Genomic DNA, 57,671 nt, shown 5'->3' with positions numbered 1-57,671 from the left:
ATCGCCTTGGGCAGGAGGCGATAGGAGAAGGGGCCGGCCGTGCGCTGCACCTCGCCGTCGAAGGTGATGTGCCCGCGCCGCTTGTCGCGGCGGATCAGGGTGATCTCCTCGCCGGTGAAGGACGTCAGGTGCTTCGACGAGCGCCAGCGGCCCGAGGCGACCGCGAGCGCCGCCCTGGTGCGCGAGGCCAGCCCGCCGGCATTGAGGATATGCACCTCGAAATGGCCGCCATCGAGGCGGGCGCGGCGCCATTCGATGCCGTCGAAGCTGTTGATGGTGACGAGCACGGCATCGGCCTCGACCTGCCTGATGTGATCGCCCACCCGGATGTCGACCGTGATCGCCCGCGTGAACAGGATCGAGCGCGTCGCGGCCACGACGAAGGCGATGGTCCGGCTGAAGGGGAAGCGCCTGCGGGCGAACTCGCGCTCGCGCGCCATCAGGCTGAAGAAGCCCATGCCCGAGAGCGAGTGGAACAGGCGCTCGTTGACGCGGCCGATATCCATCGTCACCGGCTCGCCCTCGCAGAGCGCCTGGATCTGCTTCTCCAGCGGGCCGATCAATCCAAGGTCGCGGCCGAGCACGTTGACCGTGCCGAGCGGCAGGATCCCGACCGGGCGCTCGCATTGCAGGAGGATGGGCAGCACGCCGTTGATCGTGCCGTCGCCGCCGGCGATGACCGGGATCGCCCCGTCCTCCTCGATCGCGAGCGACAGCGCGTCGTCGAGGTCGCGCGGATGCACGAGCTTGACCTCGGCCTCGCAGCCATGGGCTCGAAAGGCCGCCCCGATCCGTCCGGCGAAGGCGTCAGGGCCTGCTTCGAGCACGGTTCCCGCCCGTGCGTTGACGACGACAGTGTAGCGCATGACACTATCGGAGGTGTGCTCGCGCCGGGCGAGTTGCAAGTCGCTCACGACGAGACGGCGCGATCCTCGTGCCATTGCCCGTTGCCGGGCAGGTGCGGCACCTCAGGAAGCGCGTCCTCGACCTCTTCCGTCGTCACCTCGAAGCGCTGCAGGCCGTGCTGGCCGAAGCTGTTGAGCATCGCGACGTCGGTGGCGTCGCGCCCGCGCGCGATCACGACGCGGCCGATGCGCGGCATGTTGTGCCTGGCATCGAACGTGTACCAGCGATTGCCGAGATAGACCTCGAACCAAGCGTTGAAGTCCATCGGCGCCGGGTCCTTCGGCACGCCGATATCGCCGAGATAGCCGTTGCAATAGCGCGCCGGGATGTTGAGGCAGCGGCAGAGCGCGACGGCAAGGTGGGCGAAGTCGCGGCAGACGCCGATGCGCTCGTCGAAGGCCTCTGCCGCCGTGCGGGTGTTGCGCGCGAAGGCGTAGCCGAAGGTCAGGTGGTTATGGACGAAGTCGACCACCGCCTGCACCCGCTCCCAGCCGGGCGGCAAGTGTCCGAACAGGCTCCAGGCGCGGTCGGCGAGCTTGTCGGTCTCGCAATAGCGGCTGCCGAGCAGGTAGACGAGCGCCTCGTCCGGCAGGCGCGACGGCGGAACCTCGCGCGCCGCCGCATTGACCGGATCGGGCACGCCGGAATCGTAGAGCACGCCATCGGACTGCAACAATATCCCGCCGGGCGGCGCCACCAGCCGGCGGCAGATATTGCCGAACTGATCGAGATATTGCGTCGTCGGCACGGTGGCGGAAGGGTCCGCCAGCGCCGTCACCGCCATCTCGTCGGGCCGGGCCAGATCGTGCCGGCGCGAGGGGTGGATATCGAGCATGGTGATCAGCGGCAGCTCGTGCCCGCAGACGATTTCGATCCGGTAGCCATAGCGGATCAGCATGGCGTCCTCCTTGCTGCAGGCGCTACGCGTCGCGATTGGCGGCGGAAGCGAACCGGCGATGTTGATTGGGGGCGTGCTGCCAACAGGACGCATGGCAGGCGCTTTGGTTCCTGGGCGGCAAGGTTAAAAATGCAGTCCATCGCCCAAAAAGAAGATGCGGGCCTTTCGGCCCGCATCCCGCCGTCACGACGGTTCGGCTGGGGGGATAGCAACCGCCGCGACCTGCAGGAAAAGCACTTTCAAGCGAAGCGGATATCGGCTCCGCCTGGAAATGCGTAAATTCAAAGGCTTGGAGCAGACCGAGGGCGGCTGCTCCAGCGCGCCCCTACATCATCCAGTAGGGCATCGTGCCGTAGTAATCGTGCACGCGCTTGCCATAGGCCCGGTCGTCCCAGTCCGGCTCGCCCTCGCTGTCATACATCGGAGCGGCCTCGAGCTTGTCCTTGGTCAGGGGCACGACGTAGCCACCGCGATTGGTGTCGTAGTCGAGCACGCTCCACGGGATCGGGTGATACTTCTCGCCCAGGCCGAGGAAGCCGCCGAAGGACATGATCGCGTAGGCGACCTTCCCCGTCTGCTTGTCCAGCATGACGTCGTAGATCTCGCCGAGATGATCGCCGGCGGTGTTGTAGACATCGGTGCCGGCGACGCGCGCCCCTGCGATCAGGGGGTTGCCCGACGTCGTGGGAGTGGTGGTGGCCGTCGAGAGATCGGTCATCTGACTGTTCCTCCGTGAATCCGGGAGCGGCGTCATCCCGCCGCAGGTTCTGGATGGTCAACGTCGCTTCGCTTCGAAGGTTCCGCAGCCGGAGACCGGAAGGGCGCGACAATTTGGACCGGCCGCGGGTGGACTGCGGGCGCCGCTTTCCAGATGGCGAATGGACGCAGCGGAACCTTTGGCGGCGGCTGCCGTTGATCGGCCAACGACGCGAGGACGTGGCCTCAGCCACGCGCCTCACCAAGGGAGCGACAGACCATGCAGAAGATCCTCATTCTTGCCGCCTTCGTCGCCGCGCTGGGCGCCTGCACTCCCCGCGAGGAGCGGACGGCGGGCGGCGCGCTGATCGGCGCCGGCACCGGCGCGGTGATCGGCGGGTTGGCGACCGGCCGGGCCGGTGGCGCGCTGGCAGGCGCGGCGATCGGCGGCGCGGGCGGCGCGATCATCGGCAATGCGACATCACCCAGCAGCGTCTGCGTCGGCCGCGACGAATATGGCCGCCGCTATCGCTACGAGTGCTGAGCACCTATCGATTCCGGCAGTGCCCGCCATCCCCTGGGATGGCGGGTTTTTCATGTGCTCAGACTTTCATGCGCTCAGACCTGACCGTATGGCCCGAAGCGGCCGACGAAGCGGTGTCGGCCGCCGGGATAGAGCAGCCTGACGGCGGTGACCGGGGCGCTCTGGTTCCAGGTCCGGCGCTCGACCAGCAGGCAGGGCTCGCCCCGGCCGATCGCAAGCAGCTCGGCCTCGCGCGCGCCGGCCGCGACCGCGCTCAACGCATGTTCGGCCTGGGACCACAGGCTGTGCTGCAGCAGCCAGTCGCCGGCCGGCATGGTCTCAAAAGGCTCGTCGGCTGCCGCCGGCACGGTCGCGAGATGGATCACCCGCTCCTCCAGCACATGCGGCTGGCCGCTGCTGAGATGGCGGGTGACGAGATGGACGATCGGCTCCGAGCGCTTGAGCTCGAACAGGGCTGCGACCTCGGCAGCGGGCTTGCCGTCGCGGCGCGAGAGGATCTCGAAGGCGTAGTCCTGGCCGAGCTGGCGGACCTCGTCGGGGATCGAGAGGATGTCGAGCATGGCGTGGCTCGCGGGCGGGCTTGCCACCACCGTGCCGGAGCGGCGCCGGCGCGTGATCAGGCCCTCGCGGGCAAGCTGGACCAGCGCGCGGTGCACGGTCATGCGCGAGGCGCCCAGGCGCTCCATCAGGGCATGCTCGGGCGGCACCGAGGTGCCGGGCGTCCAGGTGCCGTTCAGGACGAGATCGCGGATGGCGCGGCGGATCTGGTCATAGACCGGCCCGGCGCCATCGAGCTTCACGGCATCGAGCCCGCTATCCGACATGATGCCCCGTCACGATCTTGACCTTCCAGCCCGTCAGGCGAGCAGCCGCCGCATCGTCGCGCCGAAGCGCTTCGCCACGGCCCCGCGCACGACATGGCGCCCGTCCTCGACCACTCTCCTGCCACCAACCAGCACATGGCGCAAAGGCAGCGCGTTGGCGGCGAAGATGGCGCTGTCGAGCGCAGCCTCGCCCGCCTTGCCGGCAAGCGCGGGGTGATCGAGATCGAGCGTGACGAGATCGGCGCGGGCCCCGACCTTGATCTGGCCGATCGCACGGCCGCAGGCTTGCGCGCCCCCAGTGCAGGCGTTGCGCCAGAGCGCGTGCCCGGTCGAGGCTTCCGGCTCGGCCAGCAGCGAGCGCCTCCGGTCGCGCAGACGCTGCGAGTACTCGAGCTGGCGCAGCTCGGCGCCGGCATCGATCTGGATGTTCGAATCGCTGCCGACACCGAAACGGCCGCCCGCCGCACGATAGCGGACGCCGTCGAAAATGCCGTCACCCAGGCTCGATTCGGTGATCGGGCACAGGCCGGCGACCGCGCCGCTGCGGGCGATGGCATCGCGTTCGCCATCGCTGAGATGGGTGGCGTGGATCAGGCACCAGCGCTCGTCGAGCGCGACCGTATCCATCAGCAGCTCGACCGGGCGGCGGCCGGTGATCTTCAAGCTGTCCTCGACCTCGCGCGTCTGCTCGGCGACATGGATGTGGAAGGGGCCGTTCGGGCACAGAGCGGTGAGCCAGGTCAGGTCGGCCTTGCCGACCGCGCGCAGCGAGTGCGGGGCGAGGCCGAGCCGCGCATCGGGCAAATGGGCGATGGCCGTCTCGCTGGCCTCGATCAGGCGCTGGTAGCTGTCGGGATCGTTGACGAAGCGGCGCTGGCCATGGACCGGCGGCGCCTCGCCGAAATTGCCGTAGCGATAGAGCACCGGCAGCAAGGTGAGGCCCAGGCCCGTCTCCTCGGCGGCGGCGGCAATGGCACCCGCCATCGCGGCGATATCGGCGTAGGGACGGCCGTCCTTGTCATGGTGGAGGTAGTGGAACTCGGCGAGCGCGGTGAAGCCACCCTCCAGCATCTCGACGAAGGCCTGTGCCGCGATGGCCTGGACATCATCGGGATAGAGCCGATCGAGGAAGCGGTACATCACCTCGCGCCAGGTCCAGAACGAATCCTCGGTGGCGCCGCGGCGCTCTCCGAGGCCCGCCATCCCGCGCTGGAAGGCGTGGCTGTGCAGGTTCGGCATGCCGGGCAAGCTCAGCCCGTCGAGCCTGACGACACTTTCGGCTTGCGGCACGCCGATTGCGACCGCAGCGATCGTGCCATCCACGACGGTGAGCGCGACATCATCGGCAAAGCCCTCGGGCAAGAGGGCCTGCTCCAGGTGCAGGGTCAAGGTCACGCCGGCTCTCCGCTTGCTATTTGCATATGCAATTAGATAGCATAGTCTGATCGCAGGGATAGTCGAGAGGGAGCGACGTGGCGGGACAGCCCAATGAGAGCCTGAGCTGCGACACAGTATGGACCCATGCCCGGCTCGCGACCATGGCGGCCGATGCATCCGCGCCATACGGAGCGATCGAGGATGGGCTGGTCGCAGCCAGGGACGGCCGCATCATCTGGGTCGGCCCGCGCAGCCAGGCACCTCGATTCGAGACGCGCGAGACCGTCGATTGCGGCGGGCGCTGGATCACGCCGGGCCTAATCGATTGCCACACCCATCTCGTCTATGGCGGCGATCGCGCCCATGAGTTCGAGCTGCGCCTGCAAGGCGTGAGCTATGAAGAGATCGCGCGCGCCGGCGGCGGCATCCTCTCCACCGTGAAGGCGACGCGGGCGGCTGATGAAGCCGAACTGTTCGTGAGCGCCGACAGGCGGCTTGCCGCGCTGCTGGCCGAGGGCGTCACCACCGTCGAGATCAAGTCGGGCTATGGGCTCGAACAGCAGGCCGAGCTGAAGCAGCTGAAGGTTGCCCGCCGGCTCGGCCGCGAGCGCCCGGTCCGGGTGCGCACCACCTTCCTCGGCGCGCATGCGGTGCCGCCGGAGTTTTCGGGACGCTCGGGCGACTACACCGACCTCGTCGCCGGGCCGATGCTAGATGCCGTCGCCGCTGAGGGATTGGCCGATGCGGTCGACATCTTCTGCGAGGGCATCGCCTTCTCGCCGGAGGAGACGGCGCGGGTCTTCGCCGCGGCGAAGGCAAAGGGCTTGCCCGTCAAGATCCATGCCGAGCAGCTCTCCAACCTCGGCGGCGCCAAGCTGGCGGCCGAGCATGGCGCTGTATCGGCGGATCATCTCGAACATCTCGACGAGGCCGGCGTGATCGCCATGGCCGGGGCTGGCACCGTCGCGGTGATCCTGCCCGGTGCCTTCTATTTCCTGCGCGAGACGCAGAAACCGCCGATCGCGCTTTTGCGCAAACACGGCGTCGCCATCGCGCTCGCGACCGATGCCAATCCCGGCTCGTCGCCGCTGACCTCGCCGCTGCTGGTGCTCAACATGGCCTGCACGCTGTTCCGCCTGACGCCGGAAGAGGCGTTGGCCGGGATCACGCGCCACGCCGCCAAGGCGCTCGGGATGCAGGGCGAGATTGGGACGCTTGAGCCCGGCAAGTTCTGCGACCTCGCCATCTGGGACATCGAACGCCCGGCCGAGCTCGCCTATCGCATCGGCTTCAACCCGCTTCACGCCCGCATCTGGAACGGCCAATGACCGCTTTATCCCTTACCCCCGGCGAGGCCGCGCTCTCGCAGTGGCGCAGCGTGCTCGGCGGCGCCTCGATCACGCTCTCGGACATGAAGGCGATCGCAGCGGCGCAGGCGATCGTCGACGAGATCGTCGCGGCCGGCACCGTGACCTATGGCGTCAATACCGGCTTCGGCAAGCTCGCCAGCGTGCGCATCGCCGATGCCGACCTCACCACCTTGCAGCGCAACCTGATCCTCTCGCACGCGGTCGGCACCGGCCCTGCCCTGCCGGACGATGTCATCAGGCTCATCCTGGCGATGAAGGCGGCGAGCCTGGCCCGCGGCGCCTCCGGCGTGCGGCCGGTCGTGGTCGAGGCTCTGATCGGCGCGCTCAAGGCCGATGCGCTGCCGGTCGTGCCGGCCAAGGGCTCGGTCGGCGCCTCCGGCGACCTCGCTCCGCTCGCGCACCTCACAGCGGCGCTGATGGGCGTCGGCGAGATCAAACTGAAGGGCGAGGTGCTGCCGGCGGCAGAAGCGCTGAAGCGCATTGGCCAGGAGCCGCTCGTGCTCGGCGCCAAGGAAGGGCTGGCGCTGATCAACGGCACGCAGGTCTCGACCGCGATCGCGCTGAAAGCGCTGAGCGACATCGCCCGCGTCTTCGACGCGGCGCTCGTTGCCGGCGCGCTTTCGGTCGATGCGCTGAAGGGCTCTGACACGCCGTTCGATCCGCGCATCCAGACGCTGCGCGGCCAGCCCGGCCAGATCAAGGTCGCGGCGATTCTGCTTCAGCTGATCGCCGGCAGCGAGATCCGCGACAGCCATCGCTTCGGCGACAGCAAGGTGCAGGACCCCTATTCGCTGCGCTGCCAGCCGCAGGTGATGGGCGCGGTGCGCGACCTGCTCGCGAACACCGCCACGACGCTGGCGATCGAGGCCAATGCGGTGACCGACAATCCGCTCGTGCTCGGGCCGGGCGAGATCGTCTCGGGCGGCAATTTCCACGCCGAGCCGGTCGCCTTCGCCGCCGATATCCTGGCCATGGGGCTGTGCGAGATCGGCAATCTCTCGGAGCGGCGCATGGCGCTGCTGGTCGATCCGGTGATGAGCGGGCTGCCACCCTTTCTGGCGCGCGACGCGGGCTTGAATTCCGGCTTCATGATCGCGCAGGTGACGGCCGCGGCACTCGCATCCGAGAACAAGCAGAAGGCCTATCCGGCCTCGGTCGACACGATCCCGACCTCGGCCAACCAGGAGGACCATGTCTCGATGGCGACGCATGGCGCCTTCCGCCTGCTCGACATGGCCAGGAACGCCGCGAGCATCATCGGCGTCGAGCTGATGGCGGCGGCAGAGGCGATCGAGCATCACCGGCCGATGAAGACCAGTCCGCGGCTCGAGCCGGTGCTAGCGCTTATCCGCGAGAAGATCGCGCCGCTGGAGGCTGATCGCTATCTGGCGCCTGACCTGGCGGCGGCGACCGAGCTGGTGCTGTCTGGCGCGCTGGGCAAGGCGGCCGGGTTGGACAGTTTTGCGGAGTTCGGAGCATGAGCCCTCGCAGTAACAAGCGCGGGGAACCCTCTCCCGGAGGGAGAGGGCAGGGTGAGGGGACGGCCGCTGGACCAGCGGACCGCAGTGCTCACCTCACATTTCGGTTTAAGCCAACGATTTCGGGCCTACACCTCACCCCTGCCCCTCTCCTTACAGGAGAGGGGTTCCCCGCGCCTTTTCTCATGGGGATGTCGCTCGGCTCAAGCGTACGGCGACTAAACAAAGGACGTCGTGCATGAGCGACACCCTCACCACCACCAAAGGCTCTTCCCCGCTCATCCTCTCGATGCCGCATCCCGGCACCGGCCTGCCAGATGAAGTGCGCGCCACGCTCAACCCGCTCGGCCTCGCGGCCGGCGACACCGACTGGCACATGCGCCAGCTCTACGCCTTCGCTGAGCCCTTCCAGCCGAGCATCGTCGAGGCCGGGCTGTCGCGCTATGTCATCGACCTCAACCGCGATCCCTCCGGCCTCTCGCTCTATCCGGGGCAGGCGACGACCGAGCTGGTGCCGACCACGAGTTTCGACGGCGAGCCGATCTGGATCACAGCGCCGGACGAGGCCGAGATCACCAGGCGACGCGAGGCCTATTTCCAGCCCTATCACGATGCGCTCGCGGCCGAGATCGCACGGGTGAAAGCCGCTCACGGCTTCTGCCTGCTCTGGGATTGCCACTCGATCAAATCGGTGATCCCGCGCCTCTTCCCCGGCACGTTGCCGACGCTCAACCTCGGCACCAATTCGGGCGCGAGCTGCGCGCCGGAGGTTGGGCAGGCCGCCGAGGCGGCGTTGGGCAAGTCCGACTTCAGCCACGTCGCCAATGGCCGCTTCAAGGGCGGCTGGATCACCCGGCACTACGGCCAGCCGGCCGAGCATGTCCATGCGATCCAGATGGAGATCGCGCTTTCGGCCTACCTGACCGAAGAGGCTCCGCCTTGGAGTTTCGACGCACCGAAAGCCGCCAGGCTGCAAGCCGCCCTCTCAGTCATCATCGAAGCCGCGCTCAACGCGGCGACCAAGTTGAAACCTTGACCGTGATCGGACGGAAAGCCGGATTCCACTTTTCCCGATCACGGTCTGAACGGAGCCATTCATGACCCGCATCGACAATAGCCGCGTCATCCGCAGCCCGCGCGGCACCGAGCTCTCGGCCAAGAGCTGGCTGACCGAGGCCGCCTTGCGCATGCTGATGAACAATCTCGACCCTGACGTCGCCGAGAAGCCGGGCGAGCTCGTGGTCTATGGCGGCATCGGCCGCGCCGCCCGCACCTGGGAGGATTTTGACCGCATCGTCGCCAGCCTGCGCTCGCTGGAGGCCGACGAGACCCTGCTGGTGCAGTCGGGCAAGCCGGTCGGCATCTTCCGCACCCATGCGGACGCGCCGCGCGTGCTGATCGCCAATTCCAACCTCGTGCCGGCCTATGCCAATTGGGAGCATTTTCACGAGCTCGATAAGGCCGGGCTGATGATGTACGGCCAGATGACCGCGGGATCCTGGATCTATATCGGCACGCAGGGCATCGTTCAGGGCACCTACGAGACCTTCGTCGAGATCGGCCGGCAGCACTATAATGGCAGCCTCAAGGGCAAATGGATCCTGACCGGCGGCCTCGGCGGCATGGGCGGCGCGCAGCCCCTGGCCGCGACCATGGCCGGGGCCTCGATGATCGCGGTCGAGTGCAAGCCGTCCTCGATCGAGTTCCGTCTGCGCACCGGCTATCTCGACGAGAAGGCGGGGAGCGTCGACGAGGCGCTGAAGATCATCGAAGCCGCCCATGCCAGGGGCAAGGCCGTCTCAGTCGGCGTGCTCGGCAATGCTGCGGAGGTCTTCCCCGACATGGTCCGGCGCGGCATCCGGCCCGACGTCGTCACCGACCAGACCTCGGCCCATGACCCGCTCAACGGCTACCTGCCCGCCGGCTGGACACTGGAGGAATGGGAGGAGCGCAAGGAGCGCGATCCGGCCGGGACGATCGAGGCCGCGAAACAGTCGATGGCCGTGCATGTCCGCGCCATGCTCGACTTCCAGCGCATGGGCGTGCCGACGCTCGACTACGGCAACAACATCCGCCAGATGGCGAAGGACATGGGCGTCGACAACGCCTTCGACTTTCCCGGCTTCGTGCCGGCCTATATCCGCCCGCTCTTCTGCCGCGGCGTCGGGCCGTTCCGCTGGGCCGCGCTCTCGGGCGATCCGGAGGATATCTACCGCACCGACCAGCGCGTGAAGGAGCTGATGCCGGACGATAAGCACCTGCATAACTGGCTCGACATGGCGCGCGAGCGCATCAAGTTCCAGGGCCTGCCGGCGCGGATCTGCTGGGTCGGCCTCGGCGACCGGCACCGGCTCGGCCTCGCCTTCAACGAGATGGTGGCGAAGGGCGAGGTCAAGGCTCCCATCGTGATCGGCCGCGACCATCTCGATTCCGGCTCGGTCGCCTCGCCCAACCGCGAGACGGAAGCCATGAAGGACGGCTCGGACGCGGTCTCCGACTGGCCGCTGCTGAACGCGCTGCTCAATACGGCCGGCGGCGCGACCTGGGTCTCGCTGCATCATGGCGGCGGCGTCGGCATGGGCTATTCGCAGCATGCCGGCGTGGTCATCGTCGCCGATGGCACACCGGAGGCGGCGAAGCGGCTGGAGCGCGTGCTCTGGAACGATCCGGCGACCGGCGTGATGCGCCATGCCGATGCCGGCTACGAGATCGCCATCGACTGCGCCAAGGCCAAGGGTCTGAAGCTGCCGGGCATCCTGGGCTGAGTATGCGCATCATCCGCGCCAGCGACTGCCGGGTCATGCCGTGGAAGAACGGCGGCGGCACCACGACCGAGATCGCCGCGCATCCGCCCGGCGCTTCGCTCGATGCGTTCGACTGGCGGATATCGATGGCGCATGTCGGGGCCGACGGGCCGTTCTCCAGCTTCCCCGGCATCGACAGGACCTTGTCGGTGCTGACCGGGAACGGGATCGCGCTCGCCTTCGGCGATGGCGAGACGGTGCGGCTGGAGCGGTCTTCTGCGCCCTACCCTTTCCCCGCCGACCGCCCGGTCGAGGGCCAGCTCGTCAATGGGCCGATCGACGACCTCAACGTGATGACCCGCCGCGGTCGCTGGCAGCACCGCGTCGAACGCCTGACCGGCCCAGGCCCGATCGAACTCGCCGTCCATGGCGGTCTGCTGATGCTCAGCGCTCGCTCTGACGGGTGGACGATCGCCGCGAACGAGGGCCTTGAGAGCCTCGGCACCGGCGACAATGCGATATTGGAGCCTGGCGAAGCTGTTACGCTCGCGAGCGATCACGACGATGCCGAGATCTTCGCGATCGAGCTCTGGGAGGGCGCAGCGCCCTGAGGTGCCGGCCCCTCACTTTTCCATGTAGCCGCGGGTCACCGGCAGCGTATCGAATGTCTTGGCGAGCTGGAGCTGGAAGACGACGAGGTCGTTATGGCGGAAGCTTGCCTCGGACGCGGCGAGATAGAACTCCCACATCCGCGCGAAGCGCTCGTCGTACATCGCGACCGCCTCGGCGCGCCGGGCGAGGAAGCGCTCGCGCCAGGCCTTCAGCGTCTCGGCATAATGCAGGCGCAGCACCTCGACATCGGTGATGATCAGCCCTTCCTGCTCGATCGCCGCCGTGACCTCGGATAGCGCCGGGATATAGCCGCCGGGGAAGATGTACTTGGCGATGAAGGGGTTGGTGGCGCCGGGCGGCGTGGTGCGGCCGATCGTATGGACGAGCGCGACGCCGTCCTGCGTCAGCAACTCCGAGATCTTGCGGAAGTAGGTGCGGTAGTAGCCGACGCCGACATGCTCGAACATGCCGACCGAAATGATGCGGTCGAACGGGCCGGCGGTATGGCGATAATCCTCCAGCTTGAACTCGACCGGCAGGTTCGCCGCCACCGCCCGCTCCTGCGCGATGGCGAGTTGCTCGGTCGACAAGGTGATACCCTTCACCGTCGCGCCGGTCTCGCGGGCGATGCTCAAGCCGAGGCCGCCCCAGCCCGAGCCGATGTCGAGCACGCGCTGGCCGGGCTCGACTGCGAGCTTGGCGATGAGCCGGTGCTTCTTGGTGGCCTGAGCCTGTTCGAGCGGGATGTCGGGACGCTCGAAGAAAGCGCAGGAATACTGCATGTCCTCGTCGAGGAAGAGCTTGAAGAAATCGGCCTTGAGGTCGTAGTGGCGGGCGACGTTGCGGCGCGCCCAGGCCGGCGTGTTGTTCTGGCTGAAGCGGCGCACGGCCGTGCGGGCACGGCCGAGGGTCTGGACCCAGGCCGAGGGCGTCTGCACGTGGAGCCCGGCGACCAGCATGTCGAGCAGGTCGTATACGCTGCCCTGCTCGACGACGATCCGTCCATCCATCACGGCCTCGCCAAGCGCGAGTTCCGGATTCAATGCGAGCTTGAGCTCCGTCGGCCGGTCCATGATGCGCATGGTCAACGCCGGCTTGTCACCCGCCCCGACCATGCGATGCGAGCCATCCGCGAAGACGATTTCGAGCGGAGGCGACTTCACCAGCCTCGCGAGCATCGATTCAATGAGCGAGCGCACTGCTTCACTCCTGTCAGCGAATACCCCTGTACCATGAAAATGGTGTCATATTCGGCTCGTCGCAACTCCATGAATACAGCCCAGAATTGCCGCAAACGCATAGCAGGCGACGCCAACCGCGCTCCATGCGCTTGACAGGCATGAATCGCATGGCCAGTTAAATACAAACTAGTCTGACTAGTCAGGAGACTGTGATGAGCTGGGCACTGCAAGATGCCAAGGCGCGCTTCAGCGAGGTGGTGAAGCGCGCGCAAACGGAAGGGCCGCAAGAGGTGACGGTGCGCGGGGAGCCTGCAGTCGTCGTCATCTCCCAGGAAGAGTTCAGCGCCCTGCAGCGAGGGCAGAAAGCGACGCCAAAGAAGAGCATCGTCGACCACTTGCTGGACGGCCCGGCATGGCCGGACGATTTTGTCGAGATGGTCAATGCTCGCTCGAAAGAGCCCGGCCGCGATATCGAGTTCTGATGTATCTGCTCGATACGAACGTCATCTCCGAAGCGCGTCGCGGATCGCCTGCCGCCGTCGCTTGGCTGCAATCCATCGAGCCCGAGGACATCCGGTTCAGCGTCGTCTCGTTCGGCGAGATCAACTCCGGCATTGAACGACAATGGCCAAAGGACCGGGTCTTCGCCGAACGCCTCCTGACCTGGCTGAACACGCTGCGATCCGACCATGCGGAGCGCATCATTCCCGTCTCGCTCGAAATCTCCCTCGAATGGGGGCGGATTTCCGCCGGAAGGTCGCGCGGCCCAGCGGATGCGCTGATCGCAGCGACCGCAATCGCGCATGACCTCACCCTGGTCACCCGCAACACCAGGGATTTCGAGGACCTGCCGATCAGCCTCGTCAATCCCTGGCAAGCGTGAGCAGCCCGCTCCTAGATCGCCGAACGTCCTTTCGGACGCAAAGTGGCGATCTAGGCTTTTGTTATTGCATCTGATTTTTCCGAAAACTGGATTCCACTTTTCGGTTCGATGCTCTACCGCAGCATCCCCATCGTCCGCGGCAGCCAGAGCGTCAGCTCCGGGATGAAGGTGATCGCGAACAGCGCCATGAAGAGCGGGATCAGCCAGGGCAGGATCGCCATGGTGGTCTGCTCGACCGAGAGCTTGGCGACGCGCGAGAGCACGAAGAGCACCATGCCGAGCGGCGGGTGCAGCAGGCCGATCATCAGGTTCAGCGTCATGATCAGCCCGAAATGGATCGGGTCGACGCCGAGCTTGAGCGCGATCGGCAGCAGGATCGGCACGACGATGGTGATCGCCGCGATGGTGTCGAGGAAGCAGCCGATGAAGAGCAGCAGCAGGTTCACCAGGATCAGGAAGACCCATTTGTTCTGGGTGAAGCCGAGGATCAGGTCCGACAGGATCTGGGCCGTGTTCGAGACCGTCAGCAACCAGGCGAAGATCGAGGCGGCGGTGACGATGAAGAGCACGGACGCCGTGGTCTCGATCGTGTCGAAGGTCGCCTTGGTCAGGCTGCGCAAGGTCATCGAGCGATAGCGCACCAGGCCGAGGAAGAGCGACCAGATCACCGCGGCAGCCGCGGCCTCCGTCGGCGTGAACCAGCCGAGCGTCATGCCGCCGATCAGGATGACCGGGGTCATCAGCGCCATCACGGCCGAGAAGTCGAAATAGTAGTCGAGCGCCAGCAGTCCGGCGAGTGCGAGCCCGATGGCGACATTGACCGAGAGCCCGGCCCAGTAGACCAGGACATAGGCCAGCACCGGGAAGCCGAAGACGACCACGACCTCGATGCCGGCCGAGCCCAGCGTGCGCCAGGAAAACTTCGAATCCGAGCCCCAGTTGCGCAGGCGGGCGAAGACCGCGACCGTGCCCATCATGAACAGCGTCATGACCACGCCGGGGATGACGCCGCCCAAGAAGAGCGCGCCGATCGAGGTGTTGGCCATCATGCCGTAGATGACGAAGGGCAGCGAGGGCGGGATGATAGGCCCGAGCGTCGCCGAGGCGGCGGTGACGCCGACTGCGACGTCCATCGGGTAGCCGTGGTCCTTCATCGCCTTGATCTCGATCGTGCCGATGCCGGCGGCATCCGCAATCGCGGTGCCGGACATGCCGGAGAAGATCACGGAGCCGATGATGTTGACCTGCGCGAGACCGCCGCGCATCCAGCCGACGAGCGCGACCGCGAAGGAGTAGATGCGGCCGGTGACGCCGGCGATGTTCATCAGGTTTCCGGCCAGGATGAAGAACGGCACGGCGAGCAGCGGGAAGCTCTCGACGCCGGCGATCATGCGCTGCGCCAGGATGACGTCGGGAACCGTGCCGGAGATCAGGATGAAGGCGAGCGAGGCGACGGCCATCGCGATGGCGACGGGTACGCCCAAAATCATCAGGGCGAGGAAGGAGCCGAGCAGGATGAGCATGGGTCAGGCCTCCGAGCCGTCGAAGGCCGCGGGATTTTCAAGGACGGAGTAGCCGCGCCGCAGGCTCTGCCAGGCGACATGCAGCGCCCGCAGCGTCATCAGGGCGAAGGCGATGACGACGGCGTAGAAGACGATCGACTTGGGGACGTTGATCGTCGTCATCATCTCGTCGGGAATGAGCGAGGCGTATTTGTAGACGAGCCAGGTCGCGTAGCCGAAGAAGCCGATGCGGACGACGTCGACGAAGGTGGCGAGCGCCCGGCCGACGCCTGGCGAGACATAGCGGTAGATGAAATCGACCTGGATGTGCCGCGAGGCGCGCACGCAGAGCGCCGAACCGAGGAAGACGACGACGATCAGCGCGTAGATCGCGATCTCCTCCGTCCAGGCGAAGGAATCGTTCAGCACGTAGCGCGTGAAGAACTGCAGCACGACGCAACCGACCATCAGCCAGAAGGCGGCGAGCGTGAACCAGTCCTCGATGCCGTAGCCGCTGAGATCGGCCGGCGGCGTCGCCTCGTCGAAGACATGGGCGATCTCTTCGCCGGTGACCTGGGTATGGATTTCCTGCGTCGTCGTGCTCTGGTTCACGGCTGACCTCGGTGCTGAGAGGGCCCGGCAGGGCGGTATAGGACAACACCCGGCGGCGGGGAGCCGCCGGGCTTGGACGTCAAGCCAGGATCACTTGATCGCCTGGATGCGCTCCCAGTCCGACTTGCGATAGCCGAACTGCTCGAAGGTGACGTTCTTCTGCACGTTGGCGAGGAAGTCGGCCTTGTCGACGTCGTTGACGGTCAGGCCCTTGTCCTTGAAGAACTGGATGAGCTTGATCTCGTCGGCCTGGATCTTCTTGGTGGTGCGCTCGGCCGCCTCGAGGGCGACGTCGGTGAAGATCTTGCGGTCCTCAGGCGAGAACTTGTCCCAGGCCTGCTTGGCGACGACCGTGTTGAGATGGTCGACGATGTGCCCGGTGAGGACGATGTTCTTCTGGACCTCGTAGAACTTCTTGGCCTCGATCGTGGTCAGCGGGTTCTCCTGCGCCTCGACGGTGCCGTTCTGCAGGGCGAGATAGACCTCGGCGAAGGCGATCGGCGCTGTGTTCGCGCCGCAGGCGCGCGGCATGGCGAGATAGGCGGGGACGTCCGGCACGCGGATCTTCAGGCCCTTCATGTCGGCGCAGGACTTGATCGGCTTGTTCGAGGTGGTGTGGCGCGTGCCGTAATAGCTGACCGCCACGATCTGGTGGCCGCTCTTCTCCTGATAGCCCTTCACCATCTCCTGGTAGATGTCGCTTTTGGTGTAGGCGAGCAGGTGGTCCGGGCCGCGGAAGGTGAAGGGGTAGTAGGTCACGCCGATCGGCGGGTAGGCGCGCGCGGCGAAGCTGGAGCCGGAGATGATGATGTCGACCGTGCCCAGCGTCAGGCCCTGGTTGATGTCGGTCTCCTTGCCGAGCTGCGAGGCCGGATAGACCGTGATCTCGTACTTGCCGTTGGTGCGCTTCTTGAATTCCTCGGCCGCCCAGACCGACTCGGTGTGGAAGGGCTCGGAGGTCTCATAGACGTGGGCCCATTTCAGCTTGGTCTGGGCCTGAGCCGGCGCGCCGGCGACGATGAGAGCAGCCGCGGCGGCGGCGAAAGCGAAATACTTCTTCATTGGTATCCTCCCGTTTTGAATAGACTTGCCGTTTTGAGTAGGCTTGCCGTTGTGAGTAGGCTTGGCTTTTCGCGTCAGTTCTTGCCCGGCGGACAGGCGTCGACGCTCTCCTGTCCGCTTGCAGCACGGCCATCGCCGAAGCTCTGTGAGAAGCGCTCCTGCGATTGCTTCAAATGCCAGCGCATCGCGTCGCGCGCCTTGTCGGCGGAGCCCGAGGCGATCGCATCTCGAACAGCGCGATGCTCCCCGAAGGCCTCGCGCCAGGAGACGTCGTTCTCGAAATAGCTGGCGAGCTGCTGGAAATACGGGTTGACGCGCTGGTCGAACAGATCGCCGACGAAGCGCGCCAGCACGGCGTTGCCGAGCATCCCGGCGATCGCGACATGGAAGGCGCGGTCGAACGCGATCAGCTCGTCGCCGGAAAGGCCGGGCGCCTCCATTTGCGTGAGGATGTCGTCGAGCTTGGCGATGTTCTGCGGCGTCGCCTGGCTGCCCGCCTCGGCGCAGACCGCGCTCTCGACGACCTCGCGCGCCTTGAGCAGCTCGAACGGCCCTTCCGCCAGATCGGCGGGCTCTGCCGGCTTGCGGCGCGGCGCCTCGGTGACATAGACGCCCGAGCCCATGCGGATGCGGACGCGGCCCTCGACCTCGAGCGCGATCAGCGCCTCGCGCACGGAAGGGCGGGAGACGCCGAGCTTCTCGGCGAGCTCGCGTTCAGGCGGCAGGCGGCCGCCGACCGGGAACTCGCGCCTGTCGATGAGCTGGCGGAGCTGGTCGGCAATCTGACGATAAAGGCGTGGCGACTCGACGGCTTCGAGCGGCACGTTTCACTCCCCGGGCCCGTTTCCTGCCCCGGCTTGAGCCGGGATCGATTTGGCCATGTGGTCAGGCCAATTAGGGCGAGAACGAACCACCATACCGGTGCGTTGTCAACCGGCGGGGCGCTTCGACTTAGGGAGGTCAGGCGGCGCTCGCCATCACCTCGGCCCTGATCTCCTCGACCAGCCGCTCCTTGAGCGCGACGAATTCCGGGCTCGTCTTGATCGTGTAGGGGCGCGGATGGGGCAGGTCGACCGGGATGTCGGCCTTGATCCGGCCGGGACGCGCACTGATCACCACGACGCGCGAGGCCATGAAGATCGCTTCCTCGACGTCATGGGTAACGAAGAGCACGGTCTTCTGCTCGCGCTCCCAGATGCCGAGCAGCATTTCCTGCATCAGCGCGCGGGTCTGGTTGTCGAGCGCGCCGAAGGGCTCGTCGAGCAGCAGGATTTTTGGATCGTTGGCGAGGGCGCGGGCGATCGCGGTGCGCTGCTGCATGCCGCCAGAGAGCTGCTTGGGATAGTGGTTCTCGAAGCCTCTGAGGCCGATGCGGCCGGCCCAGTCTGTGGCGATGCGGAGGCGCTCGGCTTCGGCCACGCCCTTCTCGCGCAGGCCGAAGGCGATGTTCTCGGCCACGTTCAGCCAGGGGAAGAGCGTGTAGCTCTGGAAGACGAAGCCGCGATCGGCGCCCGGGCCGATGACGGGCTCGCCATCGAGCAGGATGCGCCCCTCGCTCGGCGTCTCCAGCCCGCCGATCATGCGCAGCAGCGTGGATTTCCCGCAGCCGGAGGGGCCGAGGATGGTGATGAAGTCGTTGTCGGCAACGCTGAGCGAGGTCGGCAGCAGCGCGCGCGTCGCCTGCCCGCCATGGCGCGCCGGGAAGGATTTTCCGACCTGATCGATGACGAGCTTGCTCATTTGGCGGCCCAGGGGAACAGGCGCTGGTTGACCGCCTTGAACAGGAAATCCGAGATCAGGCCGATCAGCCCGATGACGATGATGCCGAAGATGATCTGCCCGGTGTTCAGCAGCGCCTGGCTGTCGGTGATCATGTGGCCGATGCCGGAGGACGAGCCGATCAACTCGGCGACGATGACATAGGTCCAGGCCCAGCCGAGCACCATGCGCAGGATCTCGGCGATCTCGGGGGCAGCATTGGGCAGGAGCACCCGCAGCACCACCGAACGATCGCCGGCGCCGAGCGTATAGGCGGCGTCAACGAGGTCGCGCCGGATCGAGCCGACCGCGACGGCGATCATCAGGATGAGCTGGAAGACCGAGCCGATGAAGATGACCAATAGCTTCTGCGCCTCGCCGATGCCGGCCCAGAGGATCAGCAGCGGGATGAAGGCCGAGGCCGGCAAATAGCGCGCGAAGGAGACGAAGGGCTCGAAGAAGGCCTCGACCGGCTTATAGGCGCCCATCAGGATGCCGAGCGGTAGCGCGACGATGACGGCGAGCACGAAGCCGCCGACGACGCGCCAGATCGTCATGCCGATATCGAAGGCGAAGCCGTAATCGACCAGCAGCTTGTAGCCTTCGCCGATCATGGTCAGCGGATCGGCGAGGAAGAGCCGCTGGACGAAGCCGCCGAAGGTCGCGACCGACCAGAGCGCGACAAAGAGCGCGAAGAAGGCAAGCCCGAGCCCGATGCGGGATGGGGCGGAGACTGGCTGGAGCGGTTTCACAGGTGCGCCTGCTCTCTTTTCGTACGCCACGCGGCTGCGAGTTCGCGCCAGGGCTCGATCGACCAAAAGCCGGAAGCGGCTCCGGAGGTCGAAGGCAGCACGTAGACGGCGCTCCCGCCCAAACCCACCGGCTGCAAGCCATAGCTCAACAATGGGCCGGAAACGCCCAAGGCGGCCTGCGCCGCCCGCTTGCCGTTGAAGGCGATAAAGGCCGGGGCGAAGCAGCGCATCTTGCTCAGGAACTCATCCACGCCGAAATGGGACCGGGCCAGGGCGGTGTCCGGACCGGAGGTCAGCTTGGCGACGTCCGTGAGCCCGAGGCCGAAGTTCGGAAGTTCCTCGAACTCACCCGGCGCCAATTCGCGCGGGATGAGCTCCACAGCATGAAGCGTCTTCCAGAACTTGTTGCCCGGCCCGGCATAATAGGCGCGCCGCAAGGCCGAGACGCGCCCGGCCTGGGTTCCGCAGAAGACGATCCCGAGGCCCGGCCGCAGGACGTCGGGCAGGATCGTCACATCGCGCCGCCAATGACGTATTTGGTCTCGACCAGCGAGTTGATCTCCGGCTTGGACTTGATCAGGCCGATCTCGAGCAGCAGGTCGGCGGCCTTGGCGCTGAAGGCCTGCCACTCGCCGGAGAAGAAGGCCTTGTTGCCCTCGGCATCGGCCCAGCGCAGGTAGCCGGCCGACTTGCCGAACTGCTCGCCGGTCTGCTTCACGTCGGCGCCCATGATGCCATAGGCCTTGGCCTGCTCGGACTTGATCAGCGCGACCGCTTCGAAATAGCTCTTGGTCAGCGCCTTGGCGGCGTCGTCATTGGCGGCGAGGAAGGCCGGGGTGCAGCCAAAGGTGTCCATCACCATCGGGTAGTCGAGCGTGGTGGCGATGATCTTGCCGGCCTCGGGCTTGTCGCGCACGGCGGAGAGGTAGGGCTCATAGGTCAGCGCCGCGTCGTTCTGGCCGGCGATGAAGGCCTGCGCGGCCGGGCCGGGCTCCATGTTGACCACGGTCACGTCCTTCACAGACATGCCGTTCTCCTTCAGCATCCAGGCCAGCGCGAAATAGGGCGAGGTGCCGGGAGCGGAAGCCGCGACCGTCTTGCCCTTCAGGTCCTTGATCGAGGCTGTCGTGTTGCGCGTCACCATGCCGTCGGCGCCGTAGCTCTTGTCGAGCTGGAAGATCTGCTTGGTCTTGATGCCGGCGGCGTCCCAGACGATCCAGGTCTCGACCGTGGTCGCGGCGCACTGGATGTCGCCCGAGGCGATGGCGAGGTGGCGGTCCTTCTGCGGGATCTTCTTGATGGTGACGTCGAGCCCGTTCTTGGCGAAGATGCCGGCCTCCTTGGCGAGAACCAGCGGCGCGAAGCCGGTCCAGCCGGAGATGCCGACCGAGACCTTGGTCTGCGCCTGGGCGCCCGCAGAGGCGGCAGCGACGGCTCCGAACGCGGCCAAGGCCGCAAAACGCTTCAAGCTGATCATGACGCCCGTTTCCCTCTGATGATCTGCGATCGCCCGCCGGCACGTTTGCCGCGAACGATGCAACCTTCGTTCCATGGCAGGGTAAATGCCTATGCAAACCCGTCAAGGCGGCGATCAACGTCCTGAACGAGGGCGATGAATTTCTCTTGTTTGACACGAGGCAGCGGTTCCATTCCCCTTTCCTCCTCTCCCGCGCGCCGCGCATCCTCACGAGGTCTCCCAGCATGAACGGCGCCGACCGCCTTTGCGACACGCTTCTCGTCAACGGCGTGGACGTTTGCTTCGCCAATCCCGGCACCTCCGAAATGCACTTCGTCGCGGCGCTCGACCGCAAGCCGCAAATGCGCTGCGTGCTCGGGCTGTTCGAGGGCGTGGTGACGGCGGCGGCCGACGGCTACGCCCGCATGGCCGACAAGCCCGCCGCAACGCTGCTGCATTGCGGGCCGGGCATGGCGAACGCGCTGGCCAACATGCACAATGCCAGGCGCGCCCGCACGCCGATGATCAACGTCGTCGGCGACCACGCGACCTACCATCTCGAGCACGACGCGCCGCTGACCAGCGACATCGAGAGCCTGGCCGCGCCGATGTCCCACTTCGTCCGGCGCATCGCCTCGGCCGAGGATGTCGGGCCGGCGATCGGCGAGGCCTATGCCGCCTCGCTCTCACTGCCCGGCGTGACCACCGTGATCCTGCCGGCCGATTGCGCCTGGGGCAGCGTCGAGCCGGCGGCGGTGACGAAGACCGTCGTGCCGAAGGCGAAGACGGTCGCGGCAGAGTCGATTCGCGCTGCGGCACAGGCGCTGCGCAAGCATGGCGCCCGCGCCGCGCTGCTGCTGACCGGCTCGGCCCTGCGCGAGAAGCCGCTGGAGATGGCCGCCCGCATCTGCGCGGCGACAGGCAGCCGCATGCTCAGCCAGATGTCGAACGGGCGCACCGAGCGCGGCGCCGGACGCGTGGCCCTGCCGAAAGTGCCCTATCCCGTCGACATGGCGCTCGACCTGCTCCGCGAGATCGACGTGCTGATCCTCGTCGGCTCGCAGATGCCGGTCGCCTTCTTCGCCTATCCGGGCAAGCCGAGCCGCCTCATCCCTGATACCTGCGAGGTGATGACGCTGGCGGTCCCGGGCGACGACCTGCCGGGCACGCTCGAGGCGCTCGCCGACGAGCTCGGCGCGGGCAGGTTCAAGCCCGCCAATATCGCGCCCGCCCGCAACGGCGAGCCTGCCCTGCCGAGCGGCGATCTCGATGCCGACAAGGTCTGCACCTTGGTCGCCAGGCTGCTGCCGGAGAACAGCATTGTTTGCGACGAGTCCGTCTCGTCCGGCCGCGTCTTCTACGGGATGTGCGCGGACGCGCCGCAGCACGACTATCTCCAGATCACCGGCGGGGCGATCGGCATCGGCATCCCGCTTTGCGTCGGCGCGGCGGTTGCGTGCCCAGACCGCAAGGTCATCGGCATGCAGGCCGATGGCTCGGGCATGTACACGCTCCAGGGCCTGTGGACGCAGGCGCGCGAGAACCTCGACATCGTCACCGTGGTCTTCGCCAACCGGACCTATGCGATCCTGCACGGCGAGATGCGCAATGTCGGCGTCAACGATTTCGGCCGCAACGCGACGCAGATGCTGAACATCGACGAGCCGGCGCTGGATTGGGTGGCGCTGGCGCAGGGCATGGGCGTCGAGGCCGGGCGGGCAACGACGGCCGAGGAGTTCGTGAGGCTGTTCCGGGGGGCGCTGTCGCGGAAGGGGCCGTTTCTGATCGAGGCGGTGATCTAAGGCGACACCCTCTCCCGCCTCGCGCGGGAGCCCTCTCCTGTAAGGAGAGGGTTGGGTGAGGTGTCGGCCGTTGGACGCAGCAGCCGTGACTTAGCCGCTGTCTCCGCAGAGTTTTGCTGGTGTTCTGGCCGACACCTCACCCTGCCCTCTCCTTACAGGAGAGGGTTCCCCGCGCTGAACTTCGCCCTTCCCTATGCCTTGAACCCACCCAAGAAAGCATCCAGGCAATCCCCGATCGCCTCGATCGCATAGCCACCCTCCTGCACCACCAGCGTCGGCAGGCCGAGCGCCTTCACCTGGCTGCCGATCGTCCCGAAATCCTGCGCCTCCAGCTTGAGCACGCCGATCGGGTCGTCCTTGTGGGCGTCGTAGCCGAGCGCCACGACCAGCGCCTCGGCGCCGAACTCCCGGATGGCACGGGCGGCTCGGTCGACAGCGGCCTCCATCTCCGGCCCGGCAGCGCCATGGACGAGCGGCAGATTGAGGTTGAAGCCCTCGCCCGGGCCGTTGCCGCGCTCGTCCTCATAGCCGGTGTAGAACGGATAGTAGCTCGACGGATCGGCATGGACCGAGATCGTGAGCACGTCCGGGCGGCGATAGAAGATCTGCTGCGTGCCGTCGCCATGATGGGCGTCAACGTCGAGGATAGCCACCTTGCCGTACTTGGAGCACAGGCGCTGGGCCGCGACCGCCGTGTTGTTGATGTAGCAGAAGCCGGTGGCGCGGTCGGCGCGGGCGTGGTGACCCGAGGGGCGGCAGAGCGCATAGACGGCGCGCTCGCCGGCAAGCAACGCGTCGGCGCCGGAGACAGCCGTCTCGGCCGAGCGCAGGGTCGAGGTCCAGCAATGCTCGCCGATCGGCACCGAAAGGTCGCCGAGATACCAGCCGAGCTGGCCGATGAAACCGGTCGGGCGGCAGGGCGGGCGCATGTCCTCGTCCGGACGGCCGCTCCAATAAGGGAAGGTGCTCGGCCAGACCTCGGGGCCGCGCTCGGCCGGCAGCTCCTGCCAGCGCGCCCAGGCGGTTTCGAGGAACTGGACGAAGCCCTCGCCATGCACCTTCAGGATCGGGTCGACGCCATGGGCAGCCGGGGTTTCCGGCTCGATGCCATGCCTGTCGAGCGCGCCGAGCAGCCGCTGCGTCCGCTCCGGCAGGTCCTTCGGCGCGACGACGCGGCCGAAGCGCAGGTATTGCTTGGGATCGTGGAGCGACTGGTCCGGATGGTAGAAGGCGCGCATGCGGGCTTTGGTCCTCGGGGCTGGAACGCGGGTTTGCGGCGAGATGCTAGCAAGCCCGCGCGCCGCGGTCAGGCCGCGGCGATGCCGTCCCGCCTTGCGCCCAAGGCAGGCTCGGCCGGCAGCAGGCCGCCCTGCCGCACCAGCCAGGGCACCCGGCTCGCGGCGATAGGACGCGAATAGCGATAGCCCTGGCCGAAGCCACAGCCATGGCCGAGCAGGAACTCCTGCTGCTCGCGGCTCTCGACGCCCTCGGCGATGACGTCGAGCTTCATGTCGGCGGCGAGGTTGATGATGGCGCGCACGATCGCGGCGTCCTCGCCGCCTTCGGCCAGGTGCCGGACGAAGCTGCGGTCGATCTTGATCAGGTCGACCGGCAGGCGGCGCAAATGCGTCAGAGAGGCATAGCCGGTGCCGAAATCGTCGAGCGCGACGCGCACGCCGCTCTCACGCAGCGCCTTGAGCGCCCGCTCGGCATCGCCGCCATTGCGGGTGAGCAGCACCGTCTCGGTGACCTCGACGCCGAAGCGCTCGGCCGGCACGCCGGCGGCATCGAGCAGGGCGAGGAATTTTTGCGGCAAGGAGGGATCGCGGAAGACGCCGGGCGCGAGGTTGACCCAGACGCGGGGCACGTCGATGCCGGCCTCAAGCCATCCCCGCAAATCGGCGATGGCCTGGCGCAGGATCGCGTCGCCAATGGCCTGGGAGGTCTCGGGATCCTCCAGCGCCTGCTGGAAAGCGGCAGCGGGCACGATGCCGCGCTGCGGATGCCTCCAGCGCGCCAATGCCTCGAAGCCGTCGATCGCGCCGGTCGCGAGCACGATCTGCGGCTGGTAGAAGGGCAGGATGCGATCCTGCGCCAGCGCCTCGCCGAGTTCGCGGCAGATCGCGACGCGGGCGTTCATGGCGGCGCGCATGTCGGGCTCGTAGATCACCGCCATGTTCCGGCCGAGCGCCTTGGCGCGGTAGAGCGCGAGATCGGCGTCCTTCATCAGCTCGACAGGCTCACGATCATGCTGCGGCGCCAGCGCGATGCCGAGGCTGGCGCGGGCCGAGATCGCCTGGCCGGCATGCTCCACCGGGACGCGCAGGGCCGCCAGCAGCAGGTCGGCCTTGGCCTGCGCCGCGGCCGGGCTGAACGCCCTGGTCGAGAGCACCACGAACTCGTCGCCGCCCAGCCTGGCAACGAGATCGTCGGGCTCGACATGGCGGCTGAGCCGTATCGCGGCCTCGATCAGCAGCGCGTCGCCGGCATCGTGGCCGAGCGTGTCGTTGACCGACTTGAAATCGTCGAGATCGATCAGAAACAGGCTGACGGTCGCGCCTTCGCCAAGCGCGGCCAGCGCCGCCTGCAACCGCTCCTGAAAGAGCAGGCGGTTGGGCAGCCCGGTCAACGCATCATGCGTCGCCTGCCAGCGCGCCTGCGCCTCGGCCGCCTTGCGCTCGGTGATGTCGACGATGCCCGCCACCACGGCCGGCGCCTGGCCCAGCGTGAGCGAGGTTGCAGTGATCAAGGCGTCGCGGCTCGTGCCGCCGGCATCGCGGATGCGCGCCTCGAACTCGCCGACATGCTCGCTCTGATACAATTGGCGCAGAAGCTCGCGCCGGCTCTCGGGCTCGACGAACATGTCGGAGACGGTCACGGAGCCGAGATCGGCCTCAGCCCTGCCGCCGAGATAGCGCAGGGCGGCATCGTTGGCCCGCAGGAAGCGGCCTTCGAGCACCGAGGTGACCACGAGCGGGATCGGCACCGCCATGAACAGCCGTTCGATCATGGCGCGGCTCTCGCCAAGCGCCTCCTTGGCGGCGCGCTCGGATTGCGTCGCCTGCCATTCGAGCCGCCTGAGACGGTTGGCATGGATCACGACCAGGCTGAGCGCGACGTTCAGCATGACCAGGATGAGGATGAGTCCGATGAAGGTGGTCGGCAGCGGGCCGCCGCCAAGATAGCCCGCCAGCATGAGCAGGCTGGTCGCGGCTCCGAAAGGCAGGGTCCAGCGAAACGAGATCGGCGCGACCAGATAGAAGATCGCAGGCAGCAGCATCACCACGAAGAGCGCCAGATCGCTGCGCGAGCTGACGAGGAAGGCGACGCCGACCGCGACGCAGCCTTCCCAGAGCAGCGTGACCGCCTCGGCCCGCCTGAAGGTTGCCACGCGGCGGATCAGCAGCGCGCAGACGATCGAGACGAAGACCACGGCGAGCCGCGCCGGCACGGCGACGAAGAAGTGCGGCGTGCCGTGGAAGCGCCAGTCGCTGATCAGGAACAGCGCATTGAGAACGGCCGAGAGCAGGAAGATGAGCCGGCACTGCCGCAGAGTCTCCGGCAGGCGGGCCGCCTGGAAGGCCGCTTCCCGTCCGGTATCGCGAAACTCACCGCCGAAGCGAAGCAGGCCGTCATCGTGCATGCCCTATCGTCAGCATATGAAGGTCAAGGCTGGGTTAAGGCCGGCATGTTGCTGCAACGAAAATCGGCAATTGCCGACGTGATCAGCCGGCCTGAGCGATCAGCGCCGCAAATTCTTGCGCCAGCTCAGCGATGTCGAAGCGGCCGGGCCGGTACCAATCGGTCGAGCCGTTGAGCGCGCCGAGCAGGAAGAGCCTGAGCGCCTCGGGCGAGCGCTCGGGCGCAATCGCGCCAGCCTGCTGCAACTCCGCGATCAGCCCGCGCCAGACCTCGCCATAGGCGCGGCGGACCTGGCGGACGCTGTCGGGCACCGGCATGGCGCCGAAGGTGAAGACCTTGATGCTGGCGGAGGTGTAGTCGCCATGGCCGTGCAGCGCGGTGAGATGGGCGCGGATCGCCGCTTCCAGCCTTGCATGCGGCGATGCCGCGGCATGCTCCGCCAGGGCCGCGACGACCGCCTCATGAACGAAGCGGACGCCGTCATTGACGACCTCCTCGACGATCTCCTCCTTCGAGGCGAAATGGTAGTAGAGGCTCGCCTTGCGGATGCCGACCGCCTCGGCGATCTCGCGCAAGGTGGTCTGGTGATAGCCGCCGGAGCGCAGCAGGCGCGCGGCGGTGTCGAGGATGAGCCGGCGCGAGCCGCCTTCCGCGCCTTCCCGCGCTACTTTTGCCACCGGCGCGCTCACAGCCGCTTCGCCACCTCTTCGAGCATCACCTCGGTGGCGCCGCCGCCGATCGACTGGACGCGGGCGTCGCGCGCCATGCGCTCGATCGTGCTCTCGCGCATGAAGCCCATGCCGCCATGGAACTGGACGCAGGCATACATCACCTCATTGACCAGCTCGCCGCAGAGCGCCTTGACCATCGAGACCTCGCGCGTCGCCTCCATGCCCTGCGCGTCCATCCAGGCGGCGTGATAGACGAGCTGGCGCCCGGCCTCGACCTTGGCGGCAAGCATGGCGAGCTTCTGCCGGATGGCCTGCTTGTCCCAGAGCGGCGCGCCAAAGGCCTTTCGCGTTCGGACATAATCGAGGGTGAGATCGATCGCCGCCTGCGCCTCGCCGATCGCCATGGCGCCGATCACCGTGCGCTCGTTCTGGAAGTTGCGCATGATCGCGTAGAAGCCGCGACCCTCCTGGCCGAGCAGGTTCTCGGCCGGAATACGGCACTCCTCGAAGACCAGCTCGGCAGTATCCGACGAGCGCCAGCCATACTTGTCCAAGGCGCGCGAGACCTTGAAGCCGGGCGTGCCCTTCTCGACGAGGAAGATCGAGACCGATTGCGAGGGCTTGGCCGAAAGGTCGGTCTTGGCGGCGACGCAGTAGAGATCGCCGTAGACGCCATTGGTGATGAACATCTTGGCACCGTTCAGCACGTAGGAATCGCCTTCGCGCCGCGCTGTGGTGCGGATGCCCTTCACGTCCGAGCCGGCATCGGGCTCGGTGACGGCGACCGCGCAGATCGCCTTGCCGGCGATGATGTCGGGCATGTAGCGCTCGCGCTGCGCCGTGCTGCCGGCGTTGAAGACATGGACCGAGGCCATGTCGGTATGGACCAGCGCGGTGATGGCGACGCCGGAGAAGGTCGAGCGTCCCAGCTCCTCAGCGAGCACGACGGTGGCGAGCGTGTCCATCTCCGAGCCGCCATACTCGGCCGGATAGCGGATGCCGAAGAAGCCGAGCTCGCCCATGCGCTGCAGCACCTCGCGCGGGACGAAGCCGGCCTCTTCCCAGGCCAGCGCATGCGGCTTGATCTCGGTCTCGACGAAGCGGCGGACCTGAGCACGCAGCGCCTCGTGCTCCTCACTGAAATAGGGCGAGCGCTGCGGCACGGCGCCCTCCGCTCCGAACTGTTCCACCGCCGCCATGGCCGCTCTCCCGCTGCTTGACCTGCTTGATGCAATTAGCCTACCTAACGGACGGTAGGTGAAATGATGCGCCGCTTCAAGCTCCGCCGTCATTGCGAGCGCAGCGAAGCAATCCAGGGGGTCTCGCTCACCCGGTCCCCCTGGATTGCTTCGCTGCGCTCGCAATGACGGTGTGGGCGAAGGCCGCGCTCCGGTGCAACGGGAACCAGCGATCATGACGGAAAGCAGCCCGGTCGGCTCGCCCCCGCCTCTCACCGAGATGCTCGCCACCCTGCGCGAGCGCCACGCCCTCGTCGCCAATGGCGGCGGCGAGCGGATGCGCGAGCGGCATGAGAGCCGGGGCAAGATCATGGTGCGCGAGCGCATCGACCTGCTGCTCGATCCGCAGACGCCGTTCCTCGAGCTCTCGCCGTTGGCGGCCTGGGGGCTCTACGGCAACGAGGTGCCCGGCGCCGGCATCGTCACCGGCATCGGCATCGTCTCCGGCCGCGCCTGCATGCTGATCGCCAACGACGCCACGGTGAAGGGCGGCTCCTTCTTCGCCGAGACGGTGCGCAAGCATCTGCGGGCGCAGGAGATCGCCGAGGAGCATCGCCTGCCCTGCCTCTACCTGGTCGATTGCGGCGGCGCCTTCCTGCCGGAACAGGACCGCGTCTTCCCCGACCGCGACCATTTCGGCGGCTCGTTCTACAACCAGTGCCGGATGTCGGCCGCCGGCATCCCGCAGATCTCGCTGGTCTTCGGCGGCTGCACGGCCGGCGGCGCCTACATCCCGGCGCTGTCCGACGAGGTGATCATGGTGCGCGGCACCGGCCGCATCCATCTCGGCGGCCCGCCGATCGTGAAGGCGGCGATCAACGAGATCGTCGATGGCGAGACCTTGGGCGGGGCCGAGATGCACACGCTGGTCTCCGGCGTCAGCGACCATCTGGTCGAGACCGAGATGGAGGGCCTCGCCAAGCTGCGCGAGATCGTCGGAGCGCTTGGCGAGACCGGCAAGGTCATGCCCACGCCCTACCCATCTGTGCCGCCGAAGCTCGATGCCGCCGAGCTGGAGCAGATCGTCCCGACCGACCTGCGCCGGCCCTACGACGTGCGCGAGGTCATCGCCCGCATCGTCGACGACAGCGCCTTCACCGCCTTCAAGCCCGACTACGGCGCGACGCTGGTGACCGGCTTCGCCCGCATCCATGGCCATCCGGTCGGGATCATCGCCAATAACGGCGTGCTCTTCTCGGAATCGGCGGTGAAGGGCGCGCATTTCATCGAGCTCTGCGACCAGCGTCAGATCCCGCTGCTCTTCCTGCAGAACATCACCGGCTTCATGGTCGGCACCGAGGCGGAGCGCGGCGGCATCGCCAAGCACTCGGCCAAGCTGGTCTATGCCGTCTCGAACGCGCGGGTGCCGAAATACACGGTGCTGATCGGCGGCTCCTACGGTGCCGGCAACTATGGCATGTGCGGCCGCGGCTTCCGGCCGCGCTTCCTGTTCTCCTGGCCGAATGCCCGCATCGCCACGATGAGCCCGGAGGTGGCGGCCAACGTCGTCACCGAGCTGCGCCGCCAGAGCCTGAAGGGCGCTGCCGACGAGGCGGCCATCGCCGAGCTCGACCGCAAGACGCGGGCGCAGTTCGAGGAGCAGAGCGACCCGTACTACGCCACGGCGCGGCTCTGGGACGACGGCATCATCGAGCCGACGCAGACGCGCGACGTGCTCGGCCTGTGCCTCGCACTCGCGGCCGGCGAAGCTCGCGATACCTCCCCTCGCCCCGTCTACAGGATGTGAGATGTTCGACACCGTCCTGATCGCCAATCGCGGCGAGATCGCCTGCCGCATCATCAAGACCTGCCGCAAGCTCGGCATCCGCACCGTCGCGGTGTTCTCGGAGGCCGACCGCGAGGCGCTGCATGTGCGCCTCGCCGACCGCGCCATCGCGATCGGCCCGGCGCCAGCGCGCGAGAGCTATCTGCGCGCCGACAGGATCATCGCGGCCGCGATCGAAAGCGGCGCGCAGGCGATCCATCCGGGCTATGGCTTCCTCTCCGAGCGGCTCGACCTGATCGAGACTTGCGCCAAGGCCGGCATCGCCTTCATCGGCCCCTCCGCCGCGGCCATCGATGCGATGGGGGACAAGATCCGCTCCAAGCAGATCGCGCGCGAGGCCGGCGTTCCCGGCGTGCCCGGCTATGACGGCGCCGACCAGTCGCCGGAGACGCTGAAGCGCGAGGCGATGCGGGTCGGCCTGCCGGTGATGGTCAAGGCTTCGGCCGGCGGCGGCGGCAAGGGCATCCGCAAGGTCGAGCAGGAGAGCGAGCTCGACGGCGCGATCATCGCCGCGGCGCGCGAGGCACAGGCCGCCTTTGGCGATGGCCGGCTTCTGATCGAGAAATTCGTGACCCGGCCGCGCCATGTCGAGGTGCAGGTCGCCGGCGACAGGCATGGCAACATCGTCCACCTGTTCGAGCGCGACTGCTCGGTGCAGCGCTCGAACCAGAAGTTGCTGGAGGAAGCGCCGGCGCCCAACCTGCGCGACGCGACGCGCAAGGCGCTGCACGATTATGCGCTGAAGCTGTCGCGCGCGATCTCCTACGACAATCTCGGCACGGTCGAGTTCCTGGTCGATGCCGCGACCGAGGGCGTGTTCTTCCTAGAGATGAATACGCGGCTGCAAGTCGAGCACCCGGTCACCGAGGCGATCACCGGGCTCGATCTGGTCGAGTGGCAATTGCGCATCGCGGCGGGCGAGCGCCTGCCGCTGAAGCAGGAGGAGATAAGCTGCTCAGGCCATGCCATCGAGGCGCGGCTGACGGCCGAACGCGCGGATGAAGGTTTTCGCCCTGATACCGGGCCGATTCGGCTATGGAGCGAGCCTGAGGAGCTACGCGTCGATAGCGGCGTCGCGAGCGGCAGCGAGGTCTCGCCGCACTACGATTCCCTGCTGGCCAAGGTGATCGCGCATGCGCCGGATCGCGCTGGCGCCATCCAGAAGCTCGCCAACGGCCTGGAGCGAATGAGCTTGCTCGGGCCGGCGACGACGCGGGCCTTCCTGGCAGAGGCTTTGCGGACGCCGGGCTTCGCAGCCGGCGCGACGACGCTGTTCCTGGCAGAGACCTATCCGGGAGGTTGGAAGCCGCAGCCACATGACGAGGCACGACTTTACGCCGTTGCGGCGGCGATCTGGCTGACTGAGCAAAATGCGGGTACGGGCGACACGCCATGGCGCTCGCTCGCCGGCTTCCGCCTCCTCGCACCGGCCGGGCGGCCGGCGACGACGCATCTCGTCATCGGCGCGGGCGAGAAGACGGCGCGGCTCAGCATCGAAGACCGTGGCGATCATCTGCGCATACTCGGCCTTGGCGAAGCCCATGACATCCGCCTGCGCCGCAGCCACGGCGAGGCGAGCTGGGTCGTCACCTTGGCCGACGCGACCACACCGGCCAGTGCCGTCTGCGACGCGGGCGGCCTCTTCCTGCGCCATGCCGATTTCGAGGGCCGGATCGAGATCGCGCTTGCGGTCGCGGCGGCGGCAGCGAAGCGCGATGTGGCCGGCGATGGCGGCACCTCCGTGCGCGCCTCGATGCCAGGCACGGTCGCGGCGCTGCATGTCGCCGAGGGCGACACGGTCGAAGCCGGGCAGGTCGTCGCCGTGCTGGAATCGATGAAGCTGTTCATGGAGCTGAAGGCGCCCATCGCCGGCACCGTCCAGCGTGTCGGCACCCAGACCGGCAAGACCGTCTCGGCCGGCGACCTGCTTGTGGCGATCGAGCCGGCCTAGCGTTTCAGCGAGCGACTGGGCTCGAAGAAGCCGGCCCAGGGATCGTCCTGCTTCGGCAAGCCCTTCATCAGGTCGGGCGCGCGGAACTGGTCCGGCTTCAGCCCCTTGGCCAGCTCCTCCCACGCCACCGGCATCGACACGGCGGCCCCCGGCCGCGCCCGCGACGAGAAGGGCGCGATCGCGGTCGAGCCGCGGCCATTGCGCAAGTAGTCGATGAAGATGCGGCCCTTGCGCGCCTTCTTCGACAGCGTCGCGGTGTAGAGCTTCGGCTCGGCCTGCTCCATCGCCTTGGCGAAATCCCGCGAAAATTCCTTGACCTCGGTCCAGTCGGCCTTCGGCTTCAACGACATGACGACGTGAAAGCCCTTGCCGCCGGAAGTCTTGAGATAGCTCTCGAAGCCGAGTTCGGTCAGGCGCTGGCGCACCGTCTGCGCTGCGTCGCGGACCCTGGCGACATCGACGCCGGGATCGGGATCGAGATCGAAGATGACCTGGTCGGGCGTCTCGATCGCGTCGATCTTGGCGCCCCAGACATGGACCTCGACGACGCCGAGCTGGACCAGCGCGGCGAGCCCGTCGAAATCCCGGATGAAGAGCAGTTCCTCGCCCCCATCGGGGTCCTTCATGGTGCTGACGGCGTCGGACATGCCGGGCATCGCGTGCTTCTGGAAGAAGCGGTGCGCCTCGATGCCATCGGGCGCGCGCAGCAGGCTGAGCGGGCGGTCGACGACATAGGGCGCCATGTGCGGCCAGATGGCGGCGTAATAGTCGAGCAGGTTCTGCTTGGTGAAGCCGATATCCGGCCAGAGCACCTTGTCGGGCTTGCTCAGCTTGATGCCGGTCGTCGCCTTGGGCGCTGAATTCTGCATGGCCTGGCGCGCCTTTGCTTTCGGCGGCGGCCGCGGCGTCTCGGCCACGACCTCATCCGCCGGCTTGTCCTCGCGGAGACCCATGAAAGCAGAATGGCGCAGGGTTTTCGAGGCGGTCCAGGCGCCGAACTCGATTTCGGCGACGAGTTCCGGCTTGACCCAGACGATGCCGCGCTCGCGGCCCGCCTTGCCCTGGAAGGGCGAGACATCGGAGGCGATCGCATCCAGCTTCGCCTTCAGCGCAGCAGCCGACTTGCGGCTGAAGCCGGTGCCGACGCGACCGGCCGGCTTCAACTCGCCGCCCTCGTGATAGCCCATCACCAGCGAGCCGAGCTGGTTGCGCGACGCCTTGGACGGCACATAGCCGGCGATGACGAATTCCTGGCGCTGCGTGCATTTCGACTTGACCCAGTCGCGGCCACGGCCGCTGCGATAAGGCGCATCGGCGCGCTTCGAGATGACGCCCTCCAGCCCCATCCGGCAGGCATGGCGCAGCATGGTCTGGCCGGGCTCGATGAAGTGCTCGCTGTAACGCAATGGCCCGTCATGCGGAGTATCCTGCAACAGAGCTTCGAGACGCTCCTTGCGCGCGAGCAGGGGATCGTCGCGCAGATCCTCGCCGTCGAGATGAAGCAGGTCGAAGCCGAAGTAGACCATGCCGTCCGATCGCTCCTCGGAGAGCGCCTCCTGCAAATGCGAGAAGGACGAGATGCCGTTCTCGCCGAGCACGACGATCTCGCCGTCGATCAGCGCCGCATCGCAAGGCAATGCGCCGAAGGCCGAGGGGATCGCCTTGCCGAAGCGGTTGGTCCAATCCAGCCCGGTGCGCGTCAGCAGCTTGACCTTGCCGTCCTCGATGCGGGCCTGCGTCCGGTAGCCGTCGAACTTGACCTCGTGGAGCCAGGTTTCGCCAGTCGGGGGCTTCTCTTCCAGCGTGGCAAGGCAAGGTTTGACGAAGGCCGGCAGCGCGCTGGCAGTGCTCGCGGATTTGGCCGCGGCTGCCTTTCTCGTGGGTGCCGGCTTCGCGTCCTGCACCTTGCGGGACTTCGTCTCGGCCAGCGGGACACGCCCCTGCTCGACATCCTCGATGGTCAGACCGGACTTCACCGAGGCCGGTGCCGTCTCGAGGATATCCTCGTCATCGCGCGCGAAACCGTCCTCGACCTTGATCAGCAGCCAGTTGTCGCGCTTCTCGCCGCGGCGGGGCTTCAGCCGGACAAGGTGCCATTTGCCGGCGAGCTTGTGACCCTTCAGCTCGAAGGCGAGATGGCCCTTCTCCATGCCGCGGACCGGATCGGCCTCCGGGAGCCATTGCCCCTCGTCCCAGACGATGACGGCGCCAGCGCCATAATTGCCCTTGGGGATCGTGCCCTCGAAGGAGCCGTAGTCGAGCGGATGGTCCTCGACATGGACGGCAAGCCGTTTCTCGGCCGGATCGAGGCTCGGGCCGCGCGTCACCGCCCAGGACCAGAGCACGCCGTCGTGCTCCAGCCGGAGATCGTAGTGCAGGCGCGTCGCGGCGTGCTTGTGAATGACGAAGGCGCCGCCGGCCATCTGCGCCTTGCCGCGAGCGGCGGCCTTGCCCTTCGGCTCCCTGGTCTGCTTGAAGTCGCGCTTGGCGCGGTAGAGATCGAGATTGGCCGCCATGCCGGAGCTCCACGATCAAGCGCTTTTCCGCGGGCGGGACGATGCCTTGGCAGGTGACCGCTTGGCCTTGGGCGCCTTGGCCTCGGCCTCCCCGTCGCTTTCTCCGGCCAAGCTCTTCTTGAGCGCATCGAACAGGTTGACGACGTTGGCTGGGCGCTCGGCCGGCCGCACCGTCGGCGGCTTCTTGCCCTTCTGCTTGGCCTGGATCAGCTCGAGCAGCGCATCCTGATAGCGGTCGTCGAAGCCCGACGGATCGAACGCCGCCTGCTTCTTGTCGATGATGTGGCTGGCGAGTTCGATCAGGTCCGGGTCGAGCTTCGTCTTTGCCCGGTCGCCGAAGACCTCGTCCGGCTTGCGCACGGTCTTGTCGTAGCGCAGCGTCGTCAGCAGCAGGCCCTTGTCGAAAGGCTCGATCATCACCGGGCGCTCGCGGCGATAGAGCACGATGCGGGCGAGCCCGGCCTTCTTCTGCTTCGCCATCGCCTCGCGAATGACGGCAAAGGCCTCTTCGGAGACATCATCGGCCGGCGTCAGGTAGTAGGGCGTATCGAAGTAGATCTGCGGGATGTCGGCGCGATCGACGAAGCTCTCGATCGCCAGCGTATGCGAGGATTCGATCTGGACGGCCTCGATCTCGTCCTCCTCGACCAGCAGGTACTCGTCGTCGCCGATCTCGTAGCCCTTGACCTCGTCCTCGTCGGCGACGGGCTTGCCGGTGACGCCGTCGACATACTGGCGCCGCACCGTATTGCCGGTCTTGCGGTTGATGACGCGGAACGAGACCTTCTCGCTCTGGTCGGTCGCGCCGGTCAGTTCGACGGCGCAGGAGACGAGCGAGAGCTTGAGATAGCCCTTCCAGGCCGGACGCGGCGCCATCACGCGGCCTCCTGCCGCTCGGCCGGCTGCGCATAGTGGCGCGCCAGCGCCTCGGCCCGGTTCAGGTCGGCCTGGGTGATCACCGGTACTGGGTCCGAGAGGATCGCGGTCAGGATTTCGGGGTCGAGCTGGCCATTGGCGATCGCGGCCATGAAGGCCGCCCTGGTCTCGCGCTCGGCGCGCAGCTGGGCGCAGAGCGCCATGATGAGCCGGTCCTTCGCCGATACGCGCATCTGCTCCTCCCGCGACGCAACACCTGAGGGAGGAAACGGCGGGGCGCGCGATGGGTTCCGCCCTTCAAACGGCAATGTTTACGCTTCAGAAAGACTTGAGCGGCGTTATCGCGAGGGGGACCGGTGGAAGGTACGACCCGGGTGCAGTCCGGGCGGAGGATCGCGCGTGCTGGCCAGGCTCGTCATCGCAACGCTGCTCACGGCTGGCGCGCTGGCCGCCAGCGCCTTGCAGGGCCATGCCTTCTGGAAGCGCTCGCACTGGGACGCGTGCAACGACGCGCCAACCGAGGCCGAGCGGACCAGGCTGAAATGCTGGATCTTCGAGCCGGTCGATGAATTTCCGGCCGGCGCGATCGGCGTCGAGGGCTGGTACGGAGTCCGGCCGTTTGGCGCCCATCGCCCGGGGTCACGCGGCGGCGGCCCGGTCGTCCGCCGCCTCGGCTGAGGCCGGCCGATCAGCCGCCCTGCCCGCGTCGCTCGCTCTGCTGCGGCGGGTAGATCAGGCTCTTCACCATGCCCGGCTCGTTTGCGGCGTGGCGGCGGAAGGCATCGGGGCCCTCCTCCAATGCGAAGCGGTGGCTGACCACCGCCTCGACATCGACCTTGCCCAGCGCGACGAGTTCGATCGCGCGCGGATAGACATGGCCCATGCGGCGCGAGAACTTGATCGAGAGGCCGCGCCGGCGGGCTTCCGAGGCCGGCAAGACATAGGTGTCGCCGTCGGGAATGCCGACGAGGACGACGCGCCCGCCGATGCGGGCTGCGCGGACTGCGTCGCGGAAGCCCTCGGGCGCGTTCGTCGCCTCGATCACCAGGGGCAAGCCCTCCCCTTGGGTCCAGGCGGCGATGTCCTCGACGCTGGCGCCGGCCTTGCTCGCGCCAAGCTTCAGAGCCAGCTCTCGGCGATGCGGCTGCGGGTCGCAAGCGAGGACCTCGCCGGCGCCGACCGCCTTCAGCACCTGCAGGATCAGCAATCCGATCGGCCCGCAGCCGATCAGCGCCACCCGCTCCAACAGGCGCGGCTTGGCGAGATCGACCGCGTGGATGGCGACGCCGAGCGGCTCCAGCATCACCGCGTCGGTCGGCGTGAATTCCTGCGGCACCGCGACGATCTGCGATGTCGGCACCCAGATGCGCTCGGTCATCGCGCCGTCATGCGGCGGCGCGCCGATGAAGACGACTTCGGGACAAAGGTTGGGATGGCCGGCCTCGCAATGCTCGCAATGACCGCAGGCCTGGTTGGGATCGACCGCCACCAGCGCCCCACGTGCGAGCCCGAGTTCCGGCAGATCCTCGGTCAGCCAGCCGCTGAACTCATGGCCGGGCACGAAGGGCTCGGTGATCACGGCCGAGCCGATGCCGCCATCCTTGTAATAATGCAGGTCGCTGCCGCAGAGCCCGACCGCGGCGACGTCCAGGAGCGTCTCGCCGGGGGCGCCTTCGCGCAAGTTGAAGGGCGCGACGCGCGCATCGCCGGCGGCGTGGAGGAAGACGGCACGGGACATCTCAGGATCAGCGCTCCGAAGCAGGCATATCGGCCTTCAGCACATGTGCTTTTGCAACATATGTATGTTGTGACTTACATTAGTAGCGGTCAAGCTCGGATTCGGCCGAAGCCGCCTGCCCTGGCCGCATTGTGAAGAGCTGATGAAGCGATGTAAGCCAAGCTACGCAAATAAGAAAACATCCGGCCGAATCGCAGGGCGGCGAGCGGCCGCGGCGACGCCGCCCAGACCGCCGATCAGGATGCCGCAATGCCGGAGGATGCACAGACCCAGGTCAGAGCCGCCTGGCTCTATTACATGGAGGGGCTGACCCAGGCCGAGATCGCCGACCGGCTGAAGATGACCCGGCTGAGGGTCAACCGCCTCCTGGTCGAGGCGCGCAGCAGCGGCCTGGTCAACATCACCATCAACTCCCGGCTCGAAAGCTGCGTGCGGCTGGAGCGTGGGCTCGTCGAGGAATTCGGCCTGCGCGAGGCGATCGTGGTGCCGACCCCGGCCGACCCCGCGCAGATTCCGGCGCTGATCGGCAAAGCTGCCGGCGAGCTGGTCTCGCGCATCATCGAGGAGAAGCCATCCGGCGGCTTCGGCGTCGGCTGGGGGGCGACCCTGCGCGAGACGATCCGGCACGTGCGGCCGGGGCAGTATCGCGACCTGAAAGTCACCGCGATGATGGGTGGCCTGACCTATGGCATCGAGATCAACACGTTCGAGATCGCAAGCCAGCTGGCCCGGCGCTGGCAGGCCGAATGCCATTACCTCGCGGCGCCGATCTACGCGGGCACGCCGCAATCGCGCGATACGATCGTGGCGCAGGACGTGTTCGAGGCCGCGTTCGAGCGCATCCGCGCCACCGAGGTCGCCATCCTCAGCGCCGGCGACCTGAGCGAGCGCTCGCTGCTGGTGCGCTACGGCCTGCCGCGCGATGTCGGCGTGGCGGAGCTTGCCGCGCAGGGCGCGGTCGGCGACATGCTCGGCCAGTTCATCGACGCGGATGGGGCGCCGATCGACCACCCGATCAACCGGCGCGCCATCGCCCTGCCGCTCGAGGCCTTGCGCAAGCTTCCGACGGTGATCCTCGCCTCGGGCGGCAGCAACAAGGCGGCGGTGCTGGCGGCAGCGCTGCGCGCCAGGCTCGCCTCCGTGCTGATCACCGACGAGCAGGCGGCCGCGGCGGCGCTGAAGCTGCTGCGAGACTGAGCCGCCGTGCCCCTCGTCCTCGGCATCGACCTCGGCACCTCCGGCGTCAAATCCGTCCTCGTCGACGAGCGCGATCACATCGTCGCGGAAGCCGCGGCGCCGCTGAGCGTCTCGCGCCCACAGCCGCTCTGGTGCGAGCAGGAGCCGGAGGATTGGTGGCAGGCCGTCGCCGCGACACTCGATGCCCTGGCTGCGGCCGAGCCGAAGCGCATGGCGGCGATCGGCGCGATCGGCCTCTCCGGCCAGATGCTCGGCGTGACCTGCCTCGATGCAAACGATCGGCCGCTGCGGCCGGCGCTCCTGTGGAATGACGGCCGCGCCACGGCCGAATGCGCCGAGATCGAAGCTGCCGTGCCGGATTTCGCCGGGCTGGTCGGCTGCCGCGCGATGGTGGGCTTTCCCGCGCCAAAGCTGCTCTGGCTCGCCCGGCACGAGCCGGACACCCTGGCGAAGACACAGCGCATCCTGCTGCCCAAGGACTATGTCCGGCTGCGGCTGACCGGCGTTGCGGCGAGCGACCATGCCGATGCCAGCGCCACGCTGCTGATGGATACGCTGGCGCGGGAATGGAGCTCTGATCTGCTTTCGGCCTGCGGGGTGGACCGCAGGCAATTGCCGGCCCTGATTGCTTCGCACGAGGTCAGCGGCGGGCTGCGTCCCGAACTCGCGCGACGCTGGGGCATGGCGGCACAGACACCGGTCGTCGGCGGCGCCGGCGACAACATGTGCGGCGGCGTCGGTGCCGGCATCGTCGCGGCGGGCATGGCCTCGATCAGCCTCGGCACCTCCGGCGTCTACTTCCTCGCCAACGACCGTTTCCTGCCGGCGCGCGGGCAAGGCATGCACACGCATCGCCATGCGGTCGAGGGGCTGTTCGCGCAGAATGGCTGCATCCTCAGCGCCGGTGCGGCGCTGAGCTGGGTCGCAGGCATCGTGGGCGCCAGCGACATCCCGAAGCTGATCCGCGAGGTCGAGGCGGCCGGTATTCCGATCAGCGAGACGCCGGTCTTCACGCCCTATCTCACCGGGGAGCGCACGCCGCATGACGATGCCGGCCTCACCGGAGCCTTTTCCGGGCTGAGCATGGCGACGACGAGGCTGCATCTGGTGCAGGCCGTGCTCGAAGGCGTGGCGCTGGCGCTGGGCGATTGCCATCGCGCCCTGCTCTGGACCGGGGCTAAGACCGAACAGGTGGCGCTGGTCGGTGGTGGCTCGCATAGCCCGCTTTGGGCAAACCTCGTCGCCAGCGCCATCGGCATGCCATTGACGCGCTCGCAAAGCGCAGCTGTCGGGCCGGCGCTCGGGGCCGCCCGCCTCGCCCGGCAAGGCATTGGCGGGCCTTTGCTGGCCGATGCCGGCGATGCCGCGGACGATAGCGAAATCCAGCCGATCCAGGCGATGGCCGAGGCGCTCGCCGCGAAACGCGCGAGGTTCGAGCGGCATCTCGCGCTGCGCTGAGGCCCTCACGCGCTTCGGATCGCCTCCAGTAGCTCGTCATGGATAAGGCCGTTGGAGGCGACCTTCTCGAGATCGTCGTCGCCGGAATCGCGGCCATCAACCATGGTTACGCGTCCACCCGCAGCACGCACCAGCGGCAGTGCGGCGGCATGCGAGACGATATCGGCCTTCAGGCCCACGAAGGAATCGAGCCGCCCGGCCGCGACCAGCGACATCTCCAGCCCGCCTGAGACGACGATGCGGACGCCGCGCGTCAGCTCGGCGAGGCGGCGGATGACGTTCGTCGTCCGCGCGATCTCGTCGGTGGTGTAGTGCGAGGTCAGCACGACGGAGACGACGGCGTCGGAGAGGCGCTCCGTTCCCGAGACCGCGGCTGGCCGATCGTTGATCGTGGCAATGCCATCGGCGCTGTAGCGCGCGACGATCCCCGCGAGCGGCGCGTGGGTCAGTCCGAGCACAGTCCTGCCCTGCTCCTGATAGGCCATCGTCACCGAGAACCAGGGCAGGCCGCTGGCATAGTTCACGGTGCCGTCGAGCGGATCGATGATCCAGCGCGGGCCCGCAGTGGAGCCGGAGAAGCCGGCCTCCTCGGAGAGGATCGCGGCCTCCGGCGTCAGCTTGCGCAGGCCTTCGATAACGAGCTTTTCCGAGGCGAGGTCGGCGGCGGTGACGACATCGCGCAGGTCCTTGCGGGTGACGACGGGTTGCTCGCCCTGCATGCGGACCAGGAGTTCGGCGGCGTCGCGGGCGAGCGCATCGGCCTCACCCAGCAGAACGGAGAACTGGCGCTCAGACATAGGCGGCGGCCGGCTTGGCCTGTCCGGGATAGGCGGGGTCGAGCACGAAATCGCGCGCCGGGCCGTAATCGCCGATCGGCTGGAGATGGCTGACGATGCCGATCTCCTCGTGCCAGACATGCACGGCGAAAGCCGGCGGCTCCATGATGAAGCGGTTTTCCGTGCCGCGGCGCAGGTCGAGCGCGACCTGGTGGGCTGTACCGGGCGCAACATAGCCGATGCGGCCGGCGAAACGCAGCTGGATCGGCCGGTGGTAATGGCCGCAGAGCACGCGCTCGATCTCGGGATGGCGGGCAATGGTCTCGACGAAGCCGCGCGTGACCCGGCACGGCATGACGTCCATGCCGTCGACGCCGACGCGGAAGGGTGGATGGTGCATGAAGACGATGGTCGGGCGCCCTTGCCCTTCGCGCAGCCGCTCGGCCAGCCAGGCCTCGCGCTCGGCGCAAATCTCGCCGCCATCCTCGCCTGCCATCACCGTGTCGAGGCCGATCAGCCGAACCGGAAAATCCTCGACCGTATAATGCAGGAAGCCAGCCTTCGGCAGGTAGGAATGGTCGCGTCCCAGCACTTCGGCGAAGGTCTCGCGCCGGTCGTGATTGCCGGGCACGACATAGACCGGCATGGGCAACCTCCTGAGCGCCTCCTGCACGATCTCGTATTCTTCCGGCAGCCCGCAATCGGCGAGATCGCCGGTGACCAGCACGCAATCAGGACGCGGCTCCATTGCTAGCACGACCGCGACGGCGCGGTGGATCGCCGCGTTGGTGTCGACGATGCCATAGGCGGGGCGGCCGATGGGCCGGGCATGGAAATCGCTGAGCTGGGCGATGATCATCGGAAAGCCTGTCGCGGGTGAGAGATTGTCTGGAAACTGAGCCCTCATCCTGAGGAGCGCCGCAGGCGCGTCTCGAAGGATGATCCAGGAGGCTCCGGGGCAGGCTGGAGCATCCTTCGAGACGCCGCTACGCGGCTCCTCAGGATGAGGGCTCATTGATCGACCGGACACTCAGGATGAGGGCTCAAACGTGATGCCGCCCGGCTACAACGGCCGAGCGGCGATAGCGTCAGAGCGTAAAGCTCACTTCATCAGCGCTTCGGTCTCGGAGACGATGCGCTCGATGCCGGCCTTCGGGGTGATGTCGCCGCGCATCACGCCGCTGACGACCTCGCGCTGCTGGCGCCAGATGCGCACCGAGTTGCCGCCCGGATAGCCCTGCCACGGCGCGGCGCGGGAGACCTGGCCGTTGATGGTGCGGAAGTTGGCGTTGTCCTTGTAGAACGGGCCGAGGAAGGCGTCGTCGCCGGCGCGCAGGTTGGTCGGCATGTAGCCGGCGCTCTCGACCACGATCTTCTGAGCCTCGGGGCCGGTGACGAACTTGATGAACTCCCAGGCCGCCTTCTGCTTGGCCGGGTCCTTGGCGGTGATCAGGGCGGCGTTGCCGCCGGTCGGCAGCTTGCCCTTGGCCTTGTCGTCGATCGGGAACAGCGCCGTCTTCATGGTGAAGCGCTCGCCGACGAGGTCGGTGACCTGGCGCAGGCGCGCCGGGGTGTCGAAGAAGATGCCCATCTTGCCGGCGATGAACTGCTGGCGCGACTGGTCCCAGTCGATCAGCGGCATGCCGCCTTCGGTGACGAGGCTGCGCAGCGTCTCGAGGATCTTCTGGCCGTACTCGCCGCCGAAGGCGACCTTGGTCTCGTCGGCGCTCAGCAGCGTCGAGCCGCCCTGCAGAACCATGCCGCGCCAGAGCCAGTCATCCGGCCAGTCATGGATGTTGTAGGCGAGGCCGGCGGTGTCGGTGGTGCGGATCTTCTTGGCCAGCGCCAGCAGGTCGGTCCAGTTGTCCGGCATCTTCTCCGGGTCGCCGCCGGCCTTCTTCACCAGCTCGGCGTTGAAATACATCAGCGGGGTCGAGGCGTTGAAGGCGAGGCCCGCCTGCTTGCCATGGACCTGGCCGAGCGAGAGCAGCGCGTCGGAGTAGTTGGCCTTGCGCCAGGCTTCGGGCTCGGCCGCGAGCATCGGCCCGAGATCGACGACCTGCTTGCGCTTGTCGAGCGTGTCGACCAGCTCGGTCAGCAGGTGGAAGCCGGAATAGTAGACGTCCGGCAGCTGGTTGGTGACGGACTGACGCAGCATCGTCTGATGCCCCTCGTCATAGCTCGCCGCCGGGGCGCGGAAGTTGATCTTGATGTTGGGGTTCTTCTTCATGAACTCCGCGGCGATGGGCTCGTGGAACTTCGCGAAGGCCGGGAAGGCGTAGAGGACGTCGAGCGTGACCTCCTGGGCCCGCGCCGCCGTGCTGGCGACGAGAGCGAGCGTCGCCGCAGCGAGCACTCGACTGAGACGTTTCATGGGTGTTCTCCGTAGGGATCGAGGAAACTGGCTAAAGGGGTGGGCTACTTCACTCCGGTCATCGTGATGCCGTCGATGAACCTCCGTCGTGCGATGAGAAATGCGATCACCAGCGGCGCCGTGAGGATGGTCGCGGCTGCCGTCAGGGCGCCGTAGTTCGACCCCGTCTCCGCATCGGCGAAGAACATCATTCCCAGCGGCGGCGGCGCCAGCTTCGCGTCGGAAATGACGATGAGGGGCCAGTAGAGGTCGTTCCAATGCGCCACCGCCGAGAACACCGAGAAGGCGGCGATGGCCGGCCAGGCGCTCGGGGTGACGATGCGCCAGACGATCTCGAACTCGCTCATGCCGTCGAGCCGGGCGGCATGGATGATGTCGTCGGGGAAGCTGCGGAAGAACTGGCGGAACAGGAAGATGGCGAAGACCGAGAGGAAGAACGGCACCATCATCGAGAAATAGGTGTTGAGCAGCCCGAGCTCGGCGAGCGCGATGTAGAGCGGCATGGCCGGCACCTGCACAGGGATGCAGAGACCGAGCAGCACCAGCACGAAGAGCGCGTCGCGGCCGGGGAAGCGCAGCTTGGCCAGCGCATAGGCGCAGGGGATCGCGACCAGGAGCTGGACCACGAGGATGCCGACGCAGAGGATGACGCCGTTCAGCGCGAAGCGCAGCAGCGGCGCCTTCGAGAGCGCGAAGCTGTAATTCTCGACGCCGTAGAACTGCTTCGGCCAGAGCGAGATTTCGGCGTTGAAGATCTCGCTCGGCGGCTTGATCGAGGTGATCAGCATCCAGACGAAGGGCAGCAGCATGAAGATCGCGCCCGCGATCAGGATGCCATGGATCAGCACGAGCGAAAACAGGCGCCGGGCGATTGCGCCAGCGGGCGTGATCGGCGCGGCAACCGGGCCGGCGGCGGGGAGCGCGATCTCGGCCATCAGTAATGCACCTTCTTGTCGAGGGCGAAGGTCTGCACGGCCGAGAAGACGAGGATGAAGGCGAGGAAGATGAAGGTCAGCGCCGCGGCATAGCCGGTGTGGAAGTACTGAAAGCCTTCGAGATAGATGTTGTAGAGCAGCACCTCGGTCGAGCCGATCGGCCCACCGCGCGTCATCACCGCCACGGTGTCGAAGATCTTGAAGGCGGTGATCATGGTGGTGACGATGACGAACATCGTGGTCGGCCCCAGCAGCGGCCAGGTGATGGTCAGGAAGCGGTCGATGCCGCCGGCGCAGCCGTCGATCTCGGCCGCCTCGTAGAGATCGCGCGGGATCGCGGTCAGCCCAGCCAGGAACAGGATCATGTTGAAGCCGAGCAGCTGCCAGATGCCGATCACGGCGAGCGTCGCCAGCGCCGTCGAGGGCTCGCTGAGGAAGGCGATCTGCCCGAAGCCGAACCATTTCAGCACGGCGTTGACCGGCCCGAGCGAGGGGTGCAGCAGGAACTGCCAGACCGTCGCCATGGCGATCAGCGTCGAGGTCACCGGCAGGAAGTAGATCACCTCGTAGAGCGAGCGCGTCTTGCGCCGGCGCTGCACCAGGATGGCGATCAGCAAAGCGCCGAAGACGCCGCCCGGCACGACGATCGCGACATAGACCAGCGTGTTGACCACGGCGCGGCGGATGACCGGATCGGCCAACGCCTTGGCGTAGTTCTTGAAGCCGAGCCAGTCGGCGGAGACGCCGCCGAACTCGTAGTTCGTCACGCTCAGCAGCAGGAGGACGACGAGCGGCAGCAGGATCGTCAACGCGAGCAGGATGAAGGCCGGCAGCACGAAGCCGAGGCCGGTGAAGCGCTCGATCCAGAGCCGGCGGCGCATGGCGGCGGGTGGGGCGCTGGCTAGGGCGATGGCGTTCATCGTCATGCCCTCAATGGGACGACGGAAGCAGTGGCTGCGCCTGGCGCCTTCGGCTCGAGCCGATCGCCGGCGGCGTTGAAGACGTGGCAGGCAGCCTCGTCGAAGCCGAGCGCGAACTCGGCCGCCTCGCTAAGGCTGGCGGCGACGGCCGGGCTGGCGCGCATCGTCACGCCCTGGGCATCGCGGCCGGCGAGATCGAAATGCAGGATGTATTCGGAGCCAAGATTCTCCTTGCGGCGCAGCCGCGCCGAGAACCAGGGGCGGCCGGCATGGCCCGGTTCGCCCGGGACGAGGCTCAGCGCTTCGGCCCTGATGCCGAGCGTGACCGAAGCGCCCTGCCCTTCAGCCACGGCCAAAGCGAGCGGCCGGCCGAAGAGTTCGATGCGGCCGCCATTCGCGACGCTCGCCGGCAGAAGGTTGATCGCCGGGCTGCCGATGAACTGCGCGACCTTGAGCGAGGCGGGCTTCTCGTAAAGCTGCGAAGGCGTGCCGAGCTGCAGGATCGAGCCCGCATCCATCATCGCGACGCGATCGGACATCGTCATCGCCTCGACCTGGTCATGCGTGACGTAGATGAAGGTGGCGCCGAGGCGCTTGTGCAGCTCCGCCAATTCGGTGCGCATGTGGACGCGCAGCTTGGCGTCGAGATTGGAAAGCGGCTCGTCCATCAGGAAGACGTCCGGGCTGCGCACCATGGCGCGGCCGAGCGCGACGCGCTGGCGCTGGCCGCCGGAGAGCTGTGCCGGCTTGCGGTCGAGCAGGTGCTCGAGCTGGAGCTGGGCCGCGACGGCGCCGACATCGGCCTCGATGCCGCGCATGACCTGCCGGCGCTGGCCGGAGAGCAGGCGCAGCAGCGGCAGGCGCTGCCAGAGGCTCAGGCGCGACATGGTCAGCGGCAGCGCGATGTTGTTGCGCACCGACATGTGCGGGTAGAGCGCATAGGACTGGAACACCATCGCCACGCGCCGCTCATGCGCCCGCAAATGATCGACGCGCTTGCCGCCGATGGCGACGCTGCCGCTATCCTGGCTCTCCAGCCCGGCGATGATGCGGATCAGCGTGGACTTGCCGCAGCCGGAGGGGCCGACCAGCGTCAGGAACTCGCCATCGGCGATGTCGAGATCGACGCCGCCGAGCACCTTGGTCGCGCCAAAGGATTTGGCGATGGAGGCCAGGTCGACTGCTGCCACGTCGTTCGCCCTTCTGTTCGAGCCTGGATCAGGCTGCCGGGTCTGTTTTCGAGCGTCGTTATCGTTGGAGGGGCCTGCCGCAGCAGGCCACGCCTCAAGCCGCGCGCGGCGGGTAGACCTCGTGGATCACGTCGTCGATCCAGAGCGTCTGGAGGGCCGTGATCTCATGGACCGCGGCGGAGAACTCCCGTCCCTCGAATTCGTAGGCGACGGCGCCGAGCGTCGTGGCGCCGGCCATGCTGGGCTGGAGCTCGGGGCCGACGACGAAGCCCGAGGACGGCCCCCAGATGTAGCGGGTGCCGTCGAGCTCGAAGTCGTTGGCGCGGTGGAGGTGGCCGCTGGCGACGAAGGCGACCTCATGCTTGCGCACCAGATCGAGCAGATGGGCGCGCGGCCTGGGCGGAACGCTCCAATAGCCCTTGTCGCCCTCGTTCGGCCCCTCGATGAAGAGCGGGCGGTGCAGGAACCAGCCGAGCCGGCGGCCTTCAGCCTCGGCGATCTGCTGCTCCAGCCAGGCGAGTTGGCGCGCCTCATCCTTCTCGTCGCTGCCGAACAGCATCGAGTTGAGGCCGATCAGCCGCCAGCCTTCGAGATCGCGCGCCCAGAAATCCTCGCCGAGATGCGTGCGCCAGCGCGCGAGGCGCCCCTCATTGACCGGCTGATGCGGGTGATAGGCCTCGCCGACATCGTGGTTGCCGGGGATGCTGAGCACGGGGACGCCGAGCCCGCGCAGCAAGCCGGCGCAATGGCTCATGTCCTCGTCGACATCGGCGCCATCGACCGTGACGTCGCCGGTATGCACGACGAGGTCGGGCTGCTGCGCCGCGAGCCAGGCCGTGAGCGGCGCCCAATTGCAGGCAAAATGCTGCTTGGTCGGACTCAGATGGGTATCCGAAATCTGCAGGACCCGCTGCATGGCTTCCCTCCAAAACACGCTCCCGTAGCCGGGATACGCACCAGGCCCTGCAAGCGGGGCTGGTGATTTTGCCATGGACCATACAGATGAATTTTTGATGACACAAATGTATTTCAACGCCGCAGGCGCCGGCTGCCGAGGCTGCTGCGCCAAGCCGCAACATGGCTCCCGGGAATCAAAAAGCCGGCCCTTGAGCCGGCTTTAGAAATGGGTGCTGAATGAGAGGATGAGCGGCCCTTCGGTCGAAGGGCCGCTCATGACCCGGATCAGGCGAAGCGGAAATCGTCGTTGCCGAGCGCGTTCAGCTGGATGTCCGCCAGCGTCAGCGAGGTGTGGTCGTCGATGGTGAAGACCACGTCGTTGCCGACCTGGTGGGCGGTGGCCATCAGCGTGGCGTAGTCGGCGACCACGTCCGTCGAGAACTCGATCACGTCGGTCGTCGAGCCCGAGGCGGCGAAGTCCGTGATCGTGTCGTTGCCGAAGCCGGCCGCGAAGACGAAGTTGTCGCTGCCGGAACCGCCGGTCAGCACGTCGTTGCCGGCGCCGCCTTCGATGTGGTCGTCGCCGGAGCCGGCGCTGATCACGTCGTTGCCGAGGCCGCCGAGCAGGTGGTCGTCGCCCGAACCGCCGGCGAGGGTGTCGTCGTCGGCGCCGCCATCCAGGCTGTCATCGCCCGAGCCGCCATTCAGCGCGTCGTTGCCGGCGCTGCCGGCGAGCGCGTCGTCGCCAGCGCCGCCGGTGAGCGTGTCGCTGCCGCCGGCACCGTCCAGGCTGTCGTCGCCATTGCCGCCGATCACCGTGTCGCTGCCTTCGCCGAACAGCAGGCTCTCGATGTTCGTGAAGGTATCGAAGCCGATGCCGGCGCCGGAGACGTGCCCGGCGGCGAAGTCGACATAGACCGGGCCGGTGGCACGCGCCAGGAAGAGCGTGTCGAAGCCTTGGCCACCGTCGATGACGTCGTTGCCTTCGTCGGCGAGGATCGTGTCGTCGCCGTTGCCGGCGTCGATCGTGTCGTTGCCGGTCCCGGCGAAGATGGTGTCGTTGCCGGCCCCGGCATGGATCACGTCGTTGCCGAAGCTGGTGGTGATGTCGTCATTGCCGTTGCCGGCATCGACGGTGACGGCGCCGAGGTAGTCGTTCATCGTGATGCGGTCGTTGCCGTCGCCGAGCAGGATGGTGCCCTGGACGTTCGAGCCGATGTAGAGGTTCACGACGTCGTCGCCGGCGCCCATGTCGATCGCCGAGCCGCCGGTCGCCTGGATCAGGCCGGAATTGCTCAGGTGGTCGTTGCCGCCGCCCATCGACAGGCCGCCGATGATCCGGCCGGCGCTGCCGTTGATGATCTCGTCGTCATAGGTGCCGACGAGCTTGATCGCCTCGTTGCCGCGCAGGTCGAACTTGGCAATATCCTCGGGCGTCGTCAGCGTGACGCCCTCGGGGCCGTGGCCGTCGCCTTGGATCAGGCCGTCATTGACGATGAGCGTCTTGCCGAGCGCGTTCTCGTTGCTGGAATTGTCGACCTGGATGCCGCGACCGTAGCCGTAGATCTCGGCGCCGGCATTGTTGACGATGGTGCCGCCGCCGATGGCGATGCCCTCGGAGACGTTCGGCTCGCCGTCGTGATAGCCTTGGGCGCCGAGGCCGGCGACGCGGCCGTAGTTGGTGAGGGTGAGCAGGCCGTCGATGTCGATGGCGTCGCCGTCGCTGTCGGCGAGCTCCGCCGAGCGGCCCTCCATCGTGCCCTTGTTGGTGATGGTGACGCGCTCCGCCTCCGAGCCGTCGCTGTCGATGTTCACGGCCGAGCCGTTGCGGCCGATCATCGTGCCTTCGTTATAGACGGCGACGGCCCTTTCGCCGGTCACGGCATGCTTGGCGCCTTCGAGCTTACCGCCCGCATAGTTGTTGACCTTGCCGCCGGCATCGCCCTGGAAGTCGATCAGATCGCCGCCGGCGACGAGGCCGGTCGCCGCGGTGATCAGGCCCCAGTTGTTCACGACGCCGTTCTGGCCCGGGCGGATCACGTCGGCGCTGTCGGTGCTGGTGCCGGCGTTGCGGATGATGCCGCCCGCCAGGTTGTTGATGACGCCGTGCCCGCCATTGCCGTCGAAGCTGCGGAAGTCGATGACGCGGCCGCCGTCGCCGGATTCGATCAGGCCGGCATTGTTGAGCTCGATGACGGCCGTGGCGGCCGCATTGGCGTTCGGGGTGATCGCGCCGCGGATGACGCCGCCGGCGAGGTTGTTGAACTCCAGCGAGCCCGTGGCGTTGGCGGTGTTGGCGAGGACGCGGGTGGAACCCTCGATCGTGCCGGCATTGTCGATGACGGCATCGCCGCCGCCCTGCCAGGTGACCGCGGTGGCGGCGACGAGCTTGCCGCCGGCCTCGATCGAGACGTGGTCGTTGTTGTTGACGATGATGCCGGTCGTTACCGTGCCGGCGCCCTTGATGGTGATGTCGTCATAGGCCTCGCTGGCGGCGACCGCCCAGCTGCCGCTCTCGACGACGAGCTTCTCGACGCCGGCGACCGCAGCAAGCGTGCCCGTGCCGGTGCCGATGAGCTTGACGGTGTCGCGATCCGCGCCGCCATCGACGGTGACGCCGCTGGTGCCGGTCGTGACCTCGATGGTGTCGTCGCCAGCGCCGCCGAGGGCGGTGTCGCCGCTGCCGATGACGATGAGATCCTTGCCGGCGCCGCCGGAGAGCACGTTCGTGAGGGCGTTGCCGCGCAGCTCGTCGTCGCCGGAGCCGCCGGTCGCGTTCTCGATGCCCGAGAGCGTGTCGTTGCCGGCGTCATCGCCGGTCGCCTTGCCGGTCAGCAGGTTGATCACGACGCCCGAGGTCTCGGACGAATAGTCGGCCGTATCGATGCCGTCGCCGCCGACGAGCGTGTCGTTGCCCTCGCCGCCGACGAGGCTGTCGTTGCCGGCGCCGCCGATCAGGATGTCGTCGCCGAGGCCGCCGACCAGGCGGTCATTGTCGTCGCCGCCCTGGAGCGCGTCGTCGCCTTCGCCGCCGTCGAGCACGTCGTCGCCGGCGCCGCCCTTGACGAGGTCGTCGCCCGAGCCGGTGGTGACGGTGTCGTTGCCTGCGCCGGCATCGACGTCGAGGTCGCCGTCGGCCGCGGTGAGCTGGTCGTTGCCGGCGCCGAGCAGGATCTGCCCGTAGACGCTGGAGCCTTCCTCGAGCGTGACGCTGTCATCGCCGTCGCCCATGTCGATGGCGGCGCCGTCGGTGGCGACGATCACGCCGGAGTTGATCAGCGTGTCGTTGCCGCCGCGCATCGAGACGCCGCCGATCAGCAGGTCGGCGTTGTTCAGGGTCTCGGCCCCATCGCCATAGGTCGGGGCGGCCGCCTCGCCGTCAGGCTGCGCGGCCGGGTCCGAGGGAGCGGCGGCGGCGCCGCCATCGGCCGGCACCGCCACATGCGGCGTCTCGGCGAAGGCCGCGACCCTGGCCTGGCTCTTGGCCGAGCTGCCGGAGGAGACCGAGAACTCCGGCGATGCGGCGCGCAGCGCCGCCACCGGGGCGGCATGGGCCGCGACGCCGGTCGTGGGGTCGATGAAATCGTTGCTGATCTCGGCCAGGAAGGTCGGGGCGGTCGAGCTGCCGACATGGACGCGGGCGCCCTTGATGCTGCCGGTGACGTCCTCGGGCGAACCCTCCTCGACGGTGCCGAGATCGCTGCTCGCCTGGCCGGAGGCGAGGCCGTTCACGGTGACGCGGGTGCCGGCCGCGATGTCGGCATTCGCCGTCCAGGTCCAGCTCGCCGCGCCGCTGCCGAACTCGGCCCCGGTCTCGAAGGTGATCACGGAGCCGGCGAGGATGGGCTCCAGGACGACGAAGGCGAGGCCGTCATCGGAATCAGCGCTGTAGCCGACGAGGCTGATGGAACCAGGAGCGAGAGCCATTGTGTCGAAATCCTTCAGACATGCGCGCAACGAAAAAGCGGCCGACCTGGCCGCGGGGCGGCCAGCCGGGCAGCTCCCGATCCAGGAGCCGTTGGGGCGCAAATGGACTCGACACGATGACGGTTTGTTAACTGTTTCTTAACGTAAGTGAAAATTTAAAGCTTTATATTCGCCGGCAAATCAATAACTCAACCGAAGCGACACGATCATCGCCCCGATACAACCCGTATTTCTCAAGGTAATTAGCCAATTATATTCGAAGCTCCGCCGCGTCCGAGCGCGGCTTTATCCTCAACGAGAATCAAACCGCGTCATTAAACCGACGCACTAGCTCGCTAACCGCCGCCTCTATTCGAAGACCGTATCCACGGTTGCTTGCGCGTTCTGGTTCACGAGTACGATTTTGCTGCCTAAAACCCCTCAAAATGCCGCGAGCGAGGCCCTGGCCTCCTGCCGCTCCGCCTTTCTCGCGGTGGCGCTGTTCTCCGCGCTGGTCAACATCCTGATGCTGACCGGGTCGATGTACATGCTCCAGGTCTACGACCGGGTGCTGCCCTCGCGCAGCCTGCCGACCCTGGTGGCGCTCTCGATCATCGTGGTGGCGCTCTATGTGCTGCTCGGCCTGTTCGACTGGCTACGCCAGCGCATCCTCAATCGGATCGGCGTGGCGCTCGACCGCAAGCTGGCCGCGCCCGTCGTCGGCACCATCCTGGCGACGCAGGTGCGCGGCGGCCCCGGCGGCACGCAGCTCTCGCGCGACCTCGACAGCGTGCGCGGCTTCCTTTCCGGGCTCGGGCCGACGACGCTGTTCGACCTGCCCTGGATCCCGCTCTATGGCGGGCTCTGCTTCCTGCTGCACCCCTATCTCGGCTGGACGCTGGTCGCCGGCGCCGTGCTGCTGATCCTGATCGCTCTGGCGACCGAAGTGCTCACGCGCCGGCCAAGCACCGAGTCGGCGCGCATCGGCGCCGAGCGCTCGGCGCTGCTGGAGGCGGCCAGGCGCAATGCCGAGGCGGTCTCGGCGCTCGGCATGGAGCGGCGCATCACGGCCCTGTTCGACCGGGTCAACGACCGCTACGTCGCGACCAATCTCGGCGCCTCCGACCTCGCCAGCACGCTCGGCACCTTGTCGAAGACCGTCCGCTTCATGCTGCAATCGGGCATGCTCGGCGTCGGCGCCTGGCTCGTCATGAACGACCAGGCCTCGTCGGGCGTGATGATCGCGTCGTCCGTGCTCAGCAGCCGGGCGCTGGCGCCGATCGAGCTCGCCATCGGCAGCTGGCGGCCCTTCGTCGGCGCGCGCCAGGCCTGGGCGCGGCTCAAGGCGGCGCTCGGCGAGAGCAGGCCGACCCCGCTCGTCGCACCGGAGCGGCCGACGCGGCGGCTGACGCTCAGCCACCTCTTCGTCTCCGCGCCCGGCGCGCAGAGCCCGATCCTGAAGGATGTCGGGTTCACGCTGAATGCCGGCCAGGGCCTCGCCGTCATCGGCCCCTCGGCCTCAGGCAAGTCGACCCTGGCGCGCACGCTCGTCGGCGTCTGGCCGACGATGCGCGGCGACCTGCGCCTCGACGGCGCCACGCTCGAGCAATGGTCGGCCGAGCAGCGCGGCGCGATCCTCGGCTACATGCCGCAGGACGTGCAGCTCTTCGCCGGGTCGGTGGCCGAGAACATCGCCCGCTTCGATCCGGAGATGAGCGAGGAGGCCGTGCTGGCCGCGGCCAAGGCGGCCGGCGCCTACGACATGATCCTCGGCCTGCCAAAGGGCTTCGAGACGCCGATCGGCGAGGCCGGCGGCATCCTGTCGGGCGGCCAGCGCCAGCGCATCGCGCTCGCCCGGGCGCTCTACCGCGACCCGTTCCTGGTCGTGCTCGACGAGCCCAACGCCAATCTCGACGCCGAGGGCGACGCCGCCCTGACCGGAGCCATCGCCGGCGTGCGCCAGCGCGGCGGCATCGTCATCGTCATCGCCCACCGCCCCTCCGCGCTCGCCGGAATCGACCTCGTGCTGATCCTCGCCGAGGGGCAGGTCCAGGCCTTCGGGCCGAAGGAGGAAGTCCTGCGCAAGAGCCTGGCGGCAACGCCGGGACCAGGCAGCGTCGGCTTCGCAACCCCCAAGATCGTGACCGCCGATGCCCGCGCCTGACGTCCGTAACCCCAATGCTGGCGCGCTCGTCGCCGCCGGCGCCCGCGGCCCGACGGCCCGTCCCCCGGTCGATCCCTGGCGCGACATCCGCCGCGCCACCCTCTTCGGCGTCGCGACCATCGCCGTGCTCTTCGGCACGGTCGGACTCTGGGCCGCGACCGCGCCGCTGGCCGGCGCGGTGATCGCGCCTGGCAAGATCGTCGTCGAGAGCAATGTCCGCCGCATCCAGCACCCATCGGGCGGCGTCGTCGCGGAGATCCGCGTCAAGGACGGCGACCACGTCAAATCGGGCGACGTGCTGGTGCGCCTCGACGAGACCCATGCCAAGGCGAGCCTGGCGCTGATCGAGATCGAGCTGCGCCGCTTCCAGGCGCGCAAGGTCCGCCTCGAGGCCGAGCGCGACGGCAAGCCGGCCTTCACCTTGCCGCAGGACCTGGTCGAGCGCGCCTCGGACCCCAACGTGAGCCAGGCGGTGGACGGCGAGCTTTCGCTGTTCCGCTCGCGGCGCGAGGCCGCCGACGGCCAGACCTCGCAGTTCCGCGAGCGCATCGCCCAGTCGCGCGAGGAGATCCGCGGGCTCGCCGCGCAGATCGAGGCGAAGCGCACGCAATCCACGCTGATCCGGCAGGAGCTGGAGGGCGTGCAGAAGCTCTACGACCAGAGCCTCGTCGCGATCTCGCGGCTGACCTCGCTGCAGCGCGAAGCCTCGCGCCTCGTCGGCGAGGAGGGCAGCCTCGTCGCCGACACCGCCCGCGTGAAGGGCCGCATCGCCGAGACCGAGCTGCAGATCCTGCAGATATCCCAGGACCTGCGCCGCGAGGTCGCGACCGAATTGCGCGACGTCGACGGCAAGATCGCCGACCTCTCCGAGCGGCGCATCGCAGCGGTGGACCAGCTGGTCCGCACCGAGATGCGGGCGCCGCAGGACGGCATCGTCCACCAGAAGACCGTGCATACGATCGGCGGCGTCATCGGCCCGGCCGAGCAGATCATGCTGATCGTGCCGGAGACCGACGGGCTCGTGGTCGAGGCCAAGATCGAGCCGCCGATGATCGACCGGCTGCGCATCGGCCAGACGGTGCTGCTGCGCTTCCCGGCCTTCGACGCCGCCACCACGCCGAACCTGCGCGGCAGGCTGAGCCAGGTCGCGGCCGACCTGACCACCGAGCAGCAGACCGGCGTGTCCTACTACACCGCCCGCGTCAGCCTGGACCAGGCCGAGCTGAAGCGGCTCGAAGGCAAGACGCTCGTGCCGGGCATGCCGGTCGAGACCTTCATCCAGACCGGGATGCGCACCGCGCTCGCCTACCTCGCCAAGCCGATCGAGGACCAGCTCACCCGCACCTTCCGCTACGACTGAGAGGTCGCGCGGAAGCGGCGTCCGTCAGGCTGCGCGCCGGACGGGCAATCAAGTCCGCCACCTTCATCTCAGCGTCGCGAGAGTGTCACGGGCGATGACTAGAGCGCTGACGCAGGTAGAGCTTAGTTAATGAATCGTTATTGCCGGCTCGCGAGCAGCAAGCTCGATTTCGTTGCAGGCAATAAAGGTTCTTCGGCTCAATAACGCATCGAGCCCGGACGAGGAACCTACCCCTTCATCATCACTTCAATGCCTGGGCGATGGCGCCCGGGCAATCGGTTTCGCCTGGACTAGAGAGCCTGCACCATGACTGACGTCAAACTCCTCGCCCATCGCGGCAGCAATCCCTATCCCGACCACTCGATGGCCGCCTATGAAGCCGCGATCAACTGGGGCGCGGATTTCATCGAGCCCGACCTTTACCTGACCAAGGACGGCGTCCTCGTCTGCAGCCATGACGACCACAGCTTCGCCAGCAAGACCTATGCGGAGGCTCTCGCGGAGAACCCCGACCTCGTGCGCTTCGACCAGGTCATCGACCTGGTGAACCAGCGCTCGGCCGAGACCGGCCGCCAGATCGGCATCACGCTCGAGACCAAGAGCACGAACTACGCGACCAGCGAAGCGGTCATCAAGATGCTGGTCGAGAAGGGCTTCACCGACCCGAGCCGCGTCTACATCAACAGCTTCGAGTCGTCGAACCTGCGGAGCCTGCATGACACGATCATGCCGCAATACGGCGTCGACTTCTCCCTGCTCTACCTCACCAGCGGCTCGTACAACCTCGCCGACATCGCGACATACGCCGACGGCATCGCGCCTTCGACCGGCATCGTGACCAAGGCTCTCGTCGACCAGGCCCATGCGCTCGGCCTCGAAGTCCATACCTGGACCATCAACGGCGCGCAGTCCGACGTGCAGAACCTCGTCAACCTGGGCGTCGATGCCATCTACGTCGACTCGATGAACGTCGCCCGCCCGGCGGCCGAGCAGATCGACGGCGTCAAGGTCGCCTATGGCTCCGAGGCCGCCAACGTGATCTCGGCCAATGCCGGCAACGACCTGGTCTACGCCATGCAGGGCGACGACGTCGTTCGCGCCAAAGGCGGTGACGACACCGTCTATGGCGATGCCGGCAACGACGCGCTCTTCGGCGGCGCGGGCAACGACCATCTGGTCGGCGGCGGCGGCACCGACTTCCTCCAGGGCGACGAAGGCAGCGACCTGCTCGACGGCGGCGTCGGCAACGACGTCATCCTGGCGAGCGGCGACAAGGTGCTGTTCCGCGCGGGGGCCGGCATCGATCTGGTCTCGCTCGACAATACCAGCACGATCAGCTTCGACGACATCGCCTCGGGCGACGTCACCATCGTCCAGGACGGCGCGAACCTCATCATCCGCTCCGGCGACGACGTCCTCGTCATCCGCAACGGCGGCAATGCCGCCGGTCTGCCTGCCTCCATCACCTTCTCGGATGGCGTGACCTGGACCGGCGCCGAACTCGCCGGCCATGCGACGGCCGGAACCGACGCCGCGGTCGCCGCCGCGCTGCCGGCTCTGGAGCAGGTGCTCGCCACCGCTCCCGATCTCGCGACCGAACCGCCGCTGCCGCCGGTCGCGATCGGCACCGACCTCATCGTCAACGGCGGCTTCGAAGACGTCACCGGCATGGATGTCGCCGGCAATGGCTGGGGCTGGCTCAACGCGGGCGGCGCGCTTCCCGGTTGGACCGACCGCGCCGGCAACCGGGTCGAGATCCACAAGGACATCCAGAACGGCGTCGGCCCGAAGGAGGGCACGAAATATTTCGACCTGGATGGCGATGGCCATAACGTCACGCTGGTGCAGCAGATCGCCCGGGCCGAGGAAGGCGCGACCTACCGCCTGACCTTCTCGATCGCCGACGCCGATGGCACGACCGCCGACGACGGCGTCCGCGTGCTGTGGAACGGCCAGGTCGTCTACGAAGGCATCCCGAACAGCGCCTGGAACACCTTCAGCTTCAATCTGGTCGGCGGTTCCGGCAACGGTTTGAACGAACTGATCTTCCAGGGCACCGAGGCGGACCAGAACTGGTATGGCGCGGCACTCGACGACGTGCACTTCGTCAAGATCGCCGATGCCGGCGTGCCGGTGCCGGACAATGTGGCGCCGGAAGCAGTGGCGGGCGCGGCCACGGGCGACCAGGGCACGGTCTTCACCGGAAGGCTCGCCGCCACGGATGCCAACGGCGACGTGCTGGCTTACAGCCTCGGCGACGGCCCGGCCCATGGCTCGGTCGTGATCAATGCCGATGGCACCTACAGGTACACGCCCGCGTCAGGCTTCGCCGGCACAGACAGCTTCACCTTCCTGGTGAATGACGGGCATGGCGGCGTCGACGAAGCGGCCATGAGCCTGACCATCAAGGCCGTCCCCGTCAACCTGATCGTCAACGGTGGTTTCGAGGACCTGACCGGCGCCAACGATGCCGCCAGCTGGGGCTACCGCAACACCAATCCCGGGGGCGTCATTCCGGGTTGGACCAATATCGCCGATACGCGCGCCGAGGTGCACAAGGATACGATCGGCGGGGTCAGCGCTGCAGAAGGAACCTATTGGTTCGATATGGAAGGCGCCAACAAGAACGCCAAGTTGGTCCAGAGCGTCGCCGGCGTCGAGCAGGGCGCGACCTACCAGCTCAAGTTCTCCATCGCCGACACCGACACGGCCCAGGCCAACGACACCGTCAAAGTCTACTGGGGCGGACAGCTCATCTATACCGGCATTCCGAAGGGCAAATGGCAGGAGATCACGCTCGATGTGATCGGTGGCACCGGCGACGGGTCCAACAAGCTGACCTTCGAGAGCACCACCCCAAGCTCCAATGGCGCCGGCGTGGCGCTCGACGCCGTCTCGATGGTCAAGATCGATAAAAATCCAAACCTGATCGTCAATGGCAGCTTCGAGGACCTGACGGGCGCCAATAACGGCAACTGGAACCCGGACTGGGGCTATCGCAACGACAGCGGCATCATTCCCGGCTGGAAGCAGACCAACACGGCCGCCGGCGGCCGCGCCGAGGTGCACTTCGATACCCTGAACGGTGTCAGCGCCCTGGACGGAAAAGCTTGGTTCGACATGGACGGCAACAAGAACAACGCCAGGCTTGTCCAGACGGTCGCGGGCGTCGAGGCCGGCAAGACCTATGAGCTGAAGTTCTCGATCGCCGATATCGACGCCGCGACCAATGATGACGGCATCCGCGTCTCGTGGGGCGGCGAGGTCATCTTCGAAGGCATTCCCCCGGCGGCCTGGGAGGCCCATGCGTTCCACGTGGTAGGCGGTGCCGGCGATGGCAAGAACGAGCTCATCTTCGAAGGCACCGAGACGAACAAAAACGGCTATGGCGTCGCGCTCGACGACATCTCGCTGCGCAAGATCGCGGGCCCGACCGAGTTCGACGACCTGCTCACCGGCACGGCCGGCGCGGACGTGATCTCTGGCCTTGGCGGCGACGACGTTCTGAGCGGCTTGGCGGGCAACGACACGCTCGACGGCGGGGCGGATGACGACACGCTGCTCGGCGGCGAGGGCAACGACGCGCTCGCGGGCGGCAGCGGCGACGACGACCTCGACG

General features: G+C 67.5%; 47 protein-coding genes (1 of these 47 running past the window's edge). 17 read left to right on the top strand and 30 right to left on the bottom strand.

The window, feature by feature from the left end:
- The 3 genes from DWF00_RS24220 to DWF00_RS24210 form a co-directional block, all read right to left on the bottom strand.
- Window positions 1-914: the 5' portion of a diacylglycerol/lipid kinase family protein gene (locus DWF00_RS24220; RefSeq protein WP_181832733.1), read on the bottom strand. Its footprint begins 34 nt before the window's first position; only the first 914 of its 948 coding nucleotides appear in the window; its start codon is at window positions 912-914; its stop codon lies off the left edge, out of view.
- Entirely contained in the window at window positions 911-1,804 is an 894-nt protein-coding gene (locus DWF00_RS24215) for a transglutaminase-like domain-containing protein (protein ID WP_114830370.1), read from the bottom strand. The genes DWF00_RS24220 and DWF00_RS24215 overlap by 4 nt, the downstream gene beginning before the upstream one ends.
- Before the next feature lie 325 nt (window positions 1,805-2,129).
- A complete protein-coding gene (locus DWF00_RS24210) occupies window positions 2,130-2,522 on the bottom strand; it encodes a PRC-barrel domain-containing protein (protein ID WP_114830371.1) in 393 nt (130 codons plus the stop codon).
- Window positions 2,523-2,780: 258 nt separating this feature from the next.
- Here DWF00_RS24210 and DWF00_RS24205 point away from each other — a divergent pair, with 258 nt between their 5' ends.
- The gene (locus DWF00_RS24205; RefSeq protein ID WP_114830372.1) at window positions 2,781-3,044 is read left to right on the top strand and encodes a glycine zipper domain-containing protein; all 264 of its coding nucleotides are present in this window, start codon (window positions 2,781-2,783) and stop codon (window positions 3,042-3,044) included.
- A gap of 74 nt (window positions 3,045-3,118) precedes the next feature.
- Here the strand turns inward: DWF00_RS24205 and DWF00_RS24200 are convergent, their stop codons facing one another.
- The gene (locus DWF00_RS24200) at window positions 3,119-3,868 is read right to left on the bottom strand and encodes a UTRA domain-containing protein (RefSeq protein ID WP_114830373.1); all 750 of its coding nucleotides are present in this window, start codon (window positions 3,866-3,868) and stop codon (window positions 3,119-3,121) included.
- Window positions 3,869-3,901: 33 nt separating this feature from the next.
- Window positions 3,902-5,263 (bottom strand): formimidoylglutamate deiminase, encoded by a 1,362-nt coding sequence (locus DWF00_RS24195; RefSeq protein ID WP_245974269.1) that lies wholly within the window; start codon window positions 5,261-5,263, stop codon window positions 3,902-3,904.
- Window positions 5,264-5,406: 143 nt separating this feature from the next.
- On the opposite strand from DWF00_RS24195, the gene hutI reads away from it, so the two are divergent.
- The 5 genes from hutI (at window position 5,407) to DWF00_RS24170 (ending at window position 11,448) form a co-directional block, all read left to right on the top strand.
- The gene (gene hutI, locus DWF00_RS24190; RefSeq protein ID WP_211200546.1) at window positions 5,407-6,573 is read left to right on the top strand and encodes an imidazolonepropionase; all 1,167 of its coding nucleotides are present in this window, start codon (window positions 5,407-5,409) and stop codon (window positions 6,571-6,573) included.
- On the top strand, window positions 6,570-8,096 hold the full coding sequence (hutH, locus tag DWF00_RS24185) for a histidine ammonia-lyase (RefSeq protein ID WP_114830374.1): 1,527 nt from the start codon (window positions 6,570-6,572) through the stop codon (window positions 8,094-8,096). Before hutI ends, hutH begins: the two co-directional genes overlap by 4 nt.
- A 235-nt stretch (window positions 8,097-8,331) precedes the next feature.
- Window positions 8,332-9,129 (top strand): N-formylglutamate deformylase, encoded by a 798-nt coding sequence (gene hutG / locus DWF00_RS24180; protein ID WP_114830375.1) that lies wholly within the window; start codon window positions 8,332-8,334, stop codon window positions 9,127-9,129.
- A 61-nt stretch (window positions 9,130-9,190) separates the two neighbouring features.
- Entirely contained in the window at window positions 9,191-10,858 is a 1,668-nt protein-coding gene (gene hutU / locus DWF00_RS24175; RefSeq protein ID WP_114830376.1) for a urocanate hydratase, read from the top strand.
- A gap of 2 nt (window positions 10,859-10,860) precedes the next feature.
- Window positions 10,861-11,448 (top strand): HutD/Ves family protein, encoded by a 588-nt coding sequence (locus tag DWF00_RS24170; RefSeq protein WP_114830377.1) that lies wholly within the window; start codon window positions 10,861-10,863, stop codon window positions 11,446-11,448.
- A gap of 12 nt (window positions 11,449-11,460) precedes the next feature.
- Here the strand turns inward: DWF00_RS24170 and DWF00_RS24165 are convergent, their stop codons facing one another.
- Entirely contained in the window at window positions 11,461-12,648 is a 1,188-nt protein-coding gene (locus DWF00_RS24165) for an SAM-dependent methyltransferase (protein ID WP_245974267.1), read from the bottom strand.
- Between the two features lie 194 nt (window positions 12,649-12,842).
- Between DWF00_RS24165 and DWF00_RS24160 the strand changes: the two genes are divergently transcribed.
- The gene (locus DWF00_RS24160; RefSeq protein WP_114830378.1) at window positions 12,843-13,112 is read left to right on the top strand and encodes a type II toxin-antitoxin system Phd/YefM family antitoxin; all 270 of its coding nucleotides are present in this window, start codon (window positions 12,843-12,845) and stop codon (window positions 13,110-13,112) included.
- Window positions 13,112-13,513 (top strand): type II toxin-antitoxin system VapC family toxin, encoded by a 402-nt coding sequence (locus DWF00_RS24155; RefSeq protein ID WP_114830379.1) that lies wholly within the window; start codon window positions 13,112-13,114, stop codon window positions 13,511-13,513. Before DWF00_RS24160 ends, DWF00_RS24155 begins: the two co-directional genes overlap by 1 nt.
- Window positions 13,514-13,626: 113 nt before the next feature.
- On the opposite strand, the gene DWF00_RS24150 is transcribed toward DWF00_RS24155, so the two are convergent.
- From DWF00_RS24150 to DWF00_RS24115, 8 genes are all read right to left on the bottom strand, one after another.
- A complete protein-coding gene (locus tag DWF00_RS24150) occupies window positions 13,627-15,036 on the bottom strand; it encodes a TRAP transporter large permease (RefSeq protein ID WP_114830380.1) in 1,410 nt (469 codons plus the stop codon).
- Between the two features lie 3 nt (window positions 15,037-15,039).
- Window positions 15,040-15,627, bottom strand: coding sequence for a TRAP transporter small permease (locus tag DWF00_RS24145; protein WP_114830381.1), 588 nt, complete (start codon window positions 15,625-15,627; stop codon window positions 15,040-15,042).
- Between the two features lie 90 nt (window positions 15,628-15,717).
- Window positions 15,718-16,689: a sialic acid TRAP transporter substrate-binding protein SiaP gene (locus DWF00_RS24140; protein WP_114830382.1), complete on the bottom strand. Its 972-nt coding sequence runs from the start codon at window positions 16,687-16,689 to the stop codon at window positions 15,718-15,720.
- A 74-nt stretch (window positions 16,690-16,763) separates the two neighbouring features.
- Window positions 16,764-17,513 carry a FadR/GntR family transcriptional regulator gene (locus tag DWF00_RS24135; protein WP_114830383.1) on the bottom strand — a complete coding sequence of 250 codons (750 nt, stop codon included), beginning with the start codon at window positions 17,511-17,513 and terminating at the stop codon, window positions 16,764-16,766.
- Between the two features lie 136 nt (window positions 17,514-17,649).
- Entirely contained in the window at window positions 17,650-18,429 is a 780-nt protein-coding gene (locus DWF00_RS24130) for an ABC transporter ATP-binding protein (protein WP_181832734.1), read from the bottom strand.
- A complete protein-coding gene (locus DWF00_RS24125) occupies window positions 18,426-19,199 on the bottom strand; it encodes an ABC transporter permease (RefSeq protein WP_114830385.1) in 774 nt (257 codons plus the stop codon). The genes DWF00_RS24130 and DWF00_RS24125 overlap by 4 nt, the downstream gene beginning before the upstream one ends.
- Window positions 19,196-19,714, bottom strand: a complete 519-nt coding sequence (locus tag DWF00_RS24120) for a mismatch-specific DNA-glycosylase (protein ID WP_114830386.1) — start codon at window positions 19,712-19,714, stop codon at window positions 19,196-19,198. The genes DWF00_RS24125 and DWF00_RS24120 overlap by 4 nt, the downstream gene beginning before the upstream one ends.
- Complete coding sequence (locus DWF00_RS24115; RefSeq protein WP_114830387.1) at window positions 19,711-20,676, bottom strand: ABC transporter substrate-binding protein; 966 nt, start codon at window positions 20,674-20,676, stop codon at window positions 19,711-19,713. The genes DWF00_RS24120 and DWF00_RS24115 overlap by 4 nt, the downstream gene beginning before the upstream one ends.
- A gap of 224 nt (window positions 20,677-20,900) precedes the next feature.
- Here DWF00_RS24115 and DWF00_RS24110 point away from each other — a divergent pair, with 224 nt between their 5' ends.
- On the top strand, window positions 20,901-22,457 hold the full coding sequence (locus DWF00_RS24110; RefSeq protein WP_114830388.1) for an acetolactate synthase large subunit: 1,557 nt from the start codon (window positions 20,901-20,903) through the stop codon (window positions 22,455-22,457).
- 191 nt (window positions 22,458-22,648) lie between these two features.
- On the opposite strand, the gene DWF00_RS24105 is transcribed toward DWF00_RS24110, so the two are convergent.
- The 4 genes from DWF00_RS24105 to DWF00_RS24090 all read right to left on the bottom strand — a co-directional run bounded on the left by DWF00_RS24105 (window position 22,649) and on the right by DWF00_RS24090 (window position 27,969).
- Window positions 22,649-23,695 (bottom strand): histone deacetylase family protein, encoded by a 1,047-nt coding sequence (locus tag DWF00_RS24105; RefSeq protein WP_114830389.1) that lies wholly within the window; start codon window positions 23,693-23,695, stop codon window positions 22,649-22,651.
- A 68-nt stretch (window positions 23,696-23,763) separates the two neighbouring features.
- Window positions 23,764-26,100: a putative bifunctional diguanylate cyclase/phosphodiesterase gene (locus DWF00_RS24100; protein WP_114830390.1), complete on the bottom strand. Its 2,337-nt coding sequence runs from the start codon at window positions 26,098-26,100 to the stop codon at window positions 23,764-23,766.
- Window positions 26,101-26,182: 82 nt separating this feature from the next.
- A complete protein-coding gene (locus tag DWF00_RS30015; RefSeq protein WP_181832735.1) occupies window positions 26,183-26,776 on the bottom strand; it encodes a TetR/AcrR family transcriptional regulator in 594 nt (197 codons plus the stop codon).
- An 8-nt stretch (window positions 26,777-26,784) separates the two neighbouring features.
- Window positions 26,785-27,969 carry an acyl-CoA dehydrogenase family protein gene (locus DWF00_RS24090; protein WP_114830392.1) on the bottom strand — a complete coding sequence of 395 codons (1,185 nt, stop codon included), beginning with the start codon at window positions 27,967-27,969 and terminating at the stop codon, window positions 26,785-26,787.
- 214 nt (window positions 27,970-28,183) lie between these two features.
- Between DWF00_RS24090 and DWF00_RS24085 the strand changes: the two genes are divergently transcribed.
- Together DWF00_RS24085 and DWF00_RS24080 are read left to right on the top strand one after the other, a co-directional pair.
- Window positions 28,184-29,755: an acyl-CoA carboxylase subunit beta gene (locus tag DWF00_RS24085; RefSeq protein ID WP_114830393.1), complete on the top strand. Its 1,572-nt coding sequence runs from the start codon at window positions 28,184-28,186 to the stop codon at window positions 29,753-29,755.
- Between the two features lies 1 nt (window position 29,756).
- Window positions 29,757-31,745, top strand: coding sequence for an acetyl/propionyl/methylcrotonyl-CoA carboxylase subunit alpha (locus tag DWF00_RS24080; protein ID WP_114830394.1), 1,989 nt, complete (start codon window positions 29,757-29,759; stop codon window positions 31,743-31,745).
- Here DWF00_RS24080 and ligD read toward each other — a convergent pair.
- From ligD to DWF00_RS24065, 3 genes are read right to left on the bottom strand one after another with little or no spacing between them, the layout of a single operon-like run.
- Window positions 31,742-34,261: a DNA ligase D gene (gene ligD, locus DWF00_RS24075; RefSeq protein WP_114830395.1), complete on the bottom strand. Its 2,520-nt coding sequence runs from the start codon at window positions 34,259-34,261 to the stop codon at window positions 31,742-31,744. The two genes, DWF00_RS24080 and ligD, sit on opposite strands and share 4 nt — an antisense overlap.
- A 15-nt stretch (window positions 34,262-34,276) precedes the next feature.
- Window positions 34,277-35,137: a non-homologous end joining protein Ku gene (gene ku, locus DWF00_RS24070; protein WP_114830396.1), complete on the bottom strand. Its 861-nt coding sequence runs from the start codon at window positions 35,135-35,137 to the stop codon at window positions 34,277-34,279.
- On the bottom strand, window positions 35,137-35,370 hold the full coding sequence (locus tag DWF00_RS24065) for a hypothetical protein (RefSeq protein ID WP_114830397.1): 234 nt from the start codon (window positions 35,368-35,370) through the stop codon (window positions 35,137-35,139). The genes ku and DWF00_RS24065 overlap by 1 nt, the downstream gene beginning before the upstream one ends.
- Before the next feature lie 166 nt (window positions 35,371-35,536).
- On the opposite strand from DWF00_RS24065, the gene DWF00_RS24060 reads away from it, so the two are divergent.
- On the top strand, window positions 35,537-35,815 hold the full coding sequence (locus DWF00_RS24060; protein ID WP_114830398.1) for a hypothetical protein: 279 nt from the start codon (window positions 35,537-35,539) through the stop codon (window positions 35,813-35,815).
- Between the two features lie 10 nt (window positions 35,816-35,825).
- On the opposite strand, the gene DWF00_RS24055 is transcribed toward DWF00_RS24060, so the two are convergent.
- Window positions 35,826-36,875, bottom strand: a complete 1,050-nt coding sequence (locus tag DWF00_RS24055; RefSeq protein WP_114830399.1) for a zinc-dependent alcohol dehydrogenase — start codon at window positions 36,873-36,875, stop codon at window positions 35,826-35,828.
- Window positions 36,876-37,124: 249 nt separating this feature from the next.
- Here DWF00_RS24055 and DWF00_RS24050 point away from each other — a divergent pair, with 249 nt between their 5' ends.
- Together DWF00_RS24050 and xylB are read left to right on the top strand one after the other, a co-directional pair.
- A complete protein-coding gene (locus DWF00_RS24050; protein ID WP_114830400.1) occupies window positions 37,125-38,072 on the top strand; it encodes a sugar-binding transcriptional regulator in 948 nt (315 codons plus the stop codon).
- 6 nt (window positions 38,073-38,078) lie between these two features.
- Window positions 38,079-39,530: a xylulokinase gene (gene xylB, locus DWF00_RS24045; protein ID WP_114830401.1), complete on the top strand. Its 1,452-nt coding sequence runs from the start codon at window positions 38,079-38,081 to the stop codon at window positions 39,528-39,530.
- 5 nt (window positions 39,531-39,535) lie between these two features.
- Here the strand turns inward: xylB and DWF00_RS24040 are convergent, their stop codons facing one another.
- The 8 genes from DWF00_RS24040 to DWF00_RS24005 all read right to left on the bottom strand — a co-directional run bounded on the left by DWF00_RS24040 (window position 39,536) and on the right by DWF00_RS24005 (window position 50,549).
- Complete coding sequence (locus DWF00_RS24040) at window positions 39,536-40,327, bottom strand: inositol monophosphatase family protein (protein WP_181832736.1); 792 nt, start codon at window positions 40,325-40,327, stop codon at window positions 39,536-39,538.
- Window positions 40,320-41,165 carry a phosphodiesterase gene (locus tag DWF00_RS24035; RefSeq protein WP_114830403.1) on the bottom strand — a complete coding sequence of 282 codons (846 nt, stop codon included), beginning with the start codon at window positions 41,163-41,165 and terminating at the stop codon, window positions 40,320-40,322. Before DWF00_RS24035 ends, DWF00_RS24040 begins: the two co-directional genes overlap by 8 nt.
- A 243-nt stretch (window positions 41,166-41,408) precedes the next feature.
- Window positions 41,409-42,680, bottom strand: coding sequence for an ABC transporter substrate-binding protein (locus tag DWF00_RS24030; RefSeq protein WP_114830404.1), 1,272 nt, complete (start codon window positions 42,678-42,680; stop codon window positions 41,409-41,411).
- Between the two features lie 44 nt (window positions 42,681-42,724).
- On the bottom strand, window positions 42,725-43,489 hold the full coding sequence (locus tag DWF00_RS24025) for a carbohydrate ABC transporter permease (RefSeq protein WP_245974281.1): 765 nt from the start codon (window positions 43,487-43,489) through the stop codon (window positions 42,725-42,727).
- 125 nt (window positions 43,490-43,614) lie between these two features.
- Complete coding sequence (locus tag DWF00_RS24020; protein WP_114830406.1) at window positions 43,615-44,541, bottom strand: carbohydrate ABC transporter permease; 927 nt, start codon at window positions 44,539-44,541, stop codon at window positions 43,615-43,617.
- Window positions 44,538-45,725, bottom strand: a complete 1,188-nt coding sequence (locus DWF00_RS24015) for an ABC transporter ATP-binding protein (RefSeq protein WP_114830407.1) — start codon at window positions 45,723-45,725, stop codon at window positions 44,538-44,540. Before DWF00_RS24015 ends, DWF00_RS24020 begins: the two co-directional genes overlap by 4 nt.
- A 94-nt stretch (window positions 45,726-45,819) precedes the next feature.
- Window positions 45,820-46,641 (bottom strand): metallophosphoesterase family protein, encoded by an 822-nt coding sequence (locus DWF00_RS24010; protein WP_114830408.1) that lies wholly within the window; start codon window positions 46,639-46,641, stop codon window positions 45,820-45,822.
- A 266-nt stretch (window positions 46,642-46,907) separates the two neighbouring features.
- Entirely contained in the window at window positions 46,908-50,549 is a 3,642-nt protein-coding gene (locus tag DWF00_RS24005) for a beta strand repeat-containing protein (RefSeq protein WP_114830409.1), read from the bottom strand.
- Between the two features lie 403 nt (window positions 50,550-50,952).
- Between DWF00_RS24005 and DWF00_RS24000 the strand changes: the two genes are divergently transcribed.
- The 3 genes from DWF00_RS24000 to DWF00_RS23990 form a co-directional block, all read left to right on the top strand.
- A complete protein-coding gene (locus tag DWF00_RS24000) occupies window positions 50,953-52,692 on the top strand; it encodes a type I secretion system permease/ATPase (protein WP_245974264.1) in 1,740 nt (579 codons plus the stop codon).
- The gene (locus tag DWF00_RS23995; protein ID WP_114830411.1) at window positions 52,679-54,052 is read left to right on the top strand and encodes an HlyD family type I secretion periplasmic adaptor subunit; all 1,374 of its coding nucleotides are present in this window, start codon (window positions 52,679-52,681) and stop codon (window positions 54,050-54,052) included. The genes DWF00_RS24000 and DWF00_RS23995 overlap by 14 nt, the downstream gene beginning before the upstream one ends.
- Before the next feature lie 306 nt (window positions 54,053-54,358).
- A partial coding sequence (locus DWF00_RS23990) for a glycerophosphodiester phosphodiesterase family protein (RefSeq protein ID WP_181832737.1) occupies window positions 54,359-57,671 on the top strand: 3,313 nt, incomplete at its 3' end.

This window comes from Allobosea caraganae, from assembly GCF_003351345.1.
Lineage (GTDB): Bacteria > Pseudomonadota > Alphaproteobacteria > Rhizobiales > Beijerinckiaceae > Allobosea > Allobosea caraganae.
This window is presented reverse-complemented; position numbering and strand designations above follow the sequence as displayed.

Bases quoted from the DNA above. Each gene is read 5' to 3' on its own strand.
- DWF00_RS24215 (WP_114830370.1), bottom strand. From the start codon at position 1,804: ATGCTGATCCGCTATGGCTACCGGATCGAAATCGTCTGCGGGCACGAG.
- DWF00_RS24210 (WP_114830371.1), bottom strand. From the start codon at position 2,522: ATGACCGATCTCTCGACGGCCACCACCACTCCCACGACGTCGGGCAAC.
- DWF00_RS24205 (WP_114830372.1), top strand. From the start codon at position 2,781: ATGCAGAAGATCCTCATTCTTGCCGCCTTCGTCGCCGCGCTGGGCGCC.
- DWF00_RS24200 (WP_114830373.1), bottom strand. From the start codon at position 3,868: ATGTCGGATAGCGGGCTCGATGCCGTGAAGCTCGATGGCGCCGGGCCG.
- hutI (WP_211200546.1), top strand. From the start codon at position 5,407: ATGGCGGCCGATGCATCCGCGCCATACGGAGCGATCGAGGATGGGCTG.
- hutH (WP_114830374.1), top strand. From the start codon at position 6,570: ATGACCGCTTTATCCCTTACCCCCGGCGAGGCCGCGCTCTCGCAGTGG.
- hutG (WP_114830375.1), top strand. From the start codon at position 8,332: ATGAGCGACACCCTCACCACCACCAAAGGCTCTTCCCCGCTCATCCTC.
- hutU (WP_114830376.1), top strand. From the start codon at position 9,191: ATGACCCGCATCGACAATAGCCGCGTCATCCGCAGCCCGCGCGGCACC.
- DWF00_RS24170 (WP_114830377.1), top strand. From the start codon at position 10,861: ATGCGCATCATCCGCGCCAGCGACTGCCGGGTCATGCCGTGGAAGAAC.
- DWF00_RS24160 (WP_114830378.1), top strand. From the start codon at position 12,843: ATGAGCTGGGCACTGCAAGATGCCAAGGCGCGCTTCAGCGAGGTGGTG.
- DWF00_RS24155 (WP_114830379.1), top strand. From the start codon at position 13,112: ATGTATCTGCTCGATACGAACGTCATCTCCGAAGCGCGTCGCGGATCG.
- DWF00_RS24150 (WP_114830380.1), bottom strand. From the start codon at position 15,036: ATGCTCATCCTGCTCGGCTCCTTCCTCGCCCTGATGATTTTGGGCGTA.
- DWF00_RS24140 (WP_114830382.1), bottom strand. From the start codon at position 16,689: ATGAAGAAGTATTTCGCTTTCGCCGCCGCCGCGGCTGCTCTCATCGTC.
- DWF00_RS24130 (WP_181832734.1), bottom strand. From the start codon at position 18,429: ATGAGCAAGCTCGTCATCGATCAGGTCGGAAAATCCTTCCCGGCGCGC.
- DWF00_RS24115 (WP_114830387.1), bottom strand. From the start codon at position 20,676: ATGATCAGCTTGAAGCGTTTTGCGGCCTTGGCCGCGTTCGGAGCCGTC.
- DWF00_RS24110 (WP_114830388.1), top strand. From the start codon at position 20,901: ATGAACGGCGCCGACCGCCTTTGCGACACGCTTCTCGTCAACGGCGTG.
- DWF00_RS24105 (WP_114830389.1), bottom strand. From the start codon at position 23,695: ATGCGCGCCTTCTACCATCCGGACCAGTCGCTCCACGATCCCAAGCAA.
- DWF00_RS24100 (WP_114830390.1), bottom strand. From the start codon at position 26,100: ATGCACGATGACGGCCTGCTTCGCTTCGGCGGTGAGTTTCGCGATACC.
- DWF00_RS24090 (WP_114830392.1), bottom strand. From the start codon at position 27,969: ATGGCGGCGGTGGAACAGTTCGGAGCGGAGGGCGCCGTGCCGCAGCGC.
- DWF00_RS24085 (WP_114830393.1), top strand. From the start codon at position 28,184: ATGACGGAAAGCAGCCCGGTCGGCTCGCCCCCGCCTCTCACCGAGATG.
- DWF00_RS24080 (WP_114830394.1), top strand. From the start codon at position 29,757: ATGTTCGACACCGTCCTGATCGCCAATCGCGGCGAGATCGCCTGCCGC.
- ligD (WP_114830395.1), bottom strand. From the start codon at position 34,261: ATGGCGGCCAATCTCGATCTCTACCGCGCCAAGCGCGACTTCAAGCAG.
- ku (WP_114830396.1), bottom strand. From the start codon at position 35,137: ATGGCGCCGCGTCCGGCCTGGAAGGGCTATCTCAAGCTCTCGCTCGTC.
- DWF00_RS24065 (WP_114830397.1), bottom strand. From the start codon at position 35,370: ATGCGCGTATCGGCGAAGGACCGGCTCATCATGGCGCTCTGCGCCCAG.
- DWF00_RS24055 (WP_114830399.1), bottom strand. From the start codon at position 36,875: ATGTCCCGTGCCGTCTTCCTCCACGCCGCCGGCGATGCGCGCGTCGCG.
- DWF00_RS24050 (WP_114830400.1), top strand. From the start codon at position 37,125: ATGCCGGAGGATGCACAGACCCAGGTCAGAGCCGCCTGGCTCTATTAC.
- DWF00_RS24040 (WP_181832736.1), bottom strand. From the start codon at position 40,327: ATGTCTGAGCGCCAGTTCTCCGTTCTGCTGGGTGAGGCCGATGCGCTC.
- DWF00_RS24035 (WP_114830403.1), bottom strand. From the start codon at position 41,165: ATGATCATCGCCCAGCTCAGCGATTTCCATGCCCGGCCCATCGGCCGC.
- DWF00_RS24030 (WP_114830404.1), bottom strand. From the start codon at position 42,680: ATGAAACGTCTCAGTCGAGTGCTCGCTGCGGCGACGCTCGCTCTCGTC.
- DWF00_RS24025 (WP_245974281.1), bottom strand. From the start codon at position 43,489: ATGCTGCTGCCCTTCGTCTGGATGCTGATCACCTCGATCAAGCCGCCG.
- DWF00_RS24020 (WP_114830406.1), bottom strand. From the start codon at position 44,541: ATGACGATGAACGCCATCGCCCTAGCCAGCGCCCCACCCGCCGCCATG.
- DWF00_RS24010 (WP_114830408.1), bottom strand. From the start codon at position 46,641: ATGCAGCGGGTCCTGCAGATTTCGGATACCCATCTGAGTCCGACCAAG.
- DWF00_RS24005 (WP_114830409.1), bottom strand. From the start codon at position 50,549: ATGGCTCTCGCTCCTGGTTCCATCAGCCTCGTCGGCTACAGCGCTGAT.
- DWF00_RS23995 (WP_114830411.1), top strand. From the start codon at position 52,679: ATGCCCGCGCCTGACGTCCGTAACCCCAATGCTGGCGCGCTCGTCGCC.